General features: G+C 40.7%; 50 protein-coding genes (2 of these 50 cut by a window edge). 6 read left to right on the top strand and 44 right to left on the bottom strand.

Annotated features, from left to right (window positions below; genetic code table 11):
* A protein-coding gene (locus T375_RS07960; protein WP_044937085.1) for a methyl-accepting chemotaxis protein crosses the window boundary here: on the top strand, window positions 1-69 show its end. The gene continues 1,752 nt to the left of window position 1, outside the view; the window shows 69 of its 1,821 coding nt (coding positions 1,753-1,821); its start codon lies beyond the left edge, outside the window; its stop codon occupies window positions 67-69.
* Here T375_RS07960 and T375_RS07955 read toward each other — a convergent pair.
* The 12 genes from T375_RS07955 to T375_RS07900 all read right to left on the bottom strand — a co-directional run bounded on the left by T375_RS07955 (window position 17) and on the right by T375_RS07900 (window position 13,136).
* A complete protein-coding gene (locus tag T375_RS07955; protein WP_044937082.1) occupies window positions 17-1,357 on the bottom strand; it encodes an MATE family efflux transporter in 1,341 nt (446 codons plus the stop codon). The genes T375_RS07960 and T375_RS07955 overlap by 53 nt on opposite strands.
* Complete coding sequence (locus T375_RS07950; RefSeq protein WP_044937079.1) at window positions 1,335-1,805, bottom strand: J domain-containing protein; 471 nt, start codon at window positions 1,803-1,805, stop codon at window positions 1,335-1,337. Before T375_RS07950 ends, T375_RS07955 begins: the two co-directional genes overlap by 23 nt.
* A gap of 4 nt (window positions 1,806-1,809) precedes the next feature.
* Complete coding sequence (locus T375_RS07945) at window positions 1,810-3,015, bottom strand: bifunctional folylpolyglutamate synthase/dihydrofolate synthase (protein WP_044937076.1); 1,206 nt, start codon at window positions 3,013-3,015, stop codon at window positions 1,810-1,812.
* A 5-nt stretch (window positions 3,016-3,020) separates the two neighbouring features.
* Window positions 3,021-3,857, bottom strand: coding sequence for a DegV family protein (locus T375_RS07940; RefSeq protein WP_044937073.1), 837 nt, complete (start codon window positions 3,855-3,857; stop codon window positions 3,021-3,023).
* Window positions 3,858-3,956: 99 nt separating this feature from the next.
* Window positions 3,957-5,162 (bottom strand): transglutaminase domain-containing protein, encoded by a 1,206-nt coding sequence (locus T375_RS07935; RefSeq protein ID WP_044937069.1) that lies wholly within the window; start codon window positions 5,160-5,162, stop codon window positions 3,957-3,959.
* Between the two features lie 138 nt (window positions 5,163-5,300).
* Window positions 5,301-5,504, bottom strand: a complete 204-nt coding sequence (locus T375_RS07930; RefSeq protein WP_028235478.1) for a cold-shock protein — start codon at window positions 5,502-5,504, stop codon at window positions 5,301-5,303.
* 171 nt (window positions 5,505-5,675) lie between these two features.
* Window positions 5,676-7,178 (bottom strand): ATP-dependent Clp protease ATP-binding subunit ClpX, encoded by a 1,503-nt coding sequence (gene clpX, locus T375_RS07925; protein ID WP_044937064.1) that lies wholly within the window; start codon window positions 7,176-7,178, stop codon window positions 5,676-5,678.
* 9 nt (window positions 7,179-7,187) lie between these two features.
* On the bottom strand, window positions 7,188-8,159 hold the full coding sequence (locus tag T375_RS07920) for an alpha/beta hydrolase (protein ID WP_049960352.1): 972 nt from the start codon (window positions 8,157-8,159) through the stop codon (window positions 7,188-7,190).
* A gap of 1 nt (window position 8,160) precedes the next feature.
* Window positions 8,161-8,901 carry a glycerophosphodiester phosphodiesterase gene (locus T375_RS07915; protein ID WP_044937061.1) on the bottom strand — a complete coding sequence of 247 codons (741 nt, stop codon included), beginning with the start codon at window positions 8,899-8,901 and terminating at the stop codon, window positions 8,161-8,163.
* 34 nt (window positions 8,902-8,935) lie between these two features.
* Window positions 8,936-10,267, bottom strand: a complete 1,332-nt coding sequence (locus T375_RS07910; RefSeq protein WP_044937058.1) for an MFS transporter — start codon at window positions 10,265-10,267, stop codon at window positions 8,936-8,938.
* Window positions 10,268-10,312: 45 nt separating this feature from the next.
* Entirely contained in the window at window positions 10,313-11,602 is a 1,290-nt protein-coding gene (locus T375_RS07905; RefSeq protein WP_044937055.1) for an SseB family protein, read from the bottom strand.
* Window positions 11,603-11,714: 112 nt separating this feature from the next.
* Window positions 11,715-13,136, bottom strand: coding sequence for a zinc ribbon domain-containing protein (locus tag T375_RS07900; protein ID WP_044937051.1), 1,422 nt, complete (start codon window positions 13,134-13,136; stop codon window positions 11,715-11,717).
* Window positions 13,137-13,370: 234 nt separating this feature from the next.
* Here T375_RS07900 and mscL point away from each other — a divergent pair, with 234 nt between their 5' ends.
* A complete protein-coding gene (gene mscL, locus T375_RS07895) occupies window positions 13,371-13,817 on the top strand; it encodes a large conductance mechanosensitive channel protein MscL (protein ID WP_044937048.1) in 447 nt (148 codons plus the stop codon).
* Window positions 13,818-13,842: 25 nt separating this feature from the next.
* Here mscL and T375_RS07890 read toward each other — a convergent pair whose 3' ends face one another.
* Window positions 13,843-15,570 carry a GGDEF and EAL domain-containing protein gene (locus tag T375_RS07890; RefSeq protein WP_049960351.1) on the bottom strand — a complete coding sequence of 576 codons (1,728 nt, stop codon included), beginning with the start codon at window positions 15,568-15,570 and terminating at the stop codon, window positions 13,843-13,845.
* A 203-nt stretch (window positions 15,571-15,773) separates the two neighbouring features.
* On the opposite strand from T375_RS07890, the gene T375_RS07885 reads away from it, so the two are divergent.
* Window positions 15,774-16,133 carry a CidA/LrgA family protein gene (locus tag T375_RS07885; RefSeq protein WP_044937045.1) on the top strand — a complete coding sequence of 120 codons (360 nt, stop codon included), beginning with the start codon at window positions 15,774-15,776 and terminating at the stop codon, window positions 16,131-16,133.
* On the top strand, window positions 16,133-16,825 hold the full coding sequence (locus T375_RS07880; protein WP_044937042.1) for an LrgB family protein: 693 nt from the start codon (window positions 16,133-16,135) through the stop codon (window positions 16,823-16,825). Before T375_RS07885 ends, T375_RS07880 begins: the two co-directional genes overlap by 1 nt.
* A gap of 72 nt (window positions 16,826-16,897) precedes the next feature.
* On the opposite strand, the gene T375_RS07875 is transcribed toward T375_RS07880, so the two are convergent.
* From T375_RS07875 to asnS, 7 genes are all read right to left on the bottom strand, one after another.
* Entirely contained in the window at window positions 16,898-17,995 is a 1,098-nt protein-coding gene (locus T375_RS07875; protein WP_044937039.1) for an acyltransferase family protein, read from the bottom strand.
* 147 nt (window positions 17,996-18,142) lie between these two features.
* Window positions 18,143-19,531, bottom strand: coding sequence for a 23S rRNA (uracil(1939)-C(5))-methyltransferase RlmD (gene rlmD / locus T375_RS07870; RefSeq protein WP_044937036.1), 1,389 nt, complete (start codon window positions 19,529-19,531; stop codon window positions 18,143-18,145).
* A complete protein-coding gene (locus T375_RS07865) occupies window positions 19,528-21,849 on the bottom strand; it encodes an ATP-dependent helicase (RefSeq protein ID WP_044937033.1) in 2,322 nt (773 codons plus the stop codon). Before T375_RS07865 ends, rlmD begins: the two co-directional genes overlap by 4 nt.
* A 96-nt stretch (window positions 21,850-21,945) precedes the next feature.
* On the bottom strand, window positions 21,946-22,572 hold the full coding sequence (locus T375_RS07860; RefSeq protein ID WP_044937030.1) for a DUF1836 domain-containing protein: 627 nt from the start codon (window positions 22,570-22,572) through the stop codon (window positions 21,946-21,948).
* A gap of 120 nt (window positions 22,573-22,692) precedes the next feature.
* Window positions 22,693-22,980, bottom strand: coding sequence for a YerC/YecD family TrpR-related protein (locus T375_RS07855; RefSeq protein WP_033153343.1), 288 nt, complete (start codon window positions 22,978-22,980; stop codon window positions 22,693-22,695).
* 221 nt (window positions 22,981-23,201) lie between these two features.
* Complete coding sequence (asnA, locus tag T375_RS07850; protein ID WP_044937027.1) at window positions 23,202-24,212, bottom strand: aspartate--ammonia ligase; 1,011 nt, start codon at window positions 24,210-24,212, stop codon at window positions 23,202-23,204.
* A gap of 123 nt (window positions 24,213-24,335) precedes the next feature.
* Window positions 24,336-25,736, bottom strand: coding sequence for an asparagine--tRNA ligase (gene asnS / locus T375_RS07845; RefSeq protein WP_033153339.1), 1,401 nt, complete (start codon window positions 25,734-25,736; stop codon window positions 24,336-24,338).
* Window positions 25,737-26,094: 358 nt separating this feature from the next.
* On the opposite strand from asnS, the gene T375_RS07840 reads away from it, so the two are divergent.
* Entirely contained in the window at window positions 26,095-27,318 is a 1,224-nt protein-coding gene (locus T375_RS07840; protein WP_044937024.1) for a DUF4317 domain-containing protein, read from the top strand.
* On the opposite strand, the gene T375_RS07835 is transcribed toward T375_RS07840, so the two are convergent.
* The 24 genes from T375_RS07835 to T375_RS07720 form a co-directional block, all read right to left on the bottom strand.
* Window positions 27,315-28,832 (bottom strand): ASKHA domain-containing protein, encoded by a 1,518-nt coding sequence (locus tag T375_RS07835; RefSeq protein ID WP_044937020.1) that lies wholly within the window; start codon window positions 28,830-28,832, stop codon window positions 27,315-27,317. The two genes, T375_RS07840 and T375_RS07835, sit on opposite strands and share 4 nt — an antisense overlap.
* Window positions 28,822-29,325, bottom strand: a complete 504-nt coding sequence (locus tag T375_RS07830) for a metallophosphoesterase family protein (RefSeq protein WP_044937016.1) — start codon at window positions 29,323-29,325, stop codon at window positions 28,822-28,824. Before T375_RS07830 ends, T375_RS07835 begins: the two co-directional genes overlap by 11 nt.
* The gene (gene rdgB / locus T375_RS07825; protein ID WP_081822007.1) at window positions 29,306-29,917 is read right to left on the bottom strand and encodes an RdgB/HAM1 family non-canonical purine NTP pyrophosphatase; all 612 of its coding nucleotides are present in this window, start codon (window positions 29,915-29,917) and stop codon (window positions 29,306-29,308) included. Before rdgB ends, T375_RS07830 begins: the two co-directional genes overlap by 20 nt.
* 22 nt (window positions 29,918-29,939) lie before the next feature.
* Window positions 29,940-31,001: an N-acetylmuramoyl-L-alanine amidase family protein gene (locus T375_RS07820; RefSeq protein WP_044937014.1), complete on the bottom strand. Its 1,062-nt coding sequence runs from the start codon at window positions 30,999-31,001 to the stop codon at window positions 29,940-29,942.
* Between the two features lies 1 nt (window position 31,002).
* Complete coding sequence (locus T375_RS07815) at window positions 31,003-32,742, bottom strand: lectin like domain-containing protein (RefSeq protein WP_044937012.1); 1,740 nt, start codon at window positions 32,740-32,742, stop codon at window positions 31,003-31,005.
* Window positions 32,743-32,746: 4 nt separating this feature from the next.
* Window positions 32,747-33,898 carry a THUMP domain-containing class I SAM-dependent RNA methyltransferase gene (locus T375_RS07810; protein ID WP_044937009.1) on the bottom strand — a complete coding sequence of 384 codons (1,152 nt, stop codon included), beginning with the start codon at window positions 33,896-33,898 and terminating at the stop codon, window positions 32,747-32,749.
* Between the two features lie 358 nt (window positions 33,899-34,256).
* Complete coding sequence (locus tag T375_RS07805) at window positions 34,257-34,640, bottom strand: response regulator (RefSeq protein WP_044937006.1); 384 nt, start codon at window positions 34,638-34,640, stop codon at window positions 34,257-34,259.
* Between the two features lie 124 nt (window positions 34,641-34,764).
* Window positions 34,765-35,766: a hydrogenase expression/formation protein HypE gene (gene hypE / locus T375_RS07800; protein WP_044937003.1), complete on the bottom strand. Its 1,002-nt coding sequence runs from the start codon at window positions 35,764-35,766 to the stop codon at window positions 34,765-34,767.
* A gap of 14 nt (window positions 35,767-35,780) precedes the next feature.
* Window positions 35,781-36,824 carry a hydrogenase formation protein HypD gene (gene hypD / locus T375_RS07795; protein WP_044937000.1) on the bottom strand — a complete coding sequence of 348 codons (1,044 nt, stop codon included), beginning with the start codon at window positions 36,822-36,824 and terminating at the stop codon, window positions 35,781-35,783.
* Window positions 36,824-37,033 carry a HypC/HybG/HupF family hydrogenase formation chaperone gene (locus tag T375_RS07790; protein WP_033153322.1) on the bottom strand — a complete coding sequence of 70 codons (210 nt, stop codon included), beginning with the start codon at window positions 37,031-37,033 and terminating at the stop codon, window positions 36,824-36,826. Before T375_RS07790 ends, hypD begins: the two co-directional genes overlap by 1 nt.
* Before the next feature lie 13 nt (window positions 37,034-37,046).
* Complete coding sequence (locus T375_RS07785) at window positions 37,047-39,380, bottom strand: carbamoyltransferase HypF (RefSeq protein WP_044936995.1); 2,334 nt, start codon at window positions 39,378-39,380, stop codon at window positions 37,047-37,049.
* A 112-nt stretch (window positions 39,381-39,492) separates the two neighbouring features.
* Window positions 39,493-39,906, bottom strand: a complete 414-nt coding sequence (locus T375_RS07780) for a 4Fe-4S dicluster domain-containing protein (RefSeq protein WP_044936994.1) — start codon at window positions 39,904-39,906, stop codon at window positions 39,493-39,495.
* 168 nt (window positions 39,907-40,074) lie between these two features.
* Window positions 40,075-41,154 (bottom strand): hydrogenase large subunit, encoded by a 1,080-nt coding sequence (locus T375_RS07775; protein WP_044936992.1) that lies wholly within the window; start codon window positions 41,152-41,154, stop codon window positions 40,075-40,077.
* Window position 41,155: 1 nt separating this feature from the next.
* The gene (locus T375_RS07770) at window positions 41,156-41,518 is read right to left on the bottom strand and encodes an NADH-quinone oxidoreductase subunit C (RefSeq protein WP_049960350.1); all 363 of its coding nucleotides are present in this window, start codon (window positions 41,516-41,518) and stop codon (window positions 41,156-41,158) included.
* Between the two features lie 12 nt (window positions 41,519-41,530).
* The gene (locus T375_RS07765) at window positions 41,531-41,974 is read right to left on the bottom strand and encodes an NADH-quinone oxidoreductase subunit B family protein (protein WP_044936990.1); all 444 of its coding nucleotides are present in this window, start codon (window positions 41,972-41,974) and stop codon (window positions 41,531-41,533) included.
* A 24-nt stretch (window positions 41,975-41,998) separates the two neighbouring features.
* A complete protein-coding gene (locus T375_RS07760) occupies window positions 41,999-42,874 on the bottom strand; it encodes an NADH-quinone oxidoreductase subunit H (RefSeq protein WP_044936987.1) in 876 nt (291 codons plus the stop codon).
* The gene (locus tag T375_RS07755) at window positions 42,874-44,811 is read right to left on the bottom strand and encodes an NADH-quinone oxidoreductase subunit 5 family protein (RefSeq protein WP_044936986.1); all 1,938 of its coding nucleotides are present in this window, start codon (window positions 44,809-44,811) and stop codon (window positions 42,874-42,876) included. Before T375_RS07755 ends, T375_RS07760 begins: the two co-directional genes overlap by 1 nt.
* A gap of 171 nt (window positions 44,812-44,982) precedes the next feature.
* The gene (locus T375_RS07750; RefSeq protein ID WP_044936984.1) at window positions 44,983-46,461 is read right to left on the bottom strand and encodes a 4Fe-4S dicluster domain-containing protein; all 1,479 of its coding nucleotides are present in this window, start codon (window positions 46,459-46,461) and stop codon (window positions 44,983-44,985) included.
* A gap of 29 nt (window positions 46,462-46,490) precedes the next feature.
* Window positions 46,491-47,678: a [FeFe] hydrogenase H-cluster maturation GTPase HydF gene (gene hydF / locus T375_RS07745; protein ID WP_044936982.1), complete on the bottom strand. Its 1,188-nt coding sequence runs from the start codon at window positions 47,676-47,678 to the stop codon at window positions 46,491-46,493.
* Window positions 47,679-47,757: 79 nt separating this feature from the next.
* Window positions 47,758-49,200 (bottom strand): [FeFe] hydrogenase H-cluster radical SAM maturase HydG, encoded by a 1,443-nt coding sequence (hydG, locus tag T375_RS07740; RefSeq protein WP_044936979.1) that lies wholly within the window; start codon window positions 49,198-49,200, stop codon window positions 47,758-47,760.
* 28 nt (window positions 49,201-49,228) lie between these two features.
* A complete protein-coding gene (hydE, locus tag T375_RS07735; RefSeq protein ID WP_044936977.1) occupies window positions 49,229-50,281 on the bottom strand; it encodes a [FeFe] hydrogenase H-cluster radical SAM maturase HydE in 1,053 nt (350 codons plus the stop codon).
* A 333-nt stretch (window positions 50,282-50,614) separates the two neighbouring features.
* The gene (locus T375_RS07730; RefSeq protein WP_044936974.1) at window positions 50,615-53,614 is read right to left on the bottom strand and encodes a hypothetical protein; all 3,000 of its coding nucleotides are present in this window, start codon (window positions 53,612-53,614) and stop codon (window positions 50,615-50,617) included.
* A gap of 246 nt (window positions 53,615-53,860) precedes the next feature.
* Entirely contained in the window at window positions 53,861-56,116 is a 2,256-nt protein-coding gene (locus T375_RS13715) for a hypothetical protein (RefSeq protein WP_044936971.1), read from the bottom strand.
* A 134-nt stretch (window positions 56,117-56,250) separates the two neighbouring features.
* Complete coding sequence (locus T375_RS07720; RefSeq protein WP_033153299.1) at window positions 56,251-56,964, bottom strand: LytR/AlgR family response regulator transcription factor; 714 nt, start codon at window positions 56,962-56,964, stop codon at window positions 56,251-56,253.
* Window positions 56,965-57,220: 256 nt separating this feature from the next.
* Here T375_RS07720 and T375_RS13220 point away from each other — a divergent pair, with 256 nt between their 5' ends.
* Window positions 57,221-57,671: the 5' end (the start) of a hybrid sensor histidine kinase/response regulator gene (locus T375_RS13220; RefSeq protein WP_049960349.1), read on the top strand. The gene runs 2,015 nt beyond the window's last position; 451 of the gene's 2,466 nt are visible here — the first part of the coding sequence; the start codon lies at window positions 57,221-57,223; the stop codon falls past the right edge of the window.

Raw genomic sequence — 57,671 nt, 5'->3', positions numbered from 1 at the left:
GAAATCAAAGTTACAACTATTCAGAGAAATGATCGACCTGTTTCCAAAGGCGAGGGAGCGGCAGTGTAAGCAAGGTTGCCTTGATTACATTGTCAGCAATCATACAAGTCCAAACATAAACCAGTCCCTGGTTGAAGAAATGAATTCCGAGGTATGTGGCAAGTATTCTTACAAGCCACATACCACCGAATTCTATTACAAATGGATACTTGGTTTTGCCAAGTCCATAATAAATACCTTCTGAGATTACATACATTCCGTAGAAAGGTTCGCTGAATGCGACCATCTTGAGAACTGTAGTGCCCAGCGCAATAACGCTGGCATCTGTAGTGAAAAATCCCATCAATGTTTCTGCAAAAATGAATAGCAAAACACCGCTGAGCGTCATAACTGCAAGGGTACAAACTATACTGCTGACGCACACAGCATGATACTTTTCATGATTCTGCTCGCCATAGGCAATTCCAACCATAGTATTCGCTGCGGATTTGAAGCCATATCCACCTATATAGAACAGTTCCTCTGCACCAACTGCAATACTGTGTGCCGCAAAGATGATTGTACCCATGTGTGATACTAATCCTGCAAAAACAACATAGCCTGATGTCGATGCAACGTTTATTAGCAGAATTGGAAGAGATAGCTTCCACATCTTCTGAGTAGTCTCTTTGTCTTCCTCGAAAAGATTTCCCTTAAATGACAACAACGGATTCTTGAAGAACACGATTAATGTGAGGATTCCACCTAAGGCTGCTGATATACAGGTAGCATAGGCAGCTCCATCTACTCCAAGTCCTAGCATGTATATGAATATATAATCCAACACAAGGTTAACAGCATTAATAGAAATGCTGATAACCATTGGTGTCTTTGTATCTTTTGTGGCTCTGATTGCAGATGCCAAAATGTACTGTACCGACTTTAAAATTACTGGTACTGATATCCAGAAAAAGTATCTTGTAGCAGCAGGCCTAATTGCCTCTTCTGCCCCCATCCAAGTGGCAACAAATGGAGATAGCGCAAGGCAGATAACCTCTAACACAGCACCTACTCCCAGAGCAAATACTAAGCTTCGCTTAGCCACAAGCTTTATCTTATGCTCTTCGCCTGCTCCAATCGCTTGCGCAATAAGTGTCATTGCAGCAACACCAAAAGCATATGGCATACTGCCTACTAACCATGTGATTGTGGTAGAGGTAGACACAGCTGCTGTAGCATTGGCACCGAGACGGCCTACCATGGCAGTATCAACATATTGCATAAGTACAGATAGAATCTGCTCTAGCATAGTTGGTAAAGCTACCACCACTACCGACCAAAATATACTTTCTTTTTTATTCTTTATTACTTCCTTCATCTTTTCCTAAACCATTAGCCCATACCATGGACTGTATTGCTCGTGCAACACGGATAGCATCTATAGCATCCATTGCACGTTTATAATCTTCATCCTGTTTTTTTACCTTTGCAGAGAATTCCTTCTGCTTTTGCTCGAATTCCTCTGCCTTTCGCTGCTTTTGCCTAGCTGCTTTCTTTTGGAATGCTGCATAATCTGCATTGCTAGCTGTTGAGCGTTTGCTTGTCTTACCAAGGACTTTGCTGTGAACAAGAGCCTTGCCATCATTATCCGCCTGAAGGTACTTGTACGCCTCTACGATTTTGTTGTAGGCAGTGGTATCTGCACTTCCAGTGGCATCAGGATGGAATCTCTTAACCAAATCCTTATATGCATTTTTTATCTGAGCCTCTGTAGCGTTTGGCGCCAATCCAAGCTGCTGTAACGCCTCTTGTCTAGTTCGAAACATATTCTCATCCTTTCATGCCAAGCACTTCACCTATAAAATACAACGAACCAAATGCAACAACCTTTTCATCCTGCGACAGGGCCTGATTTAAGGCATCCTGATAGGAATCACAGGATTTTGCATCTATACCAAGCTCTCCTATTGCATCAGCCAATTCCTTGGCCTGTAAAGCCCTATCTGACTCAACCGTAACTGTATAAATCCTTTGGGCAATAGGAGCCATGATTTTTGCCATAGACAAATAATCCTTGTCTGCCATTACTGCCATTATAAATGATATTTTTTCCTTTGGAAATTCTGTACGCAAGCTTTCATATAAAGCCTGCACTCCAGATGGGTTATGAGCCCCGTCCACCATTATAAAAGGATGTTCAGATATGATTTGCATCCTTCCAGGCCAAACTGCTTTTGCAAGTCCTGAATCAATGTTCTGATTATTAATAGCCAAGCCCAGGCTTTTTACAGTCTCTATTGCCACCGCAGCGTTTTTTCTCTGATAATTTCCAAATAATCCTATCTTTTTATCCTTCGAAACTTCACCTGCCATAGTGTACTGGCAGCCCAGTTCTTTACACTTATTAATTATAACCTCACTGGCTTCATCAGGCATCTCACCGATAACAACAGGCACACCTGTTTTAATGATACCGGCCTTCTCTCCAGCAATTTCTCCAAGTGTATTTCCTAGGTACTGAGTATGTTCCAAACCGATAGAAGTGATTGCACAAACCTCTGGCTTTACACTCAATCCATTGGTTGAATCTTTTGCTCCACCAAGTCCCGTTTCAAGCACCACATATTTAACATTTTGCTCTTTAAAATAAAGCATTGCCATGGCTAACCAGTAGTCGAACATAGTTGATTCTAGATTCAACTCCAGTGATAACAGGCGTTCACCCAGTCTTGTAACATCTTCTCTAGAAATCTGCTTTCCATCAATCTGAATACGCTCTGTGTACTCAATAAGATGAGGTGATGTGAAAAGACCTACCTTAAAATGATCCTTAGATGCAAAAGAAGCAGCCTGTAAGATACTACTCACAAAAGCTGCTACTGAACCTTTACCGTTGGTTCCAGCAATGTGAATGATATGTAAATCCTTTTCAGGATAGTCCAGAGCTTTCATTAGCTCCTTTGTTACATCTCTTCCACATGCTTTGCCAAATCGGCGTTTATTATCAATTGTAAAAACTATTTCTTCGTATGTCATTGCAATTAAATGACCATTATCAAGCCTCCGTCATTGGCATACATGCTGCTGACGCCGCGTGTATCAACAATGAAGATTTCCTTGAACTTAGCCATAGACTCCATTTTTTCCTTTAATGATAAAGCACGCTCTAAACAGTTGCAATGAGATATTGCAAGAATCTTCTCCTCGCAGTTTTCTGTAACGTCTACAAGACACTGGCCCATTTTATCCAAGGCCTTTACCATGCCTCTGGCCTGACCAAGCTGCTGAATGCTGCCCTCGTCAGTAGAACCCATAACAGGCTTGATATTTAATGTGCCGGCAATAGCTGCCTTAAGATTAGAAAGACGACCTGCCTTTCTCAGTGTTTCAAGTGTCTCAAGAACGAAGAATGTGTGCTGTCCAGCAATATATTCTTCAACTGTTTTTACTACCTCTTCAAAGGACATTCCTTTGTTTTCACACTCGGCGATTTTAAGACCGATAAGTGTTTCACCAATGGATGCTGACTTTGAATCAAATACGTATATCTGCTTTGACTCATCATCTTCTTCGTATAAATCCTTTGCTAAGCATGCACTATTATATGAACCAGATAATTGTGCTGAAAGTGTAACAATGTAGATTCGCTCTGCGTCGCACTCCATCTCTACCATATAGGCATTTGGTGAAGGGCAGGCTGATTTAGGAGATGTGCTGCATTCTGCAACTGCTTTAAGAAATGATGCCTGATCAAAACTCTCGTCATCTATGATTTGCTGATCTCCTACCTCCAGAGTGAGAGGGACGTTAACAAAATGTCCATCTTCCTGCATTTCTTTTGTTAACTCTCCACAACTATCAATAATAACTCTATACATGGTATACAATTCCTCCGTGGTACTTATTATAGCACCCCTATTGTTCCACGTAAATAGTTTTTATTAATTCAACATGTAGTTTTTAAAACCACATGTGTATTATCTCCATTTTATAGTTATTACATTTGAGTTTTCGTCCAATAAATAATAAACGGACTGCAGCTCTTGTATATAGTCGGAAATGTGTTTTTCATCAAAGAAATAAGTCAATACTCTAGTGTATAAATCAGAATTGCTAAACTTTAATGATATCTCTTCATCTCCAGCATTATATGACTCTGCCAATCGTGCACCGATAGCATCAACCCCAAACCAGTCGTAATAAAGACCTTTTTTCACGAAATAATTATCAGCATTAGATAAGCATTCTGGCACTTCAAATGATGATGTTATAACGTGATTTTGGCTGATTTCCTCAGTTGTCATGGCAAGATAAGCATAGTTTATCCTTTTTGATGTGTCATTGTTGTCATCAAGGTATTTGCTATTTCCCCATGTAACGTCCATATAGTAGTAGGCATCGTCCAAATAAACCAAATTCCATGCATGGCTTTCATTGTTGGCTGTTCCTGTAACTATAGTACTCTTGATGCCAAGCTGATCCAGCAGATACCAAGCTGCATCTGCATATCCCTGACAAACAGTAGACTGATAAATAAATACGCTTAAGATATTCTGATTTTCCTGACTATTTGCGTCATAATCTACCTTTTCTATTAAGGTTTCAAAAACATACAGCGCCTTGTCAAAATCGCTAGCTTCTGGATTAATTCCATACAGCCAATCAGCCACAACAGAATCTATCTTCACCTGGTAAACATCCCTCTGCTCCTGATTCATGGTGTACTTAGGCTCAAATTCCAGTCCTAAGATATTGCTACCAGATGCATAGGTGTTGTACTGATAGCCACTTATCCAAAACAGATTACCGTAGTCTGCCATCACTCCCTCATATGCCTTGGCTAGCACGTCTTTATCCTTTGTGGAAAGAGTGACCTTGTCCTTGTAATTTATGATGCAATCATATATCTGATCGTAGGTTTCTTGCTCCTCTTCTGACATAGTCTGATATACATATCTGTCATAGGATACAGACTCCACAATGACTGGCTCTCCAATCATTGCTTCCATGGATTCCCCATGATACCAATCAACTAAATCTGAAACACTTCTAACGCTAGCCAGCCCCTCTAAATCAAAGTCCTCTTTGGTAAAGCTGAGAAATAAACAAACTGCAATAAACAGACCTGTCATTATCAACAACGCAGCTATTAAATTAACAATAGTGTGTATAAACCTTTTCAAACTTTCTCCTTAAAAAAACAAGGCAGCGTAATTTCTTACACTGCCTCTCCCCTTAATCTTTTTTGTATTGCCTTAAAGCTTGTTTTTCATAACATAACCAAAGGTATCCGAAAAATAGATTAATGATTAAAAAATTGATTAACGTACAACTGTTACGTTAACAGCCTGTGGTCCCTTTGCCCCATCAGTTACTTCATACTCAACTGTAGCACCTTCTTCGAGAGTCTTGAAGCCCTCTGAGTTGATGCCGCTGAAGTGAACGAATACATCGTTTCCAGCTTCGTCTGAGATAAATCCGTAGCCCTTTGAATTGTTGAACCACTTAACTGTACCTTTGCTCATGCTAAAGTACCTCCAATATATTACTTGCCGAGCTTTGCTCGACTAAACTTAGTTTAACAGAACACTTATTCAAAGTAAAGAAAATGTCCGAATATTTTGAACAAATTTTTATTTTCGTTACTTAATGCCTGTTAACACCAAATAATACCGGAGTTACATAACAGTAAGTTCTTAATTAGCAGCTGCTTTTTCAGGTATCATTCCTGTTGTCCTAACCAGGATTCTAGGACCACCTTTTTTCTCGATGTAATCCTCAGTGATGATTACCTGGCCAATATTATCGTCCTTTGGAATCTCATACATGATATCCAGCATGAATTCCTCTATGATAGAGCGAAGACCTCTCGCTCCAAGCTTTTTATCAAGAGCCTTTCTTGCAATGGCATGGAGAGCCTCATCTTCGAAGTCAAGCTTAACCTCATCAAGCTCAAGAAGCTTCTGGTACTGCTTGATAATTGCATTCTTTGGCTCCTTAAGGATACGAACAAGCATATCCTCATCCAGCATCTCTGTAGCAAATACGATTGGAAGACGTCCGATAAATTCTGGAATCATACCGAACTCTCTTAAATCCTCCACTGTAACCTTCTGAAGGATATTTTTGTCGTCGTCATATTTGTCCTTAAGATCTGCCATGAATCCCATAGATGAATGCTTATTAAGACGAGCCTTGATAATTTCATCCATAGCTGGGAAAGCGCCACCGCAAATAAATAGAATGTTGCGTGTGTTGATTGTAGTGGTAGGCACCATAGCATTCTTGCTTGAAGCTCCGATAGGTACTTCAACATCTGCACCTTCAAGAAGCTTGAGCATTCCCTGCTGTACAGACTCACCACTTACATCACGCTGATTTGTGTTTTTCTTTTTTGCAAGCTTATCAATCTCATCGATGAAAATGATTCCCTGCTGACAACGCTCAACATCGTTTCCGGCTGCTGCAAGAAGCTTGCTAACTACTGATTCGATATCATCGCCAATATAGCCTGCTTCTGTAAGAGATGTGGCATCTGTGATAGCAAGAGGCACATCCAAAAGTCGTGCTAATGTACGAACAAGATATGTCTTTCCTGAACCTGTAGGTCCAAGCATAAGCATATTGGACTTCTCGATTTCGATATCGTCCATTGTGCCTGTAGCAACACGCTTGTAATGGTTATAAACAGCAACAGACATAACCTTTTTAGCATAATCCTGTCCAACCACATACTCATCAAGCATAGCCTTGATTTTGTGAGGTGGAATGATATTGTTTATGTCGATTGCTGGTGCAGGTCTATCTTCTGCCTTTTGGCTTGTTGCGCCGTGGGCATTCTTAACCTTTGGTCCTTCACCGAAGAGACTGCCAAGATTCAAAAAGCTGATATTAGGAATCTTGTTCATATCAACATTGCTCTTTGAATTGTCTCCTCCGCCGAAACCAAATCCACCCATAGAATCGAATGTGTGCTGCATACAATCGCGACATACGCTCATTCCAGGTGCCATTTTGATTAATGGGCCTGCAATATTGTCAGGTCTGTGGCAGATATAGCAAAACTCTGTTGGCTTATCCTCGTGGTCTGCCTTATCCTTATTTATTTCCTGACCTGTAACTTCCTCTATAACCTCGTCTGAGATATCTGTAGTAGATTTCTCATCTGGGTCAAATTCTCTAAAATCTTTATCTGACATTGCTAACTCCTATTCTAAACCCTGCATAAAACTAAATACTTCGTTGTAATACTCAAGGATAATGTCATCTGTAGCATTAAATATTTCATGCTTGCTACCTTCGAATCTTTTAAGCTGACAGTTCTGTGCTCGCTTTGCAAATTCGTTTTGAGCCTCTGGCATTACCAAGGTATCCATCGCTGCTTGCATTATTATAACAGGAATTTTTACTAGGCTTGCGTTTTTTAGAATTTTTTTAGAAACATTAAATGCTTCTCTAGACCATCCAAAGGTGCATCCGTTTGTACGATAATGCTTCTCTCTTTCTCTCTCCTCGTATTGGAATGTATATCTCGCCTTTGATAAAGCTGAACATCTAGGATATTTGAAAGTGTGATCATAATCATGATACCCCGGCAAATATCTCTTTTTTAAGAATGGTATATACGATAGCAGAGCTAACATCTTAACAATTACCTTGCTGGTATCACCAGTAGAAAGCTCTATCATAGGTGAGGAAAGAATAGCTCTTTTAAACACATCTGGGTATTGCTCTAAGTACAATGCTCCAATTCCACCACCCATGGAATGGGCAAATAGAATCAAACGCTCCGTAACACTTTCCGGCCTAACTATCTTTTCAATGAATTCATTAAAATCTGAAATGTAATCCTGAAAACTATTTACGTGGATTTTGTAGTAACCTTCCACTTCTCTATCAGAAAGACCATGTCCTCTGTGGTCCAAAATGAACACAGAATACCCCATCTGATAGAAGTAATACAACATTTCCGAATACTTGGTTGTGAATTCGCAGTAGCCATGTGAAATAACGATGGATGCCTTTTCATCTGGGCGCACCATCATTGCATAGTGCAGTTGCATACCATCTTTATTCTCAAAATACCCTTCTTTTGTTTTATCCTTTAGAAAAGGAAGGACTTTGCCCTTCATAGTGTTGGCAAAATCCTGTTCCTTAATAAATATATCTTCAAATTTCATTTTAGTCCCAATTGTAGCTGTTTACTATTTCTAATGCCTTATCTGGATAGTTTGTGATGATTCCATCCAATCCCATTTCGCATGCCATGTGCATATACTGCTTAGAATTTACAGTCCATGTGTTGATTTTCAATCCAAGCTCATGACATCTCTGTACATAATTAGGATACTGTACATTATAAAGAGCAGGGTGCAATGCTTCCACACCATGTTCTTTACCGTACTCTGGCATATTAAGTGTACCATCCATATAGAGGAATCCTGTCCTTGCAGTAGGATCAAGCTCCTTTATTTTCATAACACTATAGTGATTGAAGGATGAATAGATTACTCTGTCTTCCATGCCAAATTCCTTGGTCATAGCCAGGATATCTGCCTCTATTCCCTCATAAAAAACAATTCCGGTTTTAAGCTCAATATTGATTATTAGATTAGTTGGCTTAATAAGCTCGAACACCTCTCTCATGGTAGGAATCGGTGCTTCCTTACACTCTGGATGAGTTGCATTGTAATTGAATTTTCTAAGCTCCTCCAAAGTAAAATCCTTAACATCTCCCTTACCATTAGATGTTCTGTCTATTTTTTCATCATGAATGACAACAAGCTGGCCATCCTTTGTCTTGTGTATATCAAGCTCTATTCCATCTGCCCCCATTCTAATTGCCTCTTTAAAGGCAGGAATAGTGTTCTCAGGGAAATAGCCACTGGCTCCCCTGTGAGCAAATACTAATGGTTTATTCATTGGTTTATTACCTCTTTTCCTTGCTTTTGTAACATCAATCCATATCTTCAAAAGCTTCCAAGCCGCGTTTAGCCTCCACATTTCCATCTCCATGTTTTACAAACATCATTGTAATAAATGCCATTATCGCAAATACGGTAGCATATGGGAAAAGTGTGATATATCCCACATGTAAGAGCAGCCATCCTGCAACAATTGGAGTGACGATTTGGGCTGCCATTGAGAATGTGTAGTAGTATCCTGTGAATTTTCCGATATCCGAACCCTTACACATTTCTACAACCATTGGAAGTGAATTTACATTGATAAACGCCCAACCTATACCTACACATGCAAAAAGAACATAAAGCAGTGGCGAAAAGCTTGGGTGAATCAGTGTAAAAATAAAGCCTGCAAAAAAGCTGCCTCCTAGGATTACGATTCCAAGAAGAATTGTTTTCTTTCTGCCTATTTTAGATGCCACAATACCTGATGGTATAAAGAAAACAATAGCACCTGCTGTAGCTACAAGAAGACATAAGGAAGCATCTCCAAGAGCCATATCCCACATCCTGACGGCATATGTTGTAAACCATGTCTCCATGCCATTGTATGCGATGAACCACAAAGCTACAGAAATAAGTAAGAATACTAATGAACGCTTTACTTCTTTTGGAAGCACTTCATTTCCAGATTCATCCTCTATAGTGAACACTTCCTCTGGATGAAGAAGCTCATAGTTTTCTACCTGTTTGTTAAGTGCCACCTCATCTACAGTAATCATTACAATGCAAAGAGACACAAGCATGATTCCTGCTACTACTGCAAAAACCAACATGTAATTTACGTGCTCCAAATTCTTTATCTTTGAAGCAGGATATAGCACTGCTGCAACCCCAAGATAAATGATTCCTCCTATGGCTCCCATCAGATTAATGATGGCATTGGCCCTTGAACGGAATGGCTTGATAGTACAATCTGCCATAAGAGCAACGGCTGGGCTGCGATATGTGCCCATTGCCACAAGAAGTGCACCAAGTATTCCAATAAATAGAATCTCTTTTTCGATTGTTGGATTAGCAAAGTAGCTGTTATCAACAATTGGAAGCAGCATCATAAGAATAACTGCTGCAATAGTTCCAAAAAGAATGAATGGCTTACGCTTGCCCATCTTGCTTTTGCACTTATCTGATATAGCACCAAACATTGGTAGTAAGAAAAGTGCCAGCACATTATCCATAGCCATAATCACCCCTGATATGGTCTCATTAAGATGAAATGTGCCTGTAAGCACAAGTGGAATCAGTGCGTTGTACATCTGCCAAAATGCGCAAATCGAAAGAAATGCAAACCCCATTTGCACTGTCTTCTTAACATCTAATTTCATTATTTAATTCCCCCCTATAATACGCTGATTACGATAACAAGCCTACTATTTCTCCGCTCTATATATCAGCATCTGCTCCTCGTGCTGTGAAACTACATCATCGATAGCCTTTATGCGCCCCTTTATTGCATATTCAATCTGCTTGATCTCCTGTGCAAGCGGATTGAGTTCTTTGTAGATTGCTTCCATATGCTGCTTCATATTTTCTGTTTCGTACCCCTCTGGAAACTCCAATACTACTAGATGGCGAACAACCTTTGTATCCTCTTCAACCTTTGTAAGGAAGCTGATAGATTTAATATCATCGTGATTCTGTCCATATTCCTCAAGCTTGCTACGAATAGCAACAACCTCTTCTGTCTCCTTTGGAACACCAAGAAGGATTCTCTTTCCTGCTGGAATCTTCTGCTCCTGAACAGAGCCTGCTCCATTTTCCTTGATTCCGAAATCGTTTTTGTAGCCCGGTGTGTTTGTGATAGTGTCCAAATAAGGAATTGGAAGTGTACATGGAACTTCGTTAAATGGATTAACAGCAATTCCTGAATAAACATTTCCACGCTTAAGCATTCCGTATACATCCTGGAATGAAAGAATTTGAGTATGTACTCTCTGTCCATCCTTTGCAAGATTCTTCCATCTGCGAAGTGATGCCCAGTCTGTAAAAAGTGGAAGTACTAAGCTATCTTTATCCTCTGGTGTGCCAGTAAGCTTAATCTGAGACTTAAGCATGTAGAATCCGATTTTTGTATCCTTGCTGATTTTTGCAACACCATTTTCATTGAGCTCAGGCTCAATATCCATTTTGATTGGTGTAATGAAATGACCATGACTAAGCCAGTAAGCAAGTGTTGCATGGAAGCCATTATCCTTGCCAAACTTAACCATACCATTAATAATTCCTGCTAATGCTGGATTTTCGATAGAAACCCTTGGGTCCACCTTTTCCTGTGGCTTAAGATTTGTGATGACAGCATACTTACGAACTGCCACCTCGTCTGGAAGATTGAGCTGTAGAGAAACTGATGTGTTCTCTGCCTCATCTACGATTGAAGTCTTTTCTTCAACAAGAGCTTCAACAGCCTGAATTTCGCATTCTGCAACCTGTGCATTGGCCTGGTATAAATATACCTGGTCGCCCTTGTGGAGCTGGCCGTAAAGCTGTCCTGAAATAATGCTTCCATTTCCATCAAGCATTGATGTGACACCCTCAACCAATACGAAGAATCTATTGCTAGTATCTACCTTGTCAGTCACGTCAGTATCTTCGATATTGAGGTTTTCAGCTGCCTTTGTGTTAACCTCTTGTTCTTTTTTCTTTTTGTCAAATAAACCCATAACAAATTCTCCTGATTTAATAATTCGATTATTCTATTATAATCGAAACCAGCATAAAAAAAAACCTCTCACACGCCTGTGTGAGAAGTCTTTCTTTGTTAGTTAAACTGGCTTATAAAGCCTCACCGAATGTGTTTGAAGTAACCAATCCATAGTACTTTACATACCAGTCAATTGCCTCTTCGATTTCTGCTTTACAATCGGCTTCTTTTTCATATCCATAGTAATTAAACTTTTTGTCAAACTTTGTTTCGTATTGTACTGTTGTGGTTGTTGTACCAAGAATCTTTTCGTAACCACATTCACCCTTTTCATTGATGCTTACATTGTTGATTTCAACATATGTATAGAATGTAAATGAATCAGTATCTAATGAATCTGAATCAGAAAGCATCACTGAGCACTCAAAGACAGCAATTACTTCATTTCCTTCAGAGTAATCTGCTTCCTGGAGAAGGTATGAGCCTAAGTACTTAATACTCTGCATTTCCTCCATTGAACTGAGACGAGAAACATCAGTAATCTTCTTTTCGCAATCTTCGATTACAGAACTCATGCTCTCCTCAGTAATCTCTGTAGAATCCTTAAGAAGATGACCAAGGCCCTCTACCTTGTAATCCTTTGTAACTGCAGTAGGAACCATTCCATATTTCTCTGCACACATTTCAGCAAGCTCATCCTCGCTGTATGATGGTGCGTATGTTACGGTAATGATATCTCCCTCTGATAAGTAGTAGCTCTGGCTTGATGAATATGAGAAGTCGTTATAAACTGCATCTTCCTTAACTACCTTGATAGATGCCTTACCATCACCTTCAATACCTGTATAAGAAATTTCGATTCCATCGAATGGATCGAACTCTTTAAGTTCTTCAAGCTTTTCTACTGTGTATGAAGTATCCTCGTACTCAACCTTTACGCCATATTTCTTTTCGATTGAATCAGCCTTAATCTTCCAAGAAACAGTTACCTCATCTCCGTTTGAAAGCTTTTTCTCTGGGTCAACATCATAACTGATTTTCTTTCCAACAGCCTCTTCCATATAGTCTGCAGGGCCATAGTGTGAAGTGAATGACTTCTTCACCTTTGATTTATCTTCAAATCTAGATTTGTTATATAAATCTTCCCAGAATGACTCATCAATTGTAACTGTTGCTTTACCCATAGAATCATATCCTGTGAATTCTACAGTCATGTAATCATTTACATTGATTGTCTTTGAACGATGCAAAACAAACACTGCTGCTACAGCTGCTGCAACCACTAGAACTGCAATAATAATCCAAACAAAAATTGGTGGCTTTTTACTTCCGTCTTCATTATTTGCCTTGGCAGCTTTCTTGGCAGCCTTAGCTGCTCTCTTTTCAGCCTTCTTTGCTTCCTTGGCAGCCTTTTTTGCAGCTTTCACATCCACCTGCTGTGGAATAGGCTGTGGCTGTGGTGCTGGCTGCTCAGCTTCTGGTGCTGGCGCACCGCAACCTGTACAGAACTTTGCACCAGGCATAATTTCTTTACCGCATTTTACACAAAACATTTAGATTAATCCTCCCTCTAAATCTGTTCGCAATTAGTATATTATGATTTTGCCAAATATTAAGTATAAAATCAATACTTATTTTTCAATTTTTTATATTTTTACAATTTGAACTAATTTTTATTGGTTTATCTAGATATTATTGGTTAAGATTATTGCTAATATTCTTTTAAATCGGTAAAATAAATATGATAAAAATATATTTCACACTTTTTATTAATAGGGAGGTAATCTATGAGCAAAAAGAATGGTTTTATTTCTGAATTTAAAGAATTTATTCTTCGTGGAAATGTAATGGACATGGCTGTCGGTGTCATCGTAGGTGGTGCTTTCACAGCTATCGTAACTTCCCTTAACGAAGATATCCTCACTCCAATCCTTGGTATTTTTGGAGGAACAGATTTTTCTGAATTAAAAGTTACTCTTGGAACTGGAGAGGCCGCACCTGTTCTTACATATGGTAATTTTATTACAGCAATTATCAATTTCCTTATTACTGCTCTTGTAATCTTCTGCATTATCAAGGGTATCAACAGAGGGACAGAAAGAGCCGCTGCTCTTTTAAAGAAAAATAAAGAAGAGGCTGAAGCAGCAGAGCCAACCGAGAAGGATTGCCCATATTGCTACAGTAAGATTCATATCAAGGCAACTCGTTGCCCACATTGTACAGCTCAGCTTTAATATTGATTAAAAATTGCAGTGGGAATTATTCTTCCCACTGCATTCCTTTTTCATACATTCTATCCAACAGCTCATTAAGAGGCATAGGTTTTCCGAAGTAGAAGCCTTGAGCCCTTTCACAACCAACTTCCTTAAGGAAATCATAATGTTCCTTAGTCTCAACGCCTTCACATAGAGGAGATGCACCCAACTGATTTGCGGTCTTTATAATATAACTCATTAAAGTTTTAGTCTTTGGATTTTTATCTGCGCTTCGCAGGAATACCATATCAAGCTTAAGTACATCAAATTGATAATCCGCCAATGTGGTCAATGAAGAATAGCCACTGCCAAAATCATCAATCCATATCTCGTAGCCCGCCTCGCGAATTCTGCCTACCTCTTCTTTGATTAGTCCAGTATTATCTGTAAAAGCACTTTCTGTGATTTCCACATCTATCATGTTTCTTGGTACTTCGTATATTTCACAAAAATCTGAAAGAAGCTTATATACATTACAAATCTCAAAATCCAGCCTTGAAATATTTACTGATATTGGAACCAAAGATTCTCCCTCATCAGCAAGCTTTCTATAATCCTGACAAACTTTTTTTACTACGAATTCATCTACAAGATGAATTAAATGAAAATGCTCCAATGTTTCAATAAAGTATCCTGGAGGAAGCATTCCATTTTCAGGATCCACCCATCTTACAAGAGCTTCATATCCACATATCTTTCCTGTGCTGACTCTTATAATTGGCTGATAGAATACCTTTATATAGTCCTTTGCAATGGCCTCATCAATATGGTCAACAACAAACTGCTGACGGCGCAGGCCATCACGAATAATATCATCATAAACACAATAGTTTATATCATGTCGACTTTTTATACTATTGCAGGCAAGTCTTGCATGGTCGCATGCTAATCCAACTTCTGCACGGCGGTCTTCCATGAAATATATACCTGCTTTTATTTTTACTTTTTTATTTACATCATCTGTGAGAAGCATCTTGCGATATACTTCTTCTACGCATTCGATAACTTCTTCCTTTGGTGCTGTACAGTATACTACAAAGTGATCATCTGAAAATCTTGCTACAGTACCACCATAGAAAACATCGCTTATAGTCCGACCAAACTCACACAAAAGCTCATCGCCCATTTTAAAGCCATGACGCTCATTGTAGAGCTTGAAGTTTGGAATATCAAAATGGACAAAGGACGCAACTTGTCTGCGTGACTCTGGAGCTGTCAAAAGCATCTGAACTTTATTATAGAAATAAGCCATATTTAATAAGCCTGTAAGCTCATCTGTTTCTCTATTTGATGACAGCACCTCTGCCTCAGCATAGGAATTACTTGTGGTGTTCAAGTATTCATTTTGATCAACGTCAACTATGAATACAGAATAGTAGCTCTTTCCATCGCCACTGTGAAGAAGATGCCCAAAATCTTCAATATAGCGTAAGTCACCTTGCTTGGTAATTATTCTATATCGCACATAATCATGTCTTTTATCTGCATAGATGGTCTGGGCCTCGATTTGATTCTCGATTTTATATAAATCATCTGGGTGAACCATGCCTTTAAAATTACCACCAACCAGTTCCATAAAATCATCAAAACTATCACAACCAAATAGTCGTACAACATTTGGCTCAGCAAATACTATATTTTCATCACCGCCTGCTTCATATACAAAAAATCCGCCAGGAAGTCCCTTTGGAATTTTTCCAGACATCATGGTGTCGTAGTATTCTTCTCTCATTCTTACCCCCAAAGTATGCAAAATAAAGATAGTTTACCAGTTTACTTACATATCCTTTTTTGATTCTACTATACAATTGTGTCTAAAAAATGGAGATTTCCGACTATTATGTTCTTTATGTGAATTAATATACACCCCCTTGTTTCTTTCAAAACATAGAGTATAATGTGTAAGAACTTTTAAGTTATATTGAGGTAATACCAATGAAATTTTTAAAACAATTCTTAATCATTCTTGCAGTTTCACTTCTTGGAGAGATTTGCAAAGCAGTTCTCCCACTTCCTATACCTGCAAGCATTTATGGCATGGTCTTTATGTTTATTTTTCTTCTCACAGGAATTCTCAAGCTTGACCAGGTTAAAGAATCTGGAAAATTCCTGATTGAAATTATGCCTGTAATGTTTATCCCAGCAGGAGTTGGTCTTATGTCATCTTGGAATGTACTTAAGCCTGTTCTCGTACCAGTTTCAGTAATTACTGTTATCACAATCTTTACAGTAATGGCTGCTACAGGATTAGTTTCACAGGGAATTATTCGTATGGGAAAGAAGGAGGAAGCATAATGACAGAATTTATGGCAACCAGTGCATACGCTGGAGTAACAATCAGCCTTGTTTCTTACGGATTAGGCGCATGGTTAAAGAAGAAATTTGGATTTGGATTCTTTAATCCTCTTCTGATATCTATCATATTTACAATCATTTTCTTATGTACATGTGGCATCAACTACGAAACATACAATGAAGGAGCCAAGTATTTAAGCTGGCTTTTAACACCTTCAACAGTATGCCTTGCTATTCCACTATATGAAGAATTTGAGCTTCTCAAGAAGAATGCCAAGGCCGTAATTCTTGGAATAACAGCCGGTGTTCTTACTAGCCTTGTCACAGTATTTGTATTAGCAAAGCTTATGGGACTTTCCCATGAGAACTACGTTACACTTCTTCCAAAATCAATCACCACTGCTATCGGCATGGGTGTTTCAGAAGAGCTTGGTGGATATGTAACAATCACCGTTGCAGTAATTGTTATCACCGGAGTAATCGGAAATATTCTTGGAGAATTCATTTGCAAGCTATTTAGAATCCACGAGCCAATCTCTAAAGGATTAGCACTTGGTACTGCAGCCCATGCAATCGGTACTGCAAAAGCTATGGAAATCGGTGAAATCGAAGGCGCTATGAGTTCTCTTTCAATCGCCGTTGCCGGCATCCTTACAGTTGTGTTTGCCACTGTATTTGCTGGATTAATTTAATGTTTGAATCAAAAAAGCTTCCAAACTTTCAAGTTCGGAAGCTGATTTTATACTATATTTAGTTCCTATATCCTATCGATTTTTGCCAAGGAGCCTTGATTTATTATTTTTTCTTATTCCCAGAACACACCACCTTATGAAAGGTATGCGGCTCATGATTTCATTCAGAAGGTAGGAGCCTGCGAATGCTGCTATTGCAACCAACAGGTATACGATGACAGGGGCAAGGAACGGACATAATGTATGCAGATACCATCCACTGACCGCTATCATCAGATAATGGAATACGTAGAGGCCCCATGATTTTCGGCACATCCACTTTGAGAAAGCATTCTCAAAATTCCCCCATTTTTTCATGAAGGCAAGTATACCGAGAGTTCCAAACCATGCGTATACATTGCACATGATTGTATCCAGAACCACATGATCAGGATAAGACTGACCTATATATAAAATCACGAAAGCTATGCAGGATGCGAGGGCAAGGACGCTCAATAACAGCCAACTTTTGCCAAGTCGATCCATCACGACCTCATGGGACAGTACAAAGTAGCCGATCAAAAAACCCAGTCCGTAGATACCGAATCTGTACACCACTATTATCGGTGTGTTAAGTATCTGCGCCGCTCCGAATACGGGTATGACAAGAAGTATAAGTATCAAAAGATTGGCTTTGCCGCAGACATTATAGAATCTGTCTTTTTCAATCCTTCTGATCAGTACCAGCATCAGGCTAAAGAGCCATAGCATCTGTATGTACCACAGAGGGCCTGAGCCGCTGACTGCCATTATGAGAAAAAGGATTGGCCCCGGTACATTGCCCATGGAATCAAATGCACCGGAAATCAGCATATTGTAGTAACCAAGAACCCAGCCGAAAACCAGAAGACCGATTGTTGATGGAACAAGATATTTTCTCGTCCTTACTCTGATGAATTCTTTTTCTGTTCTTTTAGTTAGTTCATAGCGGGCTGACATGCCTGATACCACAAACAGAAGTAACATGAACCAAGGATATACAATGTACTGATATGTATCCTGTGGCTGATGTTTACTGAAAGGTCCGATGATGCCATGTTGTGTTACACCGTTGAATATGTAAATTACATGATAGATGACTACCAGCACTACTGTTATCCAACGAATATTATCCAAGTATACCTTCCTCATATTTCTCCCCCCCTTTGCCAAATATTTTAACATTTTTCTCAATCATAAAAAAGAAAGCTCCACTTGTCTACCAAGCGAAGCTTACATATTTTGCTATTTTTATTAAATTTGGTTGCGAGCACATAGTTTTATATGATCATCTGGTTTTTACTGGGACAGAAGAGCGACAGTCTCCACATGATAAGTTCCAGGGAACATATCAACGCAGGCAAGACGTGTTACTTTGTATCCGCGGGCCAAGAATACCTCTAGGTCACGGGCAAGGCTTGTAGGCTTGCATGAGATGTAAACAAGGCTGTCTACACCGTAGTCGATGATTTTATCGAGAGCCTTTGGATGGATACCATCACGAGGTGGATCCAGGATGATGTAGTCTGGCTTTTCTGTGATGTCATCAAGAACCTTCAGTACATCGCCTGCGATGAAATCGCAATTATCAAGGTTATTGAGCTTTGCGTTTTCCTTGGCAGCCTCAACTGCCTCTGCGATGATTTCTACTCCAGTTACATGCTTAGCTGCAGGTGCGATAACCTGAGCGATGGTGCCTGTACCTGAATAAAGATCGTAAACCTCTGCTCCATCAGCGCCTGTAGATATAAAATCACGAGCTGTGCTGTAAAGCACCTCTGCTCCCAGTGAATTTGTCTGGAAGAATGAAAATGGTGTGATGGTAAATGAAAGTCCAAGTAACTCCTCCTTGAACCAGCTCTGGCCATAAAGGATTTCCGTGCCTTCATCTGCAACTACATCTGCTTCTCTATCATTCTTTGTGTGAAGGATTCCAGCGATTTTACCGTCCCACTCAGTGCAACTTACAAGAGCGTCCTTCCAGCCTGCTAAAAGAGCAATCTCGTAGAGAGATGATATCTGTGTGCTTGTAACTAAGTCTATGAGGATTTCACCTGTTTTGGCTGCCTTACGGACAAGCAAATGGCGAAGATAACCCTCATGTGTGTTCTTGCGATAGTATGGCTGTCCTGCCTTTGTAAAATACTCAAGAGTCATTGTAAGGACGCGACGCATATCTGCATCGATAATCTGACATCCATCTACTGTGACAACATCATAAAAGCTGCCCTTTTTGTGCATACCAAGAGTAAGTGGGCCATCCTTTACCTCGTCTCCAAATGAGAACTCCATTTTGTTGCGGTATTCAAACTGCTTTGGGCTGGATTTGATGCCTTCGTATGTGGATGTCCAAACATCCTCGCCAATAACTGGTGCCATCAAATCGTGAATCATGCCCTCTTTAATTGAAAGCTGATTTTCATATGAAAGTGACTGATAGGTACAGCCGCCACACTTGCCAAAGTGAACACATGCTGGTGTGTCCATTTCAAGTGGTGATGGTGCATCCACTGAAAGAAGATTTCCCTGTGCCTTTTCCTTTGAGGATTTCTTTACACGAACTGACACAGTCTGGCCAGGCAACACACCCTTCACTCTGAGCTTGTCACCCTCTGCAGTCTCCATTATTCCTTTGTTTGGAAAAGATACTTTTACAACCTTTCCCTGTACTATTTCTCCACGTTTCATACTTTCTTTAATTTTGCAAAGGATGCAAACATTTTCTTGATGCCTACGCCATCGAAGTCGACTGTAACCTCGTAGTCACGGCCTTCATCGATGATATCCTTTACTGTACCTTCCTTAAATTTGATATGGCTTACTCTATCGCCTATGCCATAATCCAATGTAGTCTTTTCGATTTTAGTGCCATTTTTATTGGCAACAGCTGTGGTAGAGCTTCCTACCGTATATACGTTAGAACTGTATGTATTTCTAACTGATTCGTTTCTAGAGCCATAGCTTGTAGCTATAGTAGGTCCCTTGCCTGTAGGACGCTGATATACTGAATACTCTCCGATTGGAGTGCTAGAGTAGTCATCCATTGGCTTTGGCTCCCAAAGGTTGCCCTTAACAAGTTCATCAGGGATTTCCTTAACGAATCTGGAAATCTTGTGGAACTGGGTCTCACCACGAATCATACGCATGCGAGCGCTTGTCATTGTAAGATGCTCCTTGGCACGTGTGATACCTACGTATGCCAAACGGCGCTCTTCCTCAAGCTCAGAATCAGCTCCACCACCGTCAAATATAGCTGCCTGCCCTGGGAATAAACCATCCTCCATGCCGGCCATGTATACGTATGGAAACTCCAATCCCTTTGCTCCATGAAGAGTCATAAGTACAACGTAGTTGTCGCTCTCCTCGTAGCTATCTATATCTGCAACAAGGGCTACATCCTCCAAGAATCCAGAAAGTGAAGGCTCCTCGCCATCATCCCTGGCATCCTTTTCGTATGCAACTGCCTTTGTAAGTAACTCGTCGATATTTTCAATACGAGCCTTTGCCTCGTCTGTACCCTCTGCCTTAAGCTCTGCAACATAGTCTGTCTGATCAAGGATTTCCTCTACCAATGCAGATACTGATTCCTCAACAGCGATTCTTTTAAGCTTTTCAATAAGATCTGTGAAGCCCTTTATTTTGCTGGCAGCTTTTCCAATAGATGGAATATCGTTTGCATGTAAAAGTGCTTCGTAGAAATTCAAACCATGCTCCCTAGCATAATCTGAAACCTTTGTGATAGTGGTAGCACCAATTCCTCGTTTTGGAATATTGATAATACGCTGAACTGCAATATCGTCATTACCATTATCTACTGTCTTTAAATAGGCAAGAACATCCTTGATTTCCTTACGGCTGTAGAAGTTTACACCACCAACGATTTTGTATGGGATGCCCTCGTAAATCATTTTTTCTTCTATAAGACGTGACTGGGCATTGGTACGATAAAGCACGGCACAATCACGATAATCAGCCTCACCTCTGCGTACAACTGAGCCAATATTGCTAGCGATGTAGCTGGCTTCTTCATATGCACTGTCAAACTGCTGGAACTGGATTTTGTCTCCATCCTCAGCCTCTGTCCAGAGAGCCTTTTCCTTTCGGCCTTCATTGTTAGCAATGACCGCATTAGCGGCATTCAAAATATTTCCAGTGCTTCGATAGTTCTGCTCCAATTTGATAACATGAGCGCTTGGGAAGTGCTGCTCAAAGTTCAAAATATTATAAATATCTGCACCACGGAACTTGTAGATAGACTGGTCGTCATCACCAACTACACAAAGATTCTGCTGGCCGCCAATAAGAAGACGGACCAACTCGAACTGAGCTGCATTGGTATCCTGATACTCGTCCACCATGATGTATTTGAATTTGTCATTATAATATGCACGAACATCCCCATCCAAACGGAGAAGCTCTACTGTCTTCATAATCAAATCGTCGAAATCGAATGCATTGTTTTGACGAAGACGAGCCTGATACTCACGATAAACTGTGGCCTGACGAGACATATTGAAATCTCCCATGGCTCGGTTAGTGAATTCCTCTGGAGTGATAAGCTTGTTTTTAGCATCGGAAATTACATTTAAAAATGTGCGTTCCTTAAACTGCTTTGTATCAATCTGGAGATACTTGCATACTTCCTTCATCAAAGTCTTGCAATCGTCTGTGTCGTAAATGGTGAAATTGCTAGTGTATCCCTGGCCAAGATTCTCGCAGAACCTGCGGAGGATACGAACACAGCTGGCATGAAAAGTGGCAACCCAAACACCGTCTGAACCGAAGCCAACGATATTATCAATACGCTCCCTCATTTCCCTTGCAGCTTTATTTGTAAATGTGATAGCCATGATGTTGTATGGCATCACACCCTGCTCTATTAAATAAGCAACGCGGTGTGTAAGCACTCTTGTCTTGCCTGAACCAGCGCCAGCCAAAATAAGAACAGGGCCATTGATAGTCTCAACGCCCTCACGCTGCTTGTCGTTTAACATACTTAAATCCATAACATAAAATATCCTTTATTGCATGATATATTTTCGAAAATTTGTTCTGATTTATTCTATCACATCAGAACTATTCTAGCTATAAAATCCCAAAGATTACATTGGATTTTCTTGAGAACTTTCTTCCTTTGCCTGTGGCTTGTCCTCTCTTTGAGCCAAGTACTGCTCTATCATCATCTTCTTAACAAACACATCGAAAGCCAACTCGCAAATAAAGGTGAATTCCTGTAATTCTGCGCGAGATTCTTCGTCCTGATCAGCAAAGGCTTGTTTACTGATGTTGTATTTGCGGATAATATCCTTTGTAACATCGGAAGCAACCTTGCTTTCGTAGCCTACCATAGCTGAATAAATATCGTAGAAACCAAGTCCTTCCTTGGAACCAAAATAGCGAGTGTTGATAGGGTCCAGGATGTTCTTAATCTCCTTCATAGATAGAAAGTTTTTAAGATAATAAATGAAAATCAGATTCAGCATGTGATCCCTTGAATACTTCTTTTTCTCAGGCGAAGGCAAAATCTGATTCTTGGTATAGTTGTTAATCATGGTTTTAGTCATAGCTTTGTCTTCTGTTGCCTCGCGAACAGTACCAAGCTCCTGATCCAGGAAAGTAAGCACCTGATCCATGTATAAATCTATATTAGGTATATCCTCTGGATGAACATAATCGATTTCTGCCAGCTGATGTAATATTTCGTTAAGTCTTTTTCTAGAATTGTCCATTTCCAATACTCCTATATTTTTCATCACATAGTTTCAAAAACTACATAATATAATACCATAGTTGCAACACAAAAAAAATGAGCTAGGAATAAATCCTAGCTCATCTAATAAATAATAACTCTACTGACCAATTCTTTTAAGTACTAAATCATATCCGTCATTACCATAATTAAGCGCACGATTAACACGGCTGATAGTTGCAGAACTAGCACCCGTTTCGTCAGCGATATCCTGATATGTTCTTTCCTCTCTGAGCATCTTAGCAACCTCGAAGCGCTGCTTCATTGCTACCATCTCATTTACAGTACATAAATCTTCAAAAAATTCGTATGCTTCTTCAACTGTCTCTAGGCTAAGTATAGCACGAAGAAGCTCATCCATTTCTGCTGTTTCAAGTTTTTTATTCATTTTTATAACTACTCCTGTAAAATCCCCGCCTATAAAACTAAAATTATTACACTATTACTGTAGCACACTAAAGTCTTAAAGTAAAGGGTTACATAAAAAATATTATTATCGCAAAAAATCGGCCCCCATTACCTGAGAGCCGAAGTATATTCTACGATATTTTTTTGTAATTGTAAAGGATTTTGTTTGCCACGGAAAGACACTCTTGAGAAATTTTCCGTCTACAGAATAACAACACCCTTGTCACTAGCATATTTTACGTCCTCTTCAGGCCAGAATGAACACTGTACCTCGCCGATGTGACACTTGCGTAAGAAGAACATACAGATACGGCTCTGGCCGATACCACCACCGATTGTATATGGAAGCTTCTTCTCTAAAATTGCCTTCTGGAATGGAAGACTTGCTCTGTCTGTGCAACCAGACTTTTCAAGCTGACTCTTAAGACTATCTTCGTCTACTCTGATACCCATTGATGAAAGCTCAAGTGAAATGTCATCAACTGGATAGTAAACGATGATATCTCCGTTAAGCTGCCAATCATCGTAATCAGGAGCACGACCGTCGTGCTTCTCCCCCGACTTAAGTAAATCACCAATCTTCATAAGGAAGATTGCACCGTATTCCTTGGCTGCTTCGTACTCACGCTGGCTAGGAGTAAGATTTGGCCATCTATCCTCTAGCTCCTGAGTAGTGATAAAATGAATCTCCTCAGGCAAGATGCACTGAACATAATCATAAGAATTAGCAATGTATTTCTCAGTCACACGAAGAGCTGCATATACGCTCTTAACATATTTCTTAAGAGTCTCTTCAGTACGAGCAGATTTCTCTATGATGCACTCCCAATCCCACTGGTCTACATAAATAGAGTGAATGTTGTCAGTATCTTCATCCCTGCGGATAGCATTCATATCAGTGTAAAGGCCTTCACCGACATTAAAGCCGTATCTACCAAGTGCCATTCTCTTCCATTTAGCAAGTGAATGAACAACTTCAACTTCTTTGTCTCCCTGCTCCTTTACGCCGAAAGCAACTGGGCGCTCCACGCCATTAAGATTATCGTTAAGTCCTGACTCTGGCTCAACAAAAAGTGGAGCTGTTACACGGTGTAAATTAAGCTCTGCTGTAAGCTGTGCCTGGAAGAAGTCCTTCACCTTCTTAATAGCTATCTGTGTCTCTTTGAGGTCCAACGCTGACGCATAACCCTCAGGAATGTAAATCTTGCTCATATTCTCCTCCTAGTCATAATCCGCCCGTTACGTCCACAAGCATTAGTATTTCTCCGCTCGACTACATGTCTCGCTTGAGAAATCTAATAGCTTGTTCACTACGGGCTCATCTATCAGTACAAATTAAAGGTCACAGTTACCAACAGTACGTGGGAATGGGATAACGTCGCGGATGTTACCCATGCCTGTGAGATACATTACGCAGCGCTCGAAGCCGAGTCCAAAGCCGGCGTGGCGAGAGCTACCGTATTTACGAAGGTCAAGGTAGAACTGGTAATCTTCTTCCTTGAGGCCACATTCCTGCATTCTCTTAAGAAGTACATCGTAGTCGTCCTCACGCTGAGAACCACCGATGATTTCTCCGATGCCTGGAACGAGGCAATCCATAGCTGCAACTGTCTTGCCGTCTTCGTTGAGCTTCATATAGAAAGCCTTGATTTCCTTTGGATAATCTGTAACGAATACTGGCTTACCAAAAATCTTTTCTGTGAGGTATCTCTCGTGCTCTGTCTGTAAATCACAGCCCCAAGATACCTTGTAATCGAATTCATCGTTGTGCTTTTCAAGCTCTGCAACTGCATCTGTGTATGTGATGCGGCCGAAATCAGAATTAGCAACATGATGAAGTCTATCAAGAAGTCCCTTGTCGATGAAGTTGTTGAAGAACTCCATCTCCTCTGGAGCATGCTCAAGAACGTAGTTGATAACGTACTTTAACATATCCTCTGCAAGAATCATGTCATCCTCAAGATCTGCAAATGAAATCTCTGGCTCAATCATCCAGAACTCTGCTGCATGACGAGTTGTGTTTGAGTTCTCTGCACGGAATGTAGGTCCAAATGTGTAGATGTTCTTGAATGCCTGAGCATATGTCTCACCATTTAACTGACCTGAAACTGTAAGGTTTGTAGCGTGGCCAAAGAAATCCTGTGAGAAATCCACCTTGCCATCCTCTGTCTTAGGGATGTTGTTAAGGTCCATTGTTGTAACCTGGAACATCTCACCAGCACCTTCGCAGTCAGAACCTGTGATAAGTGGTGTATGTACATATACGAAATCACGCTCCTGGAAGAACTTGTGAATAGCATATGCGCAAAGAGAACGAACTCTGAATACAGCCTGGAATGTGTTTGTACGTGGACGAAGATGTGTCTGTGTACGAAGGTATTCCATTGTGTGTCTCTTTGGCTGAATTGGATAATCTGGTGTAGACTTTCCTTCGATATCAACCTTTGTTGCCTGAATCTCAAATGGCTGCTTTGCCTCTGGTGTAACAACTACAGTACCTGTAACGTATACTGCTGCACCAACATTTAAATGACAAACCTCATCGAAGTTGTCGATTTTGTCCTGATTAAATACAACCTGTACTGGGTTGAAGAATGTACCATCAGCAAGTACTAAGAAACCGAATGTCTTTGAGTCACGCATGTTGCGTACCCATCCAGCTACTGTTACTTCCTTGCCATCGTAGTCTTTAAAATTTCTTGAAAGTGTTCTTACGTCTGTTGTTTTAACGCTCATATTCTTTCTCCTTAAAACTTAATACTTTTTGGCATTAAATAAGCCCCATCAAACTTGCGCTTGATGAGGCTGTCTAATTCTTACTTATTGAAACAATCTTCAAATCTCATCAACACAATAAAATTAAATCCCCTGATTATTATTCACGGAATTATTATTGTTATTATTATTGTTGTTGATTACAAATGAACGTGACATAATTGTTCCCCTTTATTGTGTTAAAGTATAGTTATTTGACAATTCAATGTCAACCCCTATATGGCAAAAGGTACTTCAAATCAAAAACGTCAAGTCTTGCTATCTAATTTTTTGAAACATATAATAGAGTCGTTACATTAAAGACAGGAGTTAGAGTTAAATGAATAAAAAAGAAGTAAATGAAATAAAGCGCCGTTTTAAGAAGGATGCATGTAACTTCGATAAAATGGTTGGTTGCTATGTAGATGCAAACAAAGAAATGGTTCTTACTTTTAAGGAGACATTCCTTAATCTTGAGGATGAGGAGTTTCATAAGTACCTTGAAATTGCCAACAAAGCAATGTCTGGTACAATCGGAAACAATCTTTTAGAGCTTCCATTTGATCCAGAATCAGAAATCGAAGGAAGCGGTCACGATTTACTTATGAGACTTCGTGAATCACGTCTTCAGGATGAGAAGCTTCTCATTGAATACTACAATCGCATCATTGAATCATACGATTTTGTTGGAAACTTCTTAATCCTTTTATATCACGACACATACGATATTCCTGTAAAGACATCAGACGATTTAAAGCTTGATGAATCAGAGGAAGTTTATGACTATATCATCTGCGCTATCTGCCCTGTTCAGCTTTCTAAACCAGGCCTTGGATATCGTGAGCAGGAAAACCGCATCGGTGCAAGAGACCGTGACTGGGTTGTTGGTCCTGTTGATACAGCATTTACATTCCCATGCTTTACAGAGCGTACTACTGACTTACATGCATGCTTAGCATACACAAAGAACACAAAGGAGCCTCATGTAGAGTTCTGGGAAAACTGCATCGGCTGTGGCACCAAAAAAACTTCTACTCAGAAGAAGAACGCATTCGACAACATGCTTAACCAGGTTCTTGGTGAGGAAACAGAAGATACAATCGAGACAAAGCTTGATATTCAGCAGAATCTTTCTGATTTCATCACTGTTGAAACAGAACGTCTCGGCCCTGAAGAGCCAATCATTCTTGAGGCACAGGACGTTGCAAACATCCTCACAGATTCTGGTCTTTCAGATATGAAGGTTGAAAAGGTTCAGGCTAATTTCGAGAACTATTTTGAGGAGGCTCTTCCACTTGCAGAAGAAATCCTTGATGAAAAAGCTCTTAAGAATAACGAGCTGCGTGTAGAAAAAAATGTTCTTAAGGAAAGAGTTGTAGATCTTACAAAGCAGCTTAAAGAAGTTAGCGGCGTAACAGCAGATGGTAAAGAAGCTGATATCGTTGTTAAGGTTTCAGAAACAAAGGCTGCTGATGTTACAACAGCCTATGTAGATGGCAAAAAATGTCTTTGCGTACCTATTGATCCTGAAGACCTTTTAATGCTCAATGGCGAACAGCTTTAATTAAGCATTAGATTTTCTAAAAAAAGTTTTTCGAATCCAGGGTTGTCATTTAAAATGACCACCTTGGATTTTTCTTTTATCTCGTTAAGAATATCTTCATCCCCGTTAAGGATATATTCTATTCCACCAAGCAATGCAGTATTTCCCACAGATTCATATTTGGATGCCAATTCCCTTGGAATCAATCCAATATCTGCAGCCGACCATACACTCGCAGATGCACCAAGGCCTCCTGCCACATATAAATGGTCGATATCCTCCATAGTCAAACCAGCCTCCTGCACTAAAAGCTGAATAGCAGAATGAACTGCTGATTTGGCAAGCAGCACCTGCTGAATATCCTCTCCAGTAATTGACACACCATCAGCCACAGGATATCCGCTTTCGCAGTACTCATCCAACAGTAAACCACCATTGTCTATTATCTTATTTCGATGAAGCTCATGAACAAGGTCGATAATACCGCTACCGCAAATTCCTATAGGCTGCTCTCCGCCTATGGTTGTGTATGTGCATTTACCTTTATTGATGCTCAGATGATTGATGGCACCACGAACAGATGCCACACCACAGCTAAGTGATGCGCCTTCAAGAGCAGGGCCTGCCGATGCAGATGAACACCAATAGTTTTCTCCATCAAATAATACAAGCTCAGCATTTGTTCCCAAATCTACAAGTAGGAATTTATCCTGTGCTTTATTATTCTTCTTTGCTTGCATTGCCAAATAAAACAATCCTGAAACAATATCTCCACCAACAAAAGCACTTATCGACGGCATAAAGAAAATATTACGACCTTTTTCCACAAAACTAACACTATCAAGTGTGTATGGAATAAATGGATACTGGGCCAGGCCATCAACAGTGTATCCCAGGAGCAAATGTGTCATAACGGTATTTCCACAGAAAACAACCTTGTGCATCAGGAAATCTTCGCCAAGGATCTTGTTTCCTAAATCAGTCAAATCCTTGCGAATACAATTCTTTAAATCTTCTCCATGACCTTCCATGGCAGCCTTTACTCTGCTCATAACATCAGCACCAAATTTAGCCTGAGAATTTGTACAGTTACGTTGACGCAGAATTTTACCTGTGGATAAGTCAATGATAGCAGTAGCAAGAGTAGTTGTGCCTACATCCACTGCAATACCAATATTGTTCTTATCAATAGCTTCATCTTCTGCAACTTCGTCTGCAAGAACTGATGTAATTTCACCTGCTAATGATGCTGGGACCTGAATTTTGCAGTCCTTTGTGATAACACACTTACAGCCAACTCTCCAGCCGGCTCTCATATCCGAAAAATCCAGAGCCTTTTCATCTGCAGAGGTCATCTGTGGTGCGCCATAAAGAAATTGAATGTTACAACTCAGACATTTGCCTATTCCACCGCATGGGCGATAAAAGCTCAGTCCAAGCTGCTCCATTGCGTCTACGAACTTGATGGGTTCGTCTGACATCAAGATATGCTCTTTTTGTGGAGTTTCTCCATCAATGATAATCTTAATTTCCATGTGTTCTATCGTATTCCTCTAATGAATGTAAGTTCATAGTAAACTCACCATCATTATCCACCATAATTGTCATATAAGTGTGTTCACGACTATTTTGTCTTGGGAATGCAATACTGCCAGGATTTGCTATAATCAAATCCTCGTAATGGTCGATTGTTGGTACATGGGTATGGCCATAAAGTACTACATCACAGCCCTTATTTCTGGCAGCCTCAGCTATTCTTTCGTAGCCATAATTTACACCGTAATAATGTCCGTGAGTAAGCATAATCACATGCTTTCCTACCTCAAGTACAACTTCATTTGGGAGATTTGTCCCCCAATCACAATTTCCACAGACACATTCTGCTGGAGCTTCCGACATCATCCAAAGATTGTCCTCCACCCCCTGCCCATCACCCAGGTGATAGATTCTGTCTGGATTTTCTATGTGAATGGCATCACGAAGATTTTCAGATCTGCCATGTGTATCACTAACAACTAATATTTTCATGCTTATAAATAACTTCCTTTATCATTCTAAGAGCCTGGCCCCTGTGGCTTATAGCATTTTTATCATCTGGTGAAAGGCTTGCTGTACTAACATCCTTGTCCCAAAGATAAAAAATTGGATCGTAACCAAAGCCGTTTGTGCCCATTGGCTCCCAACCAATGTAGCCCTCGATTGTGCCACGAACAACTGCATCCTCTCCATCAGGGAAAACTGCTGAAACTGCGCACACGAATCTAGCGCTTCTATCCTGTTTTTCCACTCCATCAAGGCGCTCTATAAGATTTGCATTCTTAATATCGTAAGATGTATCCTCACCCATATATCTGGCAGAATAAATACCTGGCTCCTTGTTAAGCGCATCGATTTCCAGACCGCTATCATCAGCAAGTACAATTGCATCCTTCGCCACTGCTGCAATTGCTCTAGATTTGATTAAGGAATTTTCCTCAAATGTGGCACCGTCCTCCACGATATCAATATCAATGCCAGCTTCTTTCATTGAAAGAATCTCGAAATCCTCCTCTCCAAGAATCTCGCGAATCTCTCGCATTTTGTTGGTATTGCCAGTTGCAAAAATCACTTTTCTTTTCACTACAATTATTCCCTTCTACTCGTTAATATAAATATTCAATCACTGCATCGTACAAAGCCTTTGCAGCCTTTGCCTGATATTCAGAATCCTGCAGCAAATCCAACTCCTTTTGATTTGTCATAAAGCCTACCTCTACAAGTGCAACTGGCGGCTCTGACATTCTAATAATATAGACCTCGTCGCCTACTACCGTGCCCTTCGACTTTGAGCCCAGCTCATTTAAAAGGTGCACAAGGCAAAGTGTTGAAAATGATTTTGATTCCCCGGTGGTATCTCCACCCTCGTACATAACTTCTGTGCCGTTGATAGAAGACATTCTACCAGATGCAGTTGAATTGTTATGTACAGACAGGAATAAATCTGCCTCTGAATCGTTGGCCAATCCAACTCTGTTTTCAAAGGAAGGATTGGAATCGTCAGTACGTGTGTAATAAACGCCTATATTTTTATCAGTTCTATCAAATAATTTCTTTAGCTCCAGCACTATGTCCAGATTCAAATCCTTTTCATATACGCCCTGCTTTGTGGCGCCTGGAACATTTCCACCATGACCGGCATCCACTACCACTACATAATCGTAAATCTCATGTGGATCTACAAAGTCAAAGTAGATGTATTCATCCTCGGAAGTCATCTGAACTTCCAAAACATCGTCCATAGTTATTTCAATTACACCTACCAGATTTTCACTGTCGTAGGTTACATCAACGATGTTATTTGACGCACCTCGCATAGGATAATTATTGAAATAATCTTTTCCGATACCATTTATCGTAATTGCGATAGTTTTATCTACGTGGATGTTATCAATGCTCACACTGGCACTAGTAACGTTTTGTGGCAAAGTTAATCTGATTTGGTGCCCCTTCAAAACAGAATCTCTTGTAGCCGCACTTTCCTCTTGCAAAGCTTCCTCGCTAGAGCGCAGCATATCCATAACAGATATTCTTCCCCCTGAAAGCTTCTCATCCTCCACTTGTAAAGCGATTATGTGCATGTTCGGCACATAAATCAGCAGGCAACTCATCAAAATGGTGATTGCCAAAATAACAGCCGTAAAGGCTCCCATCACTTTTTGTTCCATATTATTCGAACACTTCCACAACATTATTTGCGTAGGCCTTGATGCAAAGGTTTGCCTGCACCACGTCCTCCACGTTCTCCCAATCTAAACCATTGTTACTGATAAATCCCTTGCCATCAGTAATGTCCACTGCCTGAGTCATAGAATCAGTTACGTACTCAACTGCCAAAGGACGAACAGTATCAGGTGTATTCACATATAAAACTACTGCAAAGCTTTCTCCCTCTGCTACAGTCTTTGGGGAATTAAACTTGATAGTATAATATCCCTTCTGTGAAACTGTGCCTGATGCAACCAGCTCCTTCTCCGAAAGCGAGCTTGTGTTTTCGTAGTTGGAAACAAAATAAACCTGATAGCTAGTGTCAGTTCCAAGGGCATAAAAGCCTGCTGCCTCAATCTGCTGATCTGCGTCAGCCACAAATGTGTTGGCACCATAAGCCCACTGCTTGCTATAGCCAATCTGTCCAACCCAACCACACAAATCACTTTGGTAAATATAGTTGTATGTATTGTTAGTATCTATTTTGACATAAGATACCGCCTGGTTACCAATATTTGAATCATAGTAAGAAATATAAAAAACACCATCATCACCGAAGCCTGTGCCCCAACTGTTTTGGCAGATGAAAGCGCCATTAGCAGGAACATCCTCGCTGAAGTTTGATGCCGGATAATCGTCGTCCCAGCCAATTATAACCACATCGTGATTTGGCTTTGCATTTCCTGTGTAGCAGTATGAATTGGTTCTGCGATTATAGCTGCTAGAACCTGTCAGATTTGATGTAGATACACTGGCATAAATGGATGTAGAAACGCCACCGTACTGATATACTGCCCACTTTATCTCGTCCAGATTTTCTGCATCATAAAAATGAGCCTCCTGAAGGTGAATCTGGTTCTCCTGAGTCTCACCAGTCAAGCTGGAAATAATTGCAGGTGTAGTATCACTCTCCTCTGTCTGCTCCTCCACTGGTCCCTGCCATGAAAGCAAGTATGCAAGTGCCATAGTGTATTTACCGCCTGCCGACTGATCAAGGTCAAAACTGTTTTCATTTATCATTGAATCTACTGAGAAAAGATGCTGATGAACTGGTAGCAATGAAGACTCCAATGCCTCCAATGAAGCACATGCCCAACATGTAGAAGTTGAGCCTTGATTTCTGATTGTGCTGACGCGATTAACATCTCTAAGATCGTAATCTCTAGGCAACGAAGGAACTTTGTCGTACTGAATATTTACAGTGTATGTAGCCTTATCGTATTCATATGCGTAGCCAAATGCCTTGCACAAGTCCTCAATGCCAATATAGAGCTCCCCCAAATGCATAGAAGGAGCAATAGAAAGGTCTATTTCATCGCCATTTTCTGTGGCGGTTGTATTGTCTAAAATGTATTCGTATACATTATCTGTTATCTGAACTAAAGCAGCAGACTCATCCTCCATGAAGGCTGAGCCCTTCAGCACAGAACGAATAAACTCTAAGGATCCAACTGGATTCAAAGAGTCATCCAAAATGGCATAGCTCTGTGTGTTAGAGTATTCCTGTCCGTTGATGAAAATCTTAAGCTGATTGGAATCGTTAAGATTTTTGGACATAAGAGGATACAGCACATCCTCATTCAGTGCTGCTCCACGGAAAGTTTCTACTGCTGCGTATCTGTCATTCCAATTATTTAATTTCCAAAATAAAGTGATTGCCAATATCAAGGCAAACGCTAAAAATCTCTTGGAAAGTTTCATTTATTTAGTCCTTCTTCTTTGGCTTAGGTCCTAAAAACTGGTAGAAGTATGTCTTGATCATTCCGTTGTAGATTTTACGGTTCTTATCTGCCTTCTTGCCAATGGACTTTGGTGCATCCTCATAGCTGGTGATAACGTACATAGACCAGCTATCAAGTGCCTTAAATGCATCTCCAAGCTTGCCGTAGATTTCAGGCAAATCCTTTTTGTCCTCCAAACGCTCACCGTATGGTGGGTTTGTAAGAATGAAGCCATACTTTTTAGGATGGCGAAGATTTGCAACATCTCTGGCCTGGAAATGAATCAAGTGATCAACTCCTGCTTGCTTTGCATTCAAGCGGGCTATCTTTACCATTTCAGGATCTATATCAAAACCTTGTAGGTCGCATTCGATATCTGTATTTACCTCTGCTCTGGCTTCATCAAAACAATCCTTCCAAATCTGTGAATCGATAAGATTTGTCCAGTCCATAGAAGTGAAGTCTCTGTTGAGACCAGGTGCAATATTTGCAGCCATCATAGCCGCTTCTATCAAAAATGTACCTGAACCACAGAATGGGTCCACAAGGATTCGGTCTGCACGCCATGGTGTAAGCTCAATTAAAGCTGCCGCCATAGTCTCAGAAAGCGGAGCCTTGCTGGTGTATGTTCTGTAGCCTCTCTTGTGAAGAGGAACACCAGTAGAATCCAAAGTAACTACAACATCGTCCTTTAATAAGAAGATTCTTACTGGATATTCAGCGCCATCCTCATCAAACCAGTTGATATCGTAATATGATTTCATACGCTCAACCATGGCCTTTTTAGCAATGGACTGAATGTCTGTCAAAGAGAAAAGCTTACTTTTAACTGAAGTAGCTTTTGTAACCCAGAATTTGCCGTCCTTTGGAATATATTCTTCCCATGGAAGAGATTTGATTCCCTGGAAAAGCTCCTCAAATGTGGTGGCATGGAAACGGCCAACTTCAACCAGCACACGCTCAGCACAGCGCAAGTGAATATTTGCACGGCAAATAGCCTCCGCATCGCCTGTGAAGGTCACTCTTCCGTCGGTAACTTCTGTGATGTCGTATCCTAAATCGTATATTTCTCTTTTAAGTGGTGCCTCAAGTCCAAAATGACATGGACAACTAATGGTAAAAATCTTCGTTTTCAAATAATTTATAACACTCTTTCTTAATTGATTTTTCAAGGAAAACCTAGATAAAAATATCTTAAGCTACAGCCCATAACAAGTCAATGAAATAAAAATTATTTAAATATTCTATTGCATTGATACCCCTATTATATTATAATCTGAACCGTAACTAGGAGTTTCCTAGTTGCACCCTTATTAATTATTTATACTCCCCTCAAAAAGACCGAGTTCTCGGTCTTTTTACTTGCCCATTATTTTTTATAACGAAATCGAGTAATGTGTTGTGTGCAATTAGTTTCCATTGCGCACAATTTTTTTTGTTTATTTTTGCAAAATAAAAGGACCGCTCTGCAGTCCTTTTAAGCCATATTCAGTTCTACTTGAAATGTGCTAATGCCTCTGCAAATCGAACTTCATCAAAAGGTTTAATAACAAAGTCCTTGGCTCCTGCTTCAATAGCTTCTATAACGTAACACTTTTGACCCATGGCACTAACCACTAGAATCTTGGCCTCTGGATCAAATTCGATAATCTGCTTAATAGCATCTATGCCATTTGAACTTCGACCAATGGTATGTCCATCAACAGTCATTGTGATATCCATCGTCACTATATCAGGCTTTAACTCCTTGTATTTTTCAACCGCTGCATCACTGCAATCGGCCTCAGCTACAACAGTACAGCCATTTCTTTCAACTTCGCCTTTGACAACTGCTCTCATAAACTTCGAGTCATCAACAACCAGTACAGTTTTTCCCAAATGGCATCCTCCTCATTCATTCAACAAACGTATTTGGATGTGTAGGTATATTATAGCACAAGATACCCCTACCTAATTATGAAATAAATGTTAAATATTAACGTCCTACTGGAGTTTGTAGGAGTTAACATATTCTAGGAAGTCCTTCACCTTGCAAAATATCAAGAAAACGTCTACCGCCTATTTCTGTTTTCATTATAAGCGCACCTACCTCATTTTCGTTTTCAGGTGTATTAACTGCCCCAATCATGCATGCATTTTCGCCATATTTACATCCACGGATGATTTCCACTGCCTGAGCAGCGTACTCCTTTGGAACTATGGCAACCATCTTACCTTCATTTCCCATGTATAGTGGATCAAGCCCAAGCAATCCACAGAAAGACTTTACCTGTGCCGATACAGGAAGCTTTTCCTGGAGAATCTCAAATCTAAGGCCACTTGCTAAGGCAAGTTCCTTTAAGACTGTGGCTAGACCACCTCTTGTGACATCTCTTAATACATGGACTGGAATCTTGTTAGCAATAAGCTTTCCTACCATCTCCTGGAGTGGAGCGTTATCGCTTTCGATTGTGTTTTTGATTCCCATTCTCTGGCTGAGAACCGTAGCATGATGGTCCCCAACATTTCCTGAGACAATAATCACATCATCATCCTGGGCGTTTTTTGCCTTGATATCCACACCCTTTGGAACAAATCCAACACCTGCAGTGTTGATATAAATTCCTCCATTGCCTTCAATTACCTTTGTGTCTCCAGCAACGATTTTCACGCCTGCTTCCTTTGCTGTAGCGGCCATGGATTTTACAAGGCGTCTAAGCTGCTCTATATCGCACCCTTCTTCCAGAATGAAACCGCATGTGATGTATTTAGGCACAGCTCCGCGCATGCAAAGGTCATTAACCGTTCCGCAAATGCAAAGGCGGCCTATATCTCCACCAGGAAACTCTAGCGGCGTAACCACAAAACTGTCTGTTGTCATGGCGATAGTGGCATCACCAGGCACCACAGCAGCATCCTCCATTTCTGAAAGCACATCGCTATCAAATTGTGCTTCAAATATTTCTTTTATTAATTCTCCAGTTGCACGGCCACCTGAGCCATGCTCCATTATAATTTTATCCATAACTTATCCATCCTCTATCTTCGAACCAAGTAAGCATTAAAGCATGAGCCTTCTTCAGACACCATACATGCCCCCTCCGGCGACATAGGTGTACACACCTTTCCAAATAATGGACAATCCTTTGGTGTAGCCTTGCCCATCAGGATATCACCGCATCGGCATGCCTTGTTTCGCTTGTTATCTTCATCAAGGCCATTGCTTCCTGCATCAAAGCTTGCATATTCATCTCTCAGCAAAAGACCGGAGCCTGGGATGATTCCCATTCCTCGCCATACCACATCTGCAGGCCTAAAATACTTATTGAGCTGAGAAACGATTATATCGTTCTGGCCCTGTTCAACCACTGATGTGTAATAGTTTTTGACCTGCGGCTGATTGTTTATAACCATTTGAACCAAGCCATATATGCCTATAACTAGCTCCTTGGCACCAAAACCTGATACTGCAAAAGGTATGCTATATTTATCTGCCAAATCATTGAAATAGTCAGCTCCTGTAACGGCACTGACATGGCCTGGAGCAATGAATCCGTCTATCCTTGCCCCATTGTCACAAAGATATGAAATAGCTCCTGGCATTGTTTTTAAAGCAGTAAGAATCTTTATATTAGATAGCCCCTGAGCAATTGCATTATCTAAAAGCAATGTATAGACAGGAGCAGTTGTTTCAAAACCTACTGCTGCAAAAACGTATTGTCTGTCCGGATGGTCCTTTGCCAGTGCAAGAACATCCATTGGGGAATAAACCATCTCCACCGAGCCTCCCCGGCCCTTTGCTTCGTTTAAGCTTTCTTTGGAGCCAGGTACACGAAGCAAGTCGCCAAATGTAGCGACTGTAGTATTGGGTTCTAAGCATATATCTATTAGCTTGTCGATATAGGCTGTGGGTGTGACACAAACAGGACATCCTGGGCCCGACAAAAGCTGAATCTTGTCAGAAAGAATATCCCTGATGCCATGAGTTGCTATGGCATGTGTATGGCTTCCGCACACCTCCATCAGCCTGATTGGCTTGCCATCATAGTTTCTTAAAAAATCTACAATCTCAGAGAATTCCATTAGCCTTCTAGGCCTCCCATCAGCTCAATGATTTCCTCTGCTTCATCCTTTTTTAAAGTCTGGATAACGCACCCTGCATGAACTAGGGCGTAATCTCCCTCTTTAACATTTACAAGGCCTGCATATGCTTCAACTTCGTTTCCATTAAAGTCTACTGTGACCTTGCCATCCTTTAATCTTTTTACTAAACCTGGTATTGCTACACACATTGTTCTACCCCTTTTAAACCTTTTCGAATTGTGATAAAAAAGCCTGCCCTAAACAGATTCCACCATCTCCAGGTGGCAGCTGATTAGCCGTGTACACTTTGAAGCCTAGAGCTTCTAGCTTACCGACAGTGCTTTCCATAAGAATTCGATTTAGGAATGTTCCTCCAGATAATACTACTTGCTTATTCTTATCCAGATTATTCTCATATTCCTTTGAAATATCAACTATATAATCTGAAACCGCCTCTATAAATCCTCTGGCAATTTCAGCTTTATCAACCCCATTTGATATCGCATATACGATATCACGAAACAGCGTTTTTGTACAACCGTCTGTTTCTATATGAAGTTTGTATGCCTTATTTGTTGTGGCTGCAATGTTTTCCAGCTCGATTGGCGCCTGTCCCTCATAGGAATTGTAGTGACATATATCAAGCAGTGCCGACACAGCATCAAATAATCGCCCCATCGATGAAGATGTGACAGTGTTTATATTTTTATCTAACGCAGCCATAATCAACTGGGTGTTCATGTTTATTTCTGTTGGCTGAAGGCCATTTCCATGAAGCATTGCTGTGAGAATGGTATCGCAGTTCTTTGCACCTTCATCTCCACCTATAAGCTTTACCGGTTTCAGATGAGCCACACGCTCCATCTGATTATCTTTCCATAAGAAGGTCTCACCGCCCCATATGGTTTTGTCGTCACCATAGCCGGTACCATCAAAGGCAAAACCTAGGACTGTTCCATTTAGAGCGTGCTCTGCAATCACTGAAGCCACATGGGCTTTGTGATGCTGGATTTCTATATCAAATGCAGAATTGTTTCTACTGAAATATCCAGGATGCTTATCCACCACATTTTTCTTTGGAGCAAAGCCAAATATTGTTTCCATGGCTCTCTTTTCGTTTTTATAGAACTCCTGGCAACTGACTGATTCCATATCCCCCAGATATTGGCTTACATATGCCAGTCCATTTTTCACATAACAAAAGCTAGACTTTAGATCTCCACCGGCAGCGAAAATCTCTCCCGGGATATCCACAGGAATTGGCGCTGGCACATGGCCTCGTCCTCGTCTGATGAATTGCTGCTGGCCTGCCACTACCTTCATTACTGAGTCATCCATTGGTCGTAGGATTCGTCTATTGTGAGATAGAATTGCTATTGGTACTACGCTCATTTCATCTGATTGAGCTCGCTGACGCAGCCACTGTTCCATCCTATCATCATCTGTTTCAAGCACATCTCCACTGGCATTTCCACTTGTCATGATAAGCGGCCCCAGGGCTTTTGTAAGAAGTATCTGCACTGGGTTGCATGGAAGCATAGCGCCTATATCTGGGCTTGTAAGACATACATTGTCTGCAAGCTTCTGAGCCAATTCGTATTTACGTTTTACAAGGACAATTGGCCTCGCAGGGCTTTCTAGGAGCTTGGCTTCGTTTTCATTGATAATGCAGTAATCTTTTGCCTGCTCTAAATCATAAAACATCACCGCAAAAGCCTTTGCTTCGCGATGTTTTAGTAGCCTTAGATTTGCCACTGCTTTCTCGTTAAATGGGTCGCACACCAAATGATATCCACCGATATCTTTTACAGCTAGAATTCCGCCATTTAGTATATGGACAATTGCATCTTTTAGAGGCGCAAAATCCTCGTTAGAATTATCTAAAAATTCACTTGTGAACTTTCTGTGAACTGTATTTTTTGCAGGATATCCTGCATTTTCCAAGTTATCCACATTATTTTGGCCCGAAATGGCTGTAAATGAAAGTTTTGGCCCACATTTTTTGCAAGCTATAGTCTGAGCATGGCGCCTAATATCTAGCTTGCCTGTGTACTCCTTCTGGCACTCTGGGCACATTTCAAAGTCCCCAATGGTGATTGTATCTCTATCATAGGGTAACCGCTCCAGTATAGAGTACCTAGGGCCACAAACAGTACAGCTAATAAAAGGATGCAAGTATCTTCTGTTAGTGGGGTCCAGCAGCTCCTTCTTGCAGTTCTCACAGGTTGCAATGTCCGCCGGGATGAGGGGTAGATTCGCCTGGATATCCTGGTCTGATTCAATTATAGTGAAGCCTTTGCCTTCCAGTTCCGATGTTTCGGCAGCATCAATCTCTTCCACCTCTACAGATGTTACAAATCCGCCAGTTGGCACTTCCACTGCCAATCGACTTTGCAATTCTCCCAGTTTTTCCTCGTCTCCTGATGCGCACACCGTCACAATTCCTCCGGTATTTCGCACCCATCCATCTATATTCAATTCATCTGCCAGCTTAGCCACAAAAGGACGATAACCTATCCCCTGGACCAAGCCCTTGACTATGAATTTTATAATCATATAAATATCCTACGTTATTTTAATCGTTATTATTCTTAACCAGCAAACGCCCCTAGCCTCAGCCAGGAGCGTTTAAATAATCGTGTTTGATAACAGATAACAAAACAAGGCACTATGCCTCTGGCTTTCCCCCGCCAGCAGGAGCTGCAGCCGCAGCTGGCTTAGCAGCAGGCTTTGGTGGCTCGTAAGGTACCTCTACAGAATATGTATACTTTTCTGGGCCTGGCTCCTGGTAGCCTGGTGTAATAGATAAACATTTCTTTGGGCACTTCTCTGTGCAGTAGCCACACTGAATACAATCAAAGCGATTGATAGTCCAAGTCTTTCCTGCTCTATCAACTTTGATTGCCCCTGGTGGGCAGCTACGCATGCACATACCGCAAAGAATACACTGATCTTTATTAATGTCTACATGACCTCTTGTGCGCTCTGGATACTCTCTTTGTACAAAAGGATACTGAGTAGTAGCAGGCTCAGAAAAGAGGTTCTTTAACACTTGTTTAGTAAAAGGCAAAATCTGTCCCATAATCCTCCTCCAATTGAACTCTCGCTGATTCCCCCGAATACTCCAGTCTGTTACGCCCACAAGCCTTATGATTTCTCCGCTCAACTCATGTTTCGCTTGAGAAATATAAGAGCTTGTTTGCTACAGACAAATTAGAATATCAAGAATCAGCTATTTTCACTCATCTAATTAACGTTCTGTACAGCTAATACATGGATCAATTGTTAAAACCAGCAACGGTACATCGCCATACTGGCAGCCCTGAAGTGTTTGAGTAAGAGCTGGGATGTTGGCGAAGGTAGGAGTGCGGACTCTGAAGCGGTCAAGGAACTTTGTTCCGTTGGCGCGTACATGGTAGAACGCCTCTCCACGTGGCTGCTCAACCCTGATGAATGACTCACCATTTGGCATGCCTGTAACCTTTGTATTGATCTCTGTATCTGGAATCTTGGCAACGCACTGTCTGATGATATCGATTGACTGGAAGAGCTCTCCAATACGCACTTCGCAGCGAGCATATGAATCACATTTATTTGATGTAATTACCTCGAAATCAATATCGTTGTAAGCTGCATATCCGTTCTTTCTCATATCAACATTTATGCCGGAAGCTCTCATCATAGGGCCAACGGCGCCACGACGAATAGCGTCCTCGCCTGTGATAATACCCACATCTACAAGACGGCTCTTTACTGTGTAGTCATCAAGGAAGATGCTTGTTGTCTCGCGGATTTCCTTTTCCATTTCATCCAGCTGATGAACGAAGTCCTTTAACATATCATTTGGCATATCCTTCAGCACGCCGCCGATTGTATTAACTGAGAAAATAACACGTCCGCCTGTTGATGCCTCAAACATATCAAGAATCTTCTCACGAAGTCTCCATGAGTGCATGAACAATGACTCAAATCCAAAGCCATCAGCAAGAAGTCCCAGCCAAAGCAAGTGGCTGTGAAGGCGGCTCATCTCTGCCCAGATTGTACGTAAGTAATCTGCACGACGAGGAACCTCTACGTTCATGATATCCTCAAGTGCCATGCAGTAGCCCATGCCATGCATGAATGAGCAGATACCGCAGATTCGCTCTGCCACATATACCATCTCATTGAAATCCTTCTTGCTTGTAAGGCTTTCAAGTCCTCTGTGGATAAATCCAATTGAAGGAATTGCTGCCAAAACCTTCTCGTCTTCCAAAACTAAATCAAGATGGATTGGCTCAGGAAGGACAGGATGCTGTGGGCCGTAAGGTACTATACTTCTGTTTCCCATACTACTTATCCTCCTTTTCAATAAATGGTGTCTCTACATCGATGCGATAAAGCTTGTCGTGGAAATCCACCTTGATATTTTCAACATTGAGTCCCCAAAGCTCGTGCATTTCATTCTCATAATAAATAGCTGATTTGTATACACGAGAGATTGATGGAACCTCCTCATCACGCTCAGCGATGAGTCTATAGTTTGCAAAATCGTATCCGTTTGCAAATGAATATGTTACTTCATAATGATTTTCTGCTTTTGGGAATGAGCAGCAAATCTGGCAAAGTCTCCAAAGAGCATTCTTCTTTTCCATGATTACCTGGAGGAGCTCAGCCTTGTCGATTAAATATAAATCCTTTTTTAGTTCTTGCATGATTTCCTCCTACTAATTAGCCTTCTGCTGTGCCTTAAGAGCCTCTGCCTTTTCTTTAAACAGGCCAATGCCCTTTACAACACCGTCGATGATTGACTCTGGTCGAGCAGCACATCCTGGGACGTAGATGTCTACAGGAATAACTGTGTCGGCGCCACCTTTGATGTTGTAGCACTCTTTAAAAATCCCGCCTGTGCAAGCACATGTGCCTACAGCAATTACAACCTTTGGCTGTGGCATCTGCTCGTATATCTGCTTTACAACAGCTTCATTCTGAGAATTGATACCACCAGTAATGAGGAAAATATCAGCATGCATTGGGTTACCTGTGTTGATAACGCCAAATCTTTCTACATCGTAAACAGGTGTAGTACAAGCTAAAACCTCTATATCACATCCATTACAGCTACTTCCATCATAGTGAAGGAGCCATGGTGATTTATGTATTGTACTCATTTCTTATCCTCCTAACTCCAAACATTAACCCATGATGATCTCTAGCAAGAAGAGATTCATACCAGCTGCTACGATTGTTACGCCCCAGGCAAGCTTAAGCATAAGCTGCCATTTTACTCTTGCTGATGTGTTGTCGATGAGAATCTCAAGGAACCACACAACAAGAATTGCAACGATAGCGCCAATCACTGAAAGTGGGTTGCTGTTAAGGAAGAATAATCCAACTATGCCAAGAAGGATTGCATTTTCATACCACTCAGCAAGTGTAACCATTCCGTACTCCTTACCTACCATCTCGGAAGTTACGCCCTTGATAACCTCTTGGTGGGCATGATGAGATGTAGAAATATCGAATGGCGACTTTCTGAATTTGATTGTAAGGATAAATACAAAGCCTACAAAAAATCCTGGCAAGTAAATGATGTTGGAATATGTTGAATTCATCACTATTTCATTTACATTAAATGTTTTTGTAGCCAGATAAAATCCAACTGCCACCAACAGTTCCATTGGTTCGCATGACATGATTTGCACCAGCTCTCTGTGAGTTCCCTGAGAAGAGAATGGTGAGTGAGTTGATGTAGATGCCAAAATCAAAAACATTGCTGCTGTTGAAAGTGAAAATACAACAAGCAATAAATCAAAGCCAGCGAAAAAGATTACTCCTGAAAGTACGATAAAAAATACGTATGAGTAAATCATAAAAAGCTGCTGCTTGTTTGCTGTTAAAAATTCTTTTTCGAAAAGCTTTTTGATATCGAAGAAAGGCTGTAGCACTGATGGACCACGTCTTCCTTGCATACGTGCAGAAATCTTTCTATCGAAACCATCCAAAAGTCCGATAACAAAAGGTGCTAAAAGTACATAAAGTACCGCAATAATAATTCGAGTCGTAGTCATTAGAACGCACCTCCTATCACGATAATCATATAAACAATAATGATAAATGCAGAAATCATTATCGCAGGAGTGAACAGCTTCTTCTCACCCATAATGTCTTCCATGTAGAAGTTTGCAATGTGCATCTCCTTTGGATCACCTGTGGCTGATACGAAGTTGAAGTTGTCACCAGCATTGGCACCACCCATGTATGTGATAACCTGCTTTGCCTTCTGTCCCTTTGTCAACACAAAGTTTACAAATGGAACTACAAAGATGCCTACCAACAGCACAATCATGATTATCATATTTTGATATGAGATAACCTGTGTTGCAGTGCCAAACATATCATTTGAAAGTGGCTTTAACACATGCTTTGAAAGCCATGGGAATCCAAGAATAAGTGCAACCATCATAAATGCATGGAAAAACATTGAAATGTACTCGTTCTTCTTTGTAAGGTCTCGTGACTTCTCACGTGGTGAAGCCCCAAGTATCTTCGACATCCACTTTGTCCAGTAGAACATTGTTGTAGCTGAGCCAAAGCAAATGAAAAGTACCATAAGTGTTGATACATAAACTGATGTTGTATCGATGAATGCCTTAAGTGCAGCCCACTTAGAAATAAGCATACCAAATGGTGCAAGGAACATGCCTGCGATACCAATCATAAGGATTACTGCAAGCTTAGGGAAAATAGCAATCAATCCCTGCATATCCTCCACGTCACGGCTGCCAGTTGTGTTTTCGATAGCACCAACGCACTGGAAAAGCATTGACTTTGAAACAGCGTGGAAAATTACAAGGAATACCGCTGCCCAAATTGTCTCCTCATAGCCACAGCCAGTACATGCAACTATAAGGCCCAGGTTTGAAATTGTAGAATAAGCAAGCACCTTCTTGCCATCAGAAACTGATATAGCAAGGCAAGATGCAGCAAGGAATGTGAAGCCGCCAATAAGGGCTACCATATTTCCAACATAGTTATCTGCCATTGCAACAGAGATTCTGATTAACAGATATACACCAGCTTTTACCATTGTTGCACTATGAAGAAGTGCAGATGATGGTGTAGGCGCAACCATGGCACCAAGTAGCCATCCAGAGAATGGGAACTGTGCCGATTTTGTAAGTGCCGCAAAAGCCAGACATGCGATAGGAAGCATGTTTCTGATGTTGGTAGGATCTGCCTGAACTAAATCAATATAGTCAAACAGATTTACAGTTCCATACCATAAATATCCAACTGAGATTGCCACTGCCAATCCACATCCACCAAGCAAGTTCATCCATAAAGCCTTAAATGAATTGTTTATAGCCTCATCAGTTCTTGTGTATCCAATCAACAGGAATGATGTTACAGATGTGATTTCCCAGAAGAAATACAGACTACATAGATTTGCCGAAAATACCAAACCAAACATAGCACCAAAAAATACAAATATCATGGCCAAGAAAAAGCTTCTTCTATCCTTTAGCTCTTTGTGATGATGAATGTGATAGCCATGCATATATCCCACTGCATATACACCAATCAGTGTACCAACGATTCCAATAATCAAAACCATAATCATTGTGAGATAGTCAAATCTCATTGTGTAATTGTTTGGAATCTTTGGCCCTGCCAGTTCCAAAACGGTTGGTACCACTGTGGATACAATGGTTAGCAAAGATATAATTGTTTTCTTATACTTTGCACAAAGATAAATGATGAAAAACATTAAAAGAATATCGCCTACAAGGAAAACATGACCGAATGTTTCCTGGTATGGTAATGAGAAATTCAGTGTCTGGCCCCCAGCCATAAACCACTGAACCGCTGTAATGATGGATAGAATCATTACAATTGCGCATCCTAGATAGACGAAAAAAGCCCTGCATTTTGAATGATGAATCAATGCAGGAAAAATCGCCCACAGAAATGGCAGACAGATCAACGCTGTTACTAGCATTTCCATATGAAATTACCCTCCCTAGTATTACATTATATCTTCTGATATATTTTTAACACATTAGCTATACTATACCACAAATTTACTAACATAGCGTTGATTTTTTTATCTTTTTATGGTTATTTTTTCACAAAAAAAAGAGCCTGCTTCACAATGAAGCAGACTCTTTTAATTTGCTTATTCCATATGTCCGTCTCTGTACATTGAGAACTTGTCCATTGGGTAATTCTCGAGATTTTCAAGAATCTTACGTCCATCAGCCTTGCCGATAAGACCATTTCTAGCCTTGAGGATTTCTCTCTCAGCCTTGTGCTTAGAAGGTCCGCCTACGCAACCTCCCTCACAAATCATACCTTCGATGAAGTCTACATCAAGCTTGCCGCTCTTAAGAAGCATAAGTGCCTTCTTACATTCAGCACCACCTGCGCACTGCATAAGCTTGATATCATCTGTGTTCTGTCCACGCTCCTGCATGCACTCAATAACAGCCTTTGCAACACCGCCTGAAGAAGCGAAGTGCTTACCAAATGTAGATGACTCCTGGTAGTTCTCCTCTACTGGCTCGAACTCAACGCCCTTAGAACGCATAAGTGCACGAAGCTCACCAAATGTGATAACGTAATCTGCATTACCTGGAACTGACTCATCAGCAGCCTCAGATTTCTTTGCGATACATGGTCCAACGAATACTGTAACAACATCCTCGCCCTGTGTAGCCTTAAGAAGACGTGAGATAGCACACATAGGTGAAATTGTTGAAGACATGTTGTTCTCGAACTGCTCTGGGAAGTGCTTTCTAAGCATGTTGATGAAAGCTGGGCAGCAAGATGTTGTCATCTTACGTCCTTCTTCCTTAGCCTCGAACCACTCAGCTGACTCGTAAGCAGCTGTCATATCTCCACCGAGACCTACCTCTACCATGTCTGTGAAGCCGATCTTCTTGCAAGCTTCCTTAACTGCTGCCATAGAGATATCCTCACCGAACTGTCCTTCTGTAGCAGGTGCGCACATAGCGTAAACCTTCTTGCCTTCAAGGATAGCCTTGATGATATGTACAAGATATGTCTTAGAACCGATAGCACCGAATGGGCAGCTGTGGATACAGTGACCACATGAGATACACTTCTCATCATCGATTACGCAGTGACCGTACTCATCGTAAGAAATAGCACCAACTGGGCAAGCCTTCTTACATGGTCTCTCAAGGTGAACGATTGCACCATAAGGACATTCCTTAGCACACATACCACACTCCTTACACTTTGAAGGATCGATATGCATTCTGTTCTCACCTGGAGCGATAGCGCCAAACTTACAAGAGTTGAGACATGCCTTTCCAAGACAGAAACGACAGTTATCTGTAACTGAGTAAGAAGCGATTGAACAGTCGTCACATGCAGGCTGAATAACCTGTACTACGTTCTTAGAATCTGGGTTAGTAGGAAGATTCTCTGCGCATGAAAGGATAACACGCTGTCTTACGATTTCGCGCTCCTTGTAAACGCAACAACGATATGTTGGTCTTGGGCCAGGAATGATTTCGTAACAAACCTGTTCCTTGTGAGAAGCATCGAGCTCACCCTTCCAAGCAAGCTTACACACTTCTTCCATGATGTTGTGCTTTAAACGCACAATACTTTGATCTGAAGTTACCATATTTTTCTCCTTTTACATTGTTTGCCAGTTTACTTTAAAACCTCTAGACTTCTGTCTAATATTCCATTGAAATGGGCAATGGCCATTCCATAGTTTACTATTGGAACCCCCTGCTCCACGCAATGCTTAGTTCGACTTTGCATCTCGCTAGCATTAATCATGCAGCCCCCGCAATGAACTACTAATTTATATTTTGATAAATCCTCTGGAAATTCATTTCCTGAAGAAAATTCAAAATCAACATCCTTACCTGTGTGTTTTCTAATCCATCCAGGTAATTTAACTGTGCCGATGTCGTTGCACTGTCTGTGATGTGTGCAGGCTTCGGCAATCAAAACCTTATCATTGTCCTGCAGATTTTTAAGTGCAGCGACGCCATTTAGCTGGGTGTTAAGGCTTCCTCTGTATCTTGCCATCAATATGCTAAATGATGTCAAAAGTATATTGTCAGGCACCATCTTTGATACTGTTTCAAATGCTTGCGAATCAGTAATAACAAGTGATACCGATTTATCTTCGTTAAGTACCTCTGTGAGCTCTTCTGGCTGACAGCAGATGGCTTTGCATCTGTGGTCCAGCAAGTCTCTAAGAACCATTTGCTGTGGCAATATGATACGTCCCTTTGGAGCTGATTCATCAATTGGAATAACAAGCACTACTGTGCTCTTTTCTGTTACTAAATCAGCAACAAGTGGTGGCTCTGTAATCTTTGGTGCAAGCTGAAGAAGTGCCTGCTTCACATCCGCCATATCATCTGTTGTGGCATCCACATAAAGAAGCTTTTCATCTGATGACAGTTCCTCAAAAGGATGACCTGCCACCTCATCCACGTGATTTTCAATGATGATGTATGGAAGCTTTCGCTCCTTAACCATCTTTAGGAAATCAACCTCTTCTTCTGTGAGGTGGTCTGCTCTGGCATCAAGTACCAAAACAACAATATCCATCTCATCAAGGATGCGGTATGTTCTTTCTTTTCTAAGCTCACCTAGCTCTCCCTCATCATCGAAACCAGCTGTATCAATGATGACAACTGGTCCCAATGGAAGAAGCTCCATAGTCTTTCTAACTGGATCAGTAGTGGTACCCTTGTGTGCAGACACAAGTGATACCGCCTGATTTGTAAGCTTATTTACAATGCTTGATTTTCCTGCATTTCTTATTCCAAAGAAGCCAATGTGAACACGCTGGCCACTAGGTGTATTATTCAAGGACATTTTATTCTTCCTTTACAAAAAACTTAGACATTGTGATTATACAAAATAACTTTGTCTAATTTATTAAAAAACTGAGAACTTAGAAACGGAAATCACGTCTGTCTGAGTTCTTAATAGCTTCGATGTTTTCAAGAGCTATCTTTCTAACATTTTCCTTAGGAATCTTCTTGAGCTCGTCTTCAATCATCTTGTAACCAACTTCTCTTGTCTCCTCTGAAGCGTAGTCAACAAGGTACTCAGTAAGAGTCATAAGTGCGTTTGGATGGCAGCAATTGAGGATTTGTCCGCTCTTGCAAAGTGCCATAAATCTATCACCAGTACGTCCTGCACGGTAGCATGCTGTACAGAATGAAGGGATGTGACCAGTCTCCATAAGCCAACGAACAACCTCATCAAGTGTACGCTGATCTGAAACATCAAACTGCTCTGTATCGTGTGGTCTCTCCTCTTCTGTGTAGCCACCTACTGATGTACGGCTTCCACCTGAAACCTGTGATATACCAACCTGAAGCATCTTACGACGAACTTCCTCAGACTCACGAGTAGAAATAATCATACCTGTGTAAGGAACTGCGATTCTGATACAAGCTGCAATCTTTGTGAACATCTCATCTGGGATTGAGTTGTCGAATGCCTCTGGATCGATGTCATCAGCGTGCTTTACACGTGGAACTGAGATTGTGTGAGGGCCTACGCCGTGAACAGCCTCAAGGTGCTCAGCATGCATAAGAAGTCCTGCAAACTCATACTTGTAGCTTTCAAGTCCGAAGAGAACTCCAAGTCCTACATCGTCGATTCCACCTTCCATAGCACGGTCCATAGCCTCTGTATGGTATGCGTAATCGTGCTTTGGTCCTGTTGGGTGAAGCTCCTCATAGCTCTTTTTGTTGTATGTCTCCTGGAAGAGGATGTATGTACCGATTCCTGCTTCCTTGAGCTTGCGATAGTTTTCAACTGTTGTAGCAGCGATATTTACATTAACACGACGGATATCGCCATTTTTGTGATGAATGCTGTAGATTGTGTTGATGCACTCGAGGATGTACTCGATAGGGTTGTTTACGGGATCCTCACCAGCTTCGATGGCAAGTCTCTTGTGTCCCATATCCTGAAGTGCGATAACCTCAGCCTTAACCTCTTCCTGTGTAAGCTTCTTACGGCCGATGTGCTTGTTCTTTGCGTGATATGGGCAGTAAACACATCCGTTTACACAGTAGTTTGAAAGATAAAGTGGTGCAAAGAGAACTATACGGTTGCCATAGAAAGCATCCTTGATTTCCTGTGCTACCTCATACATCTTTTCGATGTATTTAGGCTCCTCGCATGCCAGTAAAACTGATGCCTCACGATGAGTAAGTCCCTTGCACGTGCAGCCTTCTGCTGTCTTTACTGGACGAGCCTTTTCTAGTAATTCTTCGATTAATTCGAAGTTATTCTTATTTGCTTCTGCATACTCGATAGTGTCTAAGATTTCCTGATTGTCGATAAACTCTTCTGCTTTTAAAGATTTTACATTGTACATTTTTATACCTCACTTGACTGTTTTAAATCTATAAACCAGCTCTGTTTCCAGGGTCAGTAACAATTTTATACCCAATACTCTCCATGCGCTGGCCTAAGCAGCCTAAGCACTCGGCAGCCTCCTCGCCTGTGCAAATCTTATTATCGTATAAAGCGTATTTTTTTCTAACACCGGTAGGTGAAAGATTTGGCATGACTACATTAGCACCAGCCTTTATTCCCATTTCCCTGCCCTTTGGATGAATTGTGCCAAGGGCTGTGGTGGCTGGAAGTAGTACCTGTGGATAAATCATCCTTAGTAATGAAAGACAAAACAGTGTTGTCTCCAATGTGCCACTAGGGCTATTTGCAAATGGTGTTTCCTTATGGCTAATGAATGGACCTATGCCACACATATCTGGCTTGAATTCTTCAACGAATTTCAAATCCATAGCTAAGTCATAAGTGGTCTGGCCAGGTGATTCCACCATGAAGCCTGCACCAACCTGATAACCAATCTCTTTAAGATTCTTCAAGCATTCCATGCGATTGTCCCATGAAAGCTCTGCCGGATGAAGCTTTGCATAAAGCTCTGGGTTGGCAGTTTCATGCCTGAGCAAGTAGCGTCTGGCACCTGCCTCGTAGTACTTTTGATAGCTTTCCTTTGAGCGTTCCCCGATGGAAAGTGTAACAACCAAATCATCATGGGATGCCTTTATTCTGCGAATGATATCGCATATATCCTCATCGCTGTATGAGAAATCCTCACCGCCCTGTAGGACGATAGTTCTGAAACCAAGTGCGTAGCCTTCATCGGCGCACTCTACAATGGTATCAGCCGAAAGACGGTATCTCTCACAGTTGTGATTGTCTCTTCTGATTCCGCAGTATAAACAATTGTTTCTGCAGAAATTTGTGAACTCCACCAGACCTCTGATGAATACTTTGTTGCCATAGTGCTGATTCTGGAAGTAGCGAGCATACTCTGCTGCAAGGTCCATCAGCTCCTGATTGCGATGATCAAGTAAATACTGGTACTCTTCAGTCTGAAGTGAATGTTCTGTATTTAATTTATCTAATAACTGTCTTGCTTTTGTATCCATAAATTAATTGATAAAAAATATCGTTTATTTTTTCACAATCAATACTATACCACAAAACTACGTAGCTTTTTTGTTTATTCTTTCATTTTGCTGTTCTTTTTTGTATACAAAAATTTACTAGAAAAAAGAGAGCTGGCAACCGCTGCCAACTCTCTCTTTTTTCGTAGGATAATTATTGTTGTTTACTCAATTGGAGCTTCTTTAACTGCTTTCTGGTTTTGTGATTCTCCAACATCGTCTTTATCATCCTCACTTTCAGAATTAGAACCTTCATAACCTCTTTGACCTCACCCTTCGAATTTTATTTAAGTAATTGTCGCAGTTAAAACCCAATTACTTAACTTTCTTAGCATCTGCCTTCTTCTTAGCATATGCTGTAGATCCTGTAAGGACTGCAATGATAAGGAGTAACCATCCCCACCATGTTCTTGCGAAGAATCCCTTCTGAGCTTCTCCTGCAAGTGGTACTAAATCTTCTTCAACTGTTGTTGTATCTTCTGTATCCTCAACTACTGCATCATCTGCATCGCCACCTGCAAGTGGTGTCTCAGCCTCATCGATTGTAGTTGTTTCTTCCTCTGCTACCGCATTGTTAGCAGCTGTTCTTCTAGTTCTTGTTGTTCTAGTCTGACCAGCAGCTGGAACTGCGTCATCAGGGATAACTGTCTCATCAACTTCTTCAGCTGCTGCAGCTACTGTAGCTGATGGATATACAACTGGAGCTGCTCCGCCACCTGTTGTAGTTGTAGCACCACCGCCTGTTGTTGTAGCAGCGCTTGCTGCAGCTGCGGCAGCGTCATTAGCAGCTTTCTTTGCAACTGCTGCATTGTAATTAGCGTCAGCTGTGTTTACAATTCCTGCGATTGTTGTTAACTGGCTGTTTGCAATACCAGATACTGATTTAAGCTTAAGAACTTCCTTAACAGCACTAACAACCTTTCCAAGGATACCCTGTGCTTCTTTTGTTCCTTCGATTTCTTTAACCTTAGCTGCTGCGTTTTCTGAAGCTGTTGTCTTTTCTGTAAGTGTGCTAGTTTTTTCTTCGTAAGCACTCTTTGCTTTAGCTGTATCACTTGTTGATACACTATGTACAGAATTTTCATCACTAACAAATACTGTGTATGGATCGCCAGGTTTTTCTGGTGTACCAGGAACCTTTTCTATGTATTTCTCAGCTTCATAAAGATTCTTTGAAGTAACTTCTAAAGTTTTTGTTGGAGTTTCTGTAACATAGTAGTAATTCCAGTAAAATCCATATCTAGATTCTATCAATTCAAACTCTATTTTGGTAACGTCCCATCCATGAAGACCAAGCCAGATTGCAGTTCCAACAGGATCATATGTCCAATTAATGTATTCTTTTTGAGGTTCTGTATTCTCTTTTTCTTCAACAACAGTCTCTAATACATAGTCTTTGTAAATAGGCTTGTCATAGTCAGCAGTTTCATAATCATATGAGTACACAACCTCATATCTTCCTATTGATCCCCAGCCATTGCATGAATATGTACCATTAATATCATTTACTGTAATCGTTTTAAGAACTGTATTAGCGTCCTTGCCTTTACCGTATACAACAATTTGTACACTTACATTTGATACCTCATAATCTGCGAGTTGCTCAAGCACACTTTTTGCACCTACTACCGCTTCACTGAATTTTTGTTGTGCATTATTTCCATGTTTTGTTTTTGTTACAGTATACTCATATGTTTCTGATTCCGTTACTGTCTTCTCTTCGTATCCTACACACTTTGATACAAGCTTGTAATATGTACCTGCTTTTGTTGCATTTTCATCGCTGAATTCTTCGCCAGCTTCTTCTTTTGTTCCAGCAGTGTCAATCGCATAAAAGCCATCTTCATTCTCACCGACCTTCACAATAGAATCGCCTGCTACAAACTCTTTACCATCTGCCGTGTACCACTTATCAGGTGTAGCTGGTGTAGGGTCAGTTGTACGCACCTCTGAATGTACTAATTTGTAGCTTGCTTCTGAGAAATTTTTACCATCAGCTGTATCTGATACAGAATACTCTACATAAGCTTCTACTATAACTTCTTCACCTTTTTCATTTTTTACCTTATAAAAAGCTCTGTAAAAATCGTTTTTGTTAATATCCTGGGCATACCAAGATAATCCTGTATAAGAACCAGGAACATATCCAGGAACCTGAGTTTCAAGATAATTCTCAAATCCAAGCTGAGCAAGTGCAGCTTTTGCAATATCTTTATCCTGCTCTGTTGTCTCTGCATTATCATATACTTCCTGCTGTTTAGCCATTTTATATAAAGCACTGTTTTCAATTTTAGTTACTGCTTCCTGCGCAACTTCTAACTCACCTGCTGCTGTTGCAGATTCTTCTCTCGCCTTAAGTAATGCATTATATGCCTCTAAAATAGCTTCTTTTGCAGGGCCATTTAAACTTAAGAAATCTTTATCTGTTACAGGATTTCCTTCCTCATCAAGAACTACTTTTAAAAGATCATCTAAAAGATTATCTAAATCTTCTTCTGAAACACTTTTAACACTTTCAGTCTCTTCACCTGTTTCTTCATCAACAGTTTTAGTTACAACCTTTAATCCATTTTCTGTTAATACTGCATCAAGCTTATCAACAGCATCCTGTACTGCATCTTCAGCAGCCTTAGCATCTTCCTGAGCCTGCTTTAAATCAGTCTTTGCTGTATCAAGAGCTGTCTTAGCTGCATCAATATCTTCCTGAGTTGCAGTATTTAAAGCCTTTGTTGCTGCAGCGTCAGCATTATTTGCAGATGTTGATGCTTTTGTTTCAGAGTTTTCAGCTGTTTGCTTTGCCTGCTTAGCAGCTTCGTTTGCATTCTCTACATCAACTGTACCAAGAACTTCTTTTTCATTTACTGTCTCATCTTTATTATCATCTGCTAATTCATCTTCAACATTAGCTTCATCTTCATTTTCTTCCGCTTCAGCCTTTTCAGCTTCTACTCCATCAGCCAACTCATATAAAGCATCTGATGAATTCTTTAAATGCTTATCAATTTCTGATAAATCATCTTCATCTTCCTCGACCATTGCACCAGAGCCATACTGAAACTCTTCCTCTTCAGCATCTTCTGATGTATCTGTAGCTGGAGCAATTTCCTTTGCTACTCCTTCAATATAATCTGTTACAGGAGTAGTTGATTCTTTCTGTTCATCAACAGGAGCTACCTCTCCAGCATCTTCTGTTGTCTGCTGTGCATCATTTGCACTAGTATCCAATTCATCCGCCAATACCGGTACGCTCAATGAGCTTGCAATTGTGATTGCTGATAAGCCAACTGACATTGCTTTTACTACATTCTTCTTCATACGTATAAATTCCTTTCCATAACTCATACAATACGCATTGTTAACATTCCATGATTGTTATGTGAACATTGCGTGAACATCTGTTATAGAATATAACATCGAAAATCGTTACGTACAATAACGTTGGCAAAATGTGACATTTTTTGGCAAAATGTTTTAAAAACTGATAATTACTATTATTTTTCAACAATATCCAAAATATAAAACAAAAAAACTAGCCAGCATTCGCTGACTAGTTGATAACTATTACTGATTCAATTTATCGATGAGCTTTATAGCTGCTCGGCGCTTTGCTTCAAGGACTCCAACGCCAACTCCTGCAGTTGAAACACCTGCAAGTCCGACGAACCATTTACCTCTTTCCATAAGGCCTGCCAGGGTAATTCCTGTAGGCGACTGTTCCTCTTCGATTGTGACTGTCTCCTCTGGTGCAGGTTCTTCAGGCTGATCCTGTGGAATCTCTGCCTCGCCGCCATATCCACCGGCATTGCCGCTTGGGGAAGTGATGATATGAATCTCTTCTTCTGATTCCTCTTCCTCTTCTTCAATCTCTTCTTCCTCTAGCTCTTCCTCTTCGATTTCCTCTGCGTACTGAATAACCTCTTCGGAATCTGCTTGCGCTATTTCTATAGAAGAAACTGTATTGAATCTGGCGTCGTATGTTGACTGTGCATTTGCTAAAGCATCCTTTGCATCTGCTAGATTTGATTTTGCTATGTCGTATTCGGCCTGAGCTTTTTCAAGTTCGCCCTGAAGTCTTGCAAGCTCCATAGCTGTATTAATATCGCTTGCTGCATCTAAATCTGCAATCTGCTGCTTCAGACTAGATACTGTTTGCTTAGCTGACTCAAAATCCGCCTTTGCTGAACTGACAGCCTCTGAAAGAGCTTTGTAAGCATTATATTTTTCAGTAATCTCTGCTATATAGGAAGTGTAATCCTTGGATGCGCTTGTAAATACCTGATTATTATTTACTTCGTAACTATAAACCTCAGCAGTTGTTTTATGCTCTTTTATGTTTAATAGCTTGCTTTTATCAAAAGCAACGCCTGTAGCTTTGTTTTGCTTCTTAGCATCATCAACTATTGCATTTTTAAGATCATCCTCTGATGTGTATTTTGAGTTTGCAACATTAGATGAAATGCTTGTTCCTTGGTAATAATTAAAGTAGCCCTCTTGATAATATTGTTGCTTTGTTGATGTAACAACCATTCCATCTTTTGCAACAAGTTTTACCAAGTTTTCATACGAATAACGCCAAACATAACCTTTTTGCTTGACATATGTGCTCTCGTAAACAACACCCGAATAGCTTGGAATATAAAATCCTGTGGCAGTCCAATAAGAATACTCAATCACGCCATCCTTCAACTGCTCAGCCTCTTCCTTTGTAAGAGAGACTGTGTTGCCATTGATATCCTGGTATTCATATACCATATCTCTATCGTATATGCGAACCTCACCTGATTTGTAATCTACCGTATATCCGTAATTAGCACTTACGTTACGTACAACATTGCCATCGGCATCCACAATATCATATGAAATACCAATAACATTTCCTTTGTAAGATGTGACTGTAAAGTTTGAAACAGACTGTCCATCAGCAAGCTCTGTGTTTGGTGCGTAGTAGTGCTCTACCACAGTGGCGATGTATGATGTGACATCTGATTTATCTGCGTCTGCTGCAATAAGTGCATCGGCGCCAGCTGCTGCAAGGTCCTGACCTGCTGCCTCAAGCTGTGCTTCTAATGAAGCAAGCTTGTCCTGGGCATCTGCAAGTGAAGCCTCTGCATCTGATAAATCCGATGTAGCCTGTGATTTTTTATTGTTATATTCTTCAGCTGCAGCTTCGTATTCTGCTTTAGCTGTTTCGTATTCTGAAAGCTTGTTGTTGTAAGTTTCTTCGGCTGATACAAATTGCTTTTCTGCTTCCTCAACAGTGGCGGTAGCATCTGCGATGATAGCTGCGGCTGTTTCCTGATCAGTCCCCTCATCTGCCACTGCAACCGCTGCTGCATTTGCCACTTCGCTAGCCTGGCCTGTGACCTGTGCTGCGCCTGAAGCAGTATCATTTGCTGAAGCAAGGCTTTCATCAGCTGCTGCAATGCTTGAATCCATGGAATCCTTTGCGTCTGCCACACCTGAAACCGCTGTAGCTGCATCAGCAACCTGAGTGTTTGCATCGGTAATATCCTGTGTGATTGCCTGTGAGGAGGAAGCGGCACTTTCTTCTACCACTCCTGCGCTCACCGCATCAGAAACCTCTGTAGAAACGCCTGCGTCGGCAAGTGTCTCTGCGACCGATTCAGTTGCGCTAGCGCTACTTTCTACTGCAGCTTCCTCTGGCGAAACAACCTGCTGCTCTTTAGTATCTGAAGGCACAACAACAGAGCCTTCAGAAATCTCCGAAGCCTCTGCCTGTATCGGAAATACGATACTACTAGCTATTGTAATTGTAGATAATCCAGCTGCTAAAGCCTTTGCTGAACCTCTCCTCATAACTTTCTGTGCCCTTTCAATTTAAAAAAGTCCAAATTTCCTGCTTATAGCGTAACATAAAAAAAGTTAGACGCAACGCCCTTGGCAAGATTGATTAAAATCTGGCAAAAGTATTACGGCTAACTTAAAATATTTTATCTATTACTAAATTGATAATCCTTTATCTGTTGAGAAATTTCCGATACTTTACGAGCTGAAATCGGGAATATGCTCTTATCATCCATGTAAATATCGCCACCCTCAAGGTGATGAATAAAGTCCATATTAATAATTATGCCGCGATTTACCATGATGAATCTTTTGTCTGCACCAGCCAAATCCAAAAATTCGCCTGATGTAAGTCTGACTCTGCTGGTTGTGCCATCATCTTTGTTGATTTCCAGGTAATGGCCATCTGTTGTTACTGAGATAATATCCTTTAAATATACCTTTTCATCTATCGGTCCAGCTGATAGTTTGATAAAGGCTGCATCCATAGGTGTGTGCTCGATTATCTCCGTCAGAACCTGATCTATTCGTTCTATTGTAAATGGTTTTGTGACGTAGTCAAATGCATGTAACGAAAATGCATCTGGGTAATGACCTTCCGAAGCTGTCATGAATATAAGGAAAGTCCTCTCCGTCATCTCTCTTAATTTTTTTGCTGCTTCTATGCCGTCCATGTCCGGCATGAAGATGTCCATGAATACGATGTCGAATCGTCTTTCTGATAGAACAGAGATAAAATCCGGTCCGCTGGAGAATTCCTCAACCTCGAGAGGTATCTCCTTACTTGCAGAAAGTTTTTCTACCATCATTTTCAATTGCATCCTAAATATACTTTCGTCATCTATTACTGCAACTCTCATATTTGCCCCCTATGTCTTTGTATAAGAAATGATACCACAATTTTCTCAAGTTGATAATGAAAATCAGAAAATTATTTTATATAATGAATTTATGGAACTTTTAATTAACAATATTACATACATTAACATATTAATTTTGCTGGCTGGAGCCACATCGCTGCACCTAGGTGCAAGTTTTTTAAAAAGGGAGAAACACACTAAAGGATTTTTCAAATATTCGGTGTTCATGCTAGCTCTAGGAAATGGTCTATGCTGTATGGGATACTCTATCATGTCCCTCAGCCCAGACCTTAGATTTGCATACTATTTTAGAGTGCTCGGGCTTATCGGAATCGATATTTATCTTATGGCAGAAATCCTACTCGTAACCAGCTGTTTAAATTTCAGCCGATTCGCAGAATATTTCATTATAGGATTATCAGGTCTTGCTTCGTTATTTGATATTGTGATTTTTGGAAGCAAGGAGTCTGATACTTTCGTACGCTATGCAAACTATACTGCGTATGTGCGTCTTGATCCATATCGCCATCTTTTCCATTATACGTTCTTAACTATAATGGGTATTTCTATGTTCATAATCGCCTGCGTTTGGGCAGTCAGTGTGCGTTTCAAAAGAGAGAAACGTCTCGTATTTTTCGCATATGTTTCTAACTTGATTCTGGCTGCATCATGCATTCCAGATTTCCGTATATACGATAGTGATTTTA

It is taken from the genome of Pseudobutyrivibrio sp. LB2011, from assembly GCF_000701765.1.
GTDB classification, from domain to species: Bacteria; Bacillota; Clostridia; order Lachnospirales; family Lachnospiraceae; genus Pseudobutyrivibrio; species Pseudobutyrivibrio ruminis.
Note: the sequence above shows the minus strand (reverse complement) of the source record. Positions and strands in the feature narration are given on the sequence as shown.

What these genes read in the sequence shown, in the direction of transcription:
- T375_RS07940 (WP_044937073.1), bottom strand. Translation starts at nt 3,857, where the DNA reads ATGTATAGAGTTATTATTGATAGTTGTGGAGAGTTAACAAAAGAAATG.
- T375_RS07755 (WP_044936986.1), bottom strand. Translation starts at nt 44,811, where the DNA reads ATGGAAATGCTAGTAACAGCGTTGATCTGTCTGCCATTTCTGTGGGCG.
- T375_RS07775 (WP_044936992.1), bottom strand. Translation starts at nt 41,154, where the DNA reads ATGGGAAACAGAAGTATAGTACCTTACGGCCCACAGCATCCTGTCCTT.
- T375_RS07730 (WP_044936974.1), bottom strand. Translation starts at nt 53,614, where the DNA reads ATGAAGAAGAATGTAGTAAAAGCAATGTCAGTTGGCTTATCAGCAATC.
- rlmD (WP_044937036.1), bottom strand. Translation starts at nt 19,531, where the DNA reads ATGAAACGTGGAGAAATAGTACAGGGAAAGGTTGTAAAAGTATCTTTT.
- T375_RS13715 (WP_044936971.1), bottom strand. Translation starts at nt 56,116, where the DNA reads ATGAGGAGAGGTTCAGCAAAGGCTTTAGCAGCTGGATTATCTACAATT.
- asnA (WP_044937027.1), bottom strand. Translation starts at nt 24,212, where the DNA reads ATGAGCAAGATTTACATTCCTGAGGGTTATGCGTCAGCGTTGGACCTC.
- T375_RS07765 (WP_044936990.1), bottom strand. Translation starts at nt 41,974, where the DNA reads ATGAGTACAATACATAAATCACCATGGCTCCTTCACTATGATGGAAGT.
- T375_RS07880 (WP_044937042.1), top strand. Translation starts at nt 16,133, where the DNA reads ATGACAGAATTTATGGCAACCAGTGCATACGCTGGAGTAACAATCAGC.
- clpX (WP_044937064.1), bottom strand. Translation starts at nt 7,178, where the DNA reads ATGTCAGATAAAGATTTTAGAGAATTTGACCCAGATGAGAAATCTACT.
- T375_RS07790 (WP_033153322.1), bottom strand. Translation starts at nt 37,033, where the DNA reads ATGTGTGTAGCAATACCAGGTTTAGTAAAAAGATTAAAGGATGGCAAG.
- T375_RS07875 (WP_044937039.1), bottom strand. Translation starts at nt 17,995, where the DNA reads ATGAGGAAGGTATACTTGGATAATATTCGTTGGATAACAGTAGTGCTG.
- hypD (WP_044937000.1), bottom strand. Translation starts at nt 36,824, where the DNA reads ATGGAATTCTCTGAGATTGTAGATTTTTTAAGAAACTATGATGGCAAG.
- T375_RS07865 (WP_044937033.1), bottom strand. Translation starts at nt 21,849, where the DNA reads ATGGATTTAAGTATGTTAAACGACAAGCAGCGTGAGGGCGTTGAGACT.
- T375_RS07760 (WP_044936987.1), bottom strand. Translation starts at nt 42,874, where the DNA reads ATGACTACGACTCGAATTATTATTGCGGTACTTTATGTACTTTTAGCA.
- T375_RS07815 (WP_044937012.1), bottom strand. Translation starts at nt 32,742, where the DNA reads ATGAAACTTTCCAAGAGATTTTTAGCGTTTGCCTTGATATTGGCAATC.
- T375_RS07830 (WP_044937016.1), bottom strand. Translation starts at nt 29,325, where the DNA reads ATGAAAATATTAGTTGTTAGTGATACACATGGCAGATCTGAAAATCTT.
- T375_RS07860 (WP_044937030.1), bottom strand. Translation starts at nt 22,572, where the DNA reads ATGGACAATTCTAGAAAAAGACTTAACGAAATATTACATCAGCTGGCA.
- T375_RS07855 (WP_033153343.1), bottom strand. Translation starts at nt 22,980, where the DNA reads ATGAATAAAAAACTTGAAACAGCAGAAATGGATGAGCTTCTTCGTGCT.
- T375_RS07950 (WP_044937079.1), bottom strand. Translation starts at nt 1,805, where the DNA reads ATGTTTCGAACTAGACAAGAGGCGTTACAGCAGCTTGGATTGGCGCCA.
- T375_RS07840 (WP_044937024.1), top strand. Translation starts at nt 26,095, where the DNA reads ATGAATAAAAAAGAAGTAAATGAAATAAAGCGCCGTTTTAAGAAGGAT.
- T375_RS07820 (WP_044937014.1), bottom strand. Translation starts at nt 31,001, where the DNA reads ATGGAACAAAAAGTGATGGGAGCCTTTACGGCTGTTATTTTGGCAATC.
- T375_RS07780 (WP_044936994.1), bottom strand. Translation starts at nt 39,906, where the DNA reads ATGGGACAGATTTTGCCTTTTACTAAACAAGTGTTAAAGAACCTCTTT.
- T375_RS07945 (WP_044937076.1), bottom strand. Translation starts at nt 3,015, where the DNA reads ATGACATACGAAGAAATAGTTTTTACAATTGATAATAAACGCCGATTT.
- T375_RS07915 (WP_044937061.1), bottom strand. Translation starts at nt 8,901, where the DNA reads ATGAATAAACCATTAGTATTTGCTCACAGGGGAGCCAGTGGCTATTTC.
- T375_RS07920 (WP_049960352.1), bottom strand. Translation starts at nt 8,159, where the DNA reads ATGAAATTTGAAGATATATTTATTAAGGAACAGGATTTTGCCAACACT.
- hydF (WP_044936982.1), bottom strand. Translation starts at nt 47,678, where the DNA reads ATGTCCTTGAATAATACACCTAGTGGCCAGCGTGTTCACATTGGCTTC.
- T375_RS07955 (WP_044937082.1), bottom strand. Translation starts at nt 1,357, where the DNA reads ATGAAGGAAGTAATAAAGAATAAAAAAGAAAGTATATTTTGGTCGGTA.
- T375_RS07885 (WP_044937045.1), top strand. Translation starts at nt 15,774, where the DNA reads ATGAAATTTTTAAAACAATTCTTAATCATTCTTGCAGTTTCACTTCTT.
- asnS (WP_033153339.1), bottom strand. Translation starts at nt 25,736, where the DNA reads ATGAGCGTTAAAACAACAGACGTAAGAACACTTTCAAGAAATTTTAAA.
- T375_RS07930 (WP_028235478.1), bottom strand. Translation starts at nt 5,504, where the DNA reads ATGAGCAAAGGTACAGTTAAGTGGTTCAACAATTCAAAGGGCTACGGA.
- T375_RS07835 (WP_044937020.1), bottom strand. Translation starts at nt 28,832, where the DNA reads ATGGAAATTAAGATTATCATTGATGGAGAAACTCCACAAAAAGAGCAT.
- T375_RS07720 (WP_033153299.1), bottom strand. Translation starts at nt 56,964, where the DNA reads ATGAGAGTTGCAGTAATAGATGACGAAAGTATATTTAGGATGCAATTG.
- hypE (WP_044937003.1), bottom strand. Translation starts at nt 35,766, where the DNA reads ATGGATAAAATTATAATGGAGCATGGCTCAGGTGGCCGTGCAACTGGA.
- hydG (WP_044936979.1), bottom strand. Translation starts at nt 49,200, where the DNA reads ATGTACAATGTAAAATCTTTAAAAGCAGAAGAGTTTATCGACAATCAG.
- T375_RS07785 (WP_044936995.1), bottom strand. Translation starts at nt 39,380, where the DNA reads ATGATTATAAAATTCATAGTCAAGGGCTTGGTCCAGGGGATAGGTTAT.
- T375_RS07905 (WP_044937055.1), bottom strand. Translation starts at nt 11,602, where the DNA reads ATGGGTTTATTTGACAAAAAGAAAAAAGAACAAGAGGTTAACACAAAG.
- T375_RS07770 (WP_049960350.1), bottom strand. Translation starts at nt 41,518, where the DNA reads ATGCAAGAACTAAAAAAGGATTTATATTTAATCGACAAGGCTGAGCTC.
- T375_RS07890 (WP_049960351.1), bottom strand. Translation starts at nt 15,570, where the DNA reads ATGAGAGAAGAATACTACGACACCATGATGTCTGGAAAAATTCCAAAG.
- T375_RS07900 (WP_044937051.1), bottom strand. Translation starts at nt 13,136, where the DNA reads ATGTTTTGTGTAAAATGCGGTAAAGAAATTATGCCTGGTGCAAAGTTC.
- mscL (WP_044937048.1), top strand. Translation starts at nt 13,371, where the DNA reads ATGAGCAAAAAGAATGGTTTTATTTCTGAATTTAAAGAATTTATTCTT.
- T375_RS07750 (WP_044936984.1), bottom strand. Translation starts at nt 46,461, where the DNA reads ATGGTAACTTCAGATCAAAGTATTGTGCGTTTAAAGCACAACATCATG.
- T375_RS07910 (WP_044937058.1), bottom strand. Translation starts at nt 10,267, where the DNA reads ATGAAATTAGATGTTAAGAAGACAGTGCAAATGGGGTTTGCATTTCTT.
- hydE (WP_044936977.1), bottom strand. Translation starts at nt 50,281, where the DNA reads ATGGATACAAAAGCAAGACAGTTATTAGATAAATTAAATACAGAACAT.